The organism is Streptomyces sp. H27-H5 (assembly GCF_026627505.1).
Taxonomy (GTDB): Bacteria; Actinomycetota; Actinomycetes; order Streptomycetales; family Streptomycetaceae; genus Streptomyces.
In genome coordinates this window covers 1-57,671 of record NZ_JAPNLK010000048.1, presented here as the reverse complement: position 1 = coordinate 57,671, position 57,671 = coordinate 1, and the positions used below count along the sequence as shown (strand labels likewise).

At 72.8% G+C, this 57,671-nt stretch carries 44 protein-coding genes and 3 pseudogenes (1 of these 47 running past the window's edge); 24 read left to right on the top strand and 23 right to left on the bottom strand.

The window, feature by feature from the left end:
• A protein-coding gene (locus OTB19_RS23590) for a cell division protein SepF (protein WP_267800353.1) crosses the window boundary here: on the bottom strand, positions 1-89 show its beginning. It extends 373 nt beyond the left edge of the window; 89 of the gene's 462 nt are visible here — the first part of the coding sequence; its start codon is at positions 87-89; its stop codon lies off the left edge, out of view.
• Between the two features lie 284 nt (positions 90-373).
• Here OTB19_RS23590 and OTB19_RS23585 point away from each other — a divergent pair, with 284 nt between their 5' ends.
• The 3 genes from OTB19_RS23585 (at position 374) to OTB19_RS23575 (ending at position 3,563) form a co-directional block, all read left to right on the top strand.
• Positions 374-1,639 carry a DUF5685 family protein gene (locus OTB19_RS23585; RefSeq protein ID WP_267800352.1) on the top strand — a complete coding sequence of 422 codons (1,266 nt, stop codon included), beginning with the start codon at positions 374-376 and terminating at the stop codon, positions 1,637-1,639.
• 79 nt (positions 1,640-1,718) lie between these two features.
• Complete coding sequence (locus OTB19_RS23580; RefSeq protein WP_267800351.1) at positions 1,719-2,537, top strand: DUF1684 domain-containing protein; 819 nt, start codon at positions 1,719-1,721, stop codon at positions 2,535-2,537.
• Between the two features lie 150 nt (positions 2,538-2,687).
• Positions 2,688-3,563 carry a S1 family peptidase gene (locus OTB19_RS23575; RefSeq protein WP_267800350.1) on the top strand — a complete coding sequence of 292 codons (876 nt, stop codon included), beginning with the start codon at positions 2,688-2,690 and terminating at the stop codon, positions 3,561-3,563.
• A 231-nt stretch (positions 3,564-3,794) separates the two neighbouring features.
• On the opposite strand, the pseudogene OTB19_RS23570 reads toward OTB19_RS23575, so the two are convergent.
• From OTB19_RS23570 to fxsA, 6 genes and pseudogenes are all read right to left on the bottom strand, one after another.
• Positions 3,795-3,923 (bottom strand): annotated as a pseudogene (locus OTB19_RS23570) (DUF4231 domain-containing protein); the annotation flags it as partial.
• 76 nt (positions 3,924-3,999) lie between these two features.
• Positions 4,000-7,983 carry an FxSxx-COOH system tetratricopeptide repeat protein gene (fxsT, locus tag OTB19_RS23565; RefSeq protein WP_267800349.1) on the bottom strand — a complete coding sequence of 1,328 codons (3,984 nt, stop codon included), beginning with the start codon at positions 7,981-7,983 and terminating at the stop codon, positions 4,000-4,002.
• Positions 7,967-9,433 (bottom strand): TIR-like protein FxsC, encoded by a 1,467-nt coding sequence (locus OTB19_RS23560; protein ID WP_267800368.1) that lies wholly within the window; start codon positions 9,431-9,433, stop codon positions 7,967-7,969. The genes fxsT and OTB19_RS23560 overlap by 17 nt, the downstream gene beginning before the upstream one ends.
• A gap of 43 nt (positions 9,434-9,476) precedes the next feature.
• On the bottom strand, positions 9,477-10,250 hold the full coding sequence (locus OTB19_RS23555; RefSeq protein ID WP_267800348.1) for an aminoglycoside N(3)-acetyltransferase: 774 nt from the start codon (positions 10,248-10,250) through the stop codon (positions 9,477-9,479).
• Positions 10,247-12,511: a radical SAM/SPASM protein FxsBH, inactivated beta-hydroxylase extension form gene (gene fxsBH, locus OTB19_RS23550; protein WP_267800347.1), complete on the bottom strand. Its 2,265-nt coding sequence runs from the start codon at positions 12,509-12,511 to the stop codon at positions 10,247-10,249. Before fxsBH ends, OTB19_RS23555 begins: the two co-directional genes overlap by 4 nt.
• Before the next feature lie 29 nt (positions 12,512-12,540).
• Positions 12,541-12,705 carry an FxSxx-COOH cyclophane-containing RiPP peptide gene (gene fxsA / locus OTB19_RS23545; protein WP_267800346.1) on the bottom strand — a complete coding sequence of 55 codons (165 nt, stop codon included), beginning with the start codon at positions 12,703-12,705 and terminating at the stop codon, positions 12,541-12,543.
• A gap of 240 nt (positions 12,706-12,945) precedes the next feature.
• Between fxsA and OTB19_RS23540 the strand changes: the two genes are divergently transcribed.
• Positions 12,946-13,215, top strand: a complete 270-nt coding sequence (locus OTB19_RS23540; protein WP_267800345.1) for a hypothetical protein — start codon at positions 12,946-12,948, stop codon at positions 13,213-13,215.
• Between the two features lie 25 nt (positions 13,216-13,240).
• Here OTB19_RS23540 and OTB19_RS23535 read toward each other — a convergent pair whose 3' ends face one another.
• Positions 13,241-14,143, bottom strand: a complete 903-nt coding sequence (locus OTB19_RS23535; RefSeq protein WP_267800344.1) for an alpha/beta fold hydrolase — start codon at positions 14,141-14,143, stop codon at positions 13,241-13,243.
• Positions 14,144-14,451: 308 nt separating this feature from the next.
• Here OTB19_RS23535 and OTB19_RS23530 point away from each other — a divergent pair.
• A pseudogene (locus tag OTB19_RS23530) lies at positions 14,452-16,587 on the top strand (aldehyde dehydrogenase family protein).
• Positions 16,588-16,686: 99 nt separating this feature from the next.
• On the opposite strand, the gene OTB19_RS23525 reads toward OTB19_RS23530, so the two are convergent.
• Entirely contained in the window at positions 16,687-17,292 is a 606-nt protein-coding gene (locus tag OTB19_RS23525) for a TetR/AcrR family transcriptional regulator (RefSeq protein ID WP_267800343.1), read from the bottom strand.
• A 156-nt stretch (positions 17,293-17,448) separates the two neighbouring features.
• Between OTB19_RS23525 and OTB19_RS23520 the strand changes: the two genes are divergently transcribed.
• Genes OTB19_RS23520 through OTB19_RS23510 form a run of 3 tightly spaced genes read left to right on the top strand, consistent with a single transcriptional unit; the run spans position 17,449 to position 21,080 of the window.
• Positions 17,449-18,870 carry a purine-cytosine permease family protein gene (locus OTB19_RS23520; RefSeq protein ID WP_267800342.1) on the top strand — a complete coding sequence of 474 codons (1,422 nt, stop codon included), beginning with the start codon at positions 17,449-17,451 and terminating at the stop codon, positions 18,868-18,870.
• A gap of 44 nt (positions 18,871-18,914) precedes the next feature.
• Positions 18,915-20,627, top strand: a complete 1,713-nt coding sequence (locus OTB19_RS23515; protein ID WP_267800341.1) for an amidohydrolase — start codon at positions 18,915-18,917, stop codon at positions 20,625-20,627.
• A 9-nt stretch (positions 20,628-20,636) separates the two neighbouring features.
• Positions 20,637-21,080, top strand: coding sequence for a hypothetical protein (locus tag OTB19_RS23510; RefSeq protein ID WP_267800340.1), 444 nt, complete (start codon positions 20,637-20,639; stop codon positions 21,078-21,080).
• A 37-nt stretch (positions 21,081-21,117) separates the two neighbouring features.
• On the opposite strand, the gene OTB19_RS23505 is transcribed toward OTB19_RS23510, so the two are convergent.
• The gene (locus OTB19_RS23505) at positions 21,118-22,221 is read right to left on the bottom strand and encodes a DUF3533 domain-containing protein (protein WP_267800339.1); all 1,104 of its coding nucleotides are present in this window, start codon (positions 22,219-22,221) and stop codon (positions 21,118-21,120) included.
• Between the two features lie 251 nt (positions 22,222-22,472).
• Here OTB19_RS23505 and OTB19_RS23500 point away from each other — a divergent pair, with 251 nt between their 5' ends.
• Positions 22,473-26,027: a DNA polymerase III subunit alpha gene (locus OTB19_RS23500; protein ID WP_267800338.1), complete on the top strand. Its 3,555-nt coding sequence runs from the start codon at positions 22,473-22,475 to the stop codon at positions 26,025-26,027.
• The gene (locus tag OTB19_RS23495; protein ID WP_267800337.1) at positions 26,024-27,043 is read left to right on the top strand and encodes a DNA polymerase Y family protein; all 1,020 of its coding nucleotides are present in this window, start codon (positions 26,024-26,026) and stop codon (positions 27,041-27,043) included. Before OTB19_RS23500 ends, OTB19_RS23495 begins: the two co-directional genes overlap by 4 nt.
• 30 nt (positions 27,044-27,073) lie before the next feature.
• Here OTB19_RS23495 and OTB19_RS23490 read toward each other — a convergent pair whose 3' ends face one another.
• Positions 27,074-27,886: a hypothetical protein gene (locus tag OTB19_RS23490; RefSeq protein WP_267800336.1), complete on the bottom strand. Its 813-nt coding sequence runs from the start codon at positions 27,884-27,886 to the stop codon at positions 27,074-27,076.
• Between the two features lie 177 nt (positions 27,887-28,063).
• Here OTB19_RS23490 and OTB19_RS23485 point away from each other — a divergent pair, with 177 nt between their 5' ends.
• Complete coding sequence (locus OTB19_RS23485) at positions 28,064-28,927, top strand: esterase/lipase family protein (protein WP_267800335.1); 864 nt, start codon at positions 28,064-28,066, stop codon at positions 28,925-28,927.
• A gap of 51 nt (positions 28,928-28,978) precedes the next feature.
• Here OTB19_RS23485 and OTB19_RS23480 read toward each other — a convergent pair whose 3' ends face one another.
• From OTB19_RS23480 to OTB19_RS23470, 3 genes are all read right to left on the bottom strand, one after another.
• Positions 28,979-30,115, bottom strand: a complete 1,137-nt coding sequence (locus OTB19_RS23480) for a lytic polysaccharide monooxygenase auxiliary activity family 9 protein (RefSeq protein ID WP_267800334.1) — start codon at positions 30,113-30,115, stop codon at positions 28,979-28,981.
• A 347-nt stretch (positions 30,116-30,462) separates the two neighbouring features.
• On the bottom strand, positions 30,463-30,945 hold the full coding sequence (locus tag OTB19_RS23475) for a DUF402 domain-containing protein (RefSeq protein ID WP_267800333.1): 483 nt from the start codon (positions 30,943-30,945) through the stop codon (positions 30,463-30,465).
• Positions 30,942-31,889, bottom strand: coding sequence for a GNAT family N-acetyltransferase (locus OTB19_RS23470; protein ID WP_267800332.1), 948 nt, complete (start codon positions 31,887-31,889; stop codon positions 30,942-30,944). Before OTB19_RS23470 ends, OTB19_RS23475 begins: the two co-directional genes overlap by 4 nt.
• Before the next feature lie 71 nt (positions 31,890-31,960).
• On the opposite strand from OTB19_RS23470, the gene OTB19_RS23465 reads away from it, so the two are divergent.
• The gene (locus tag OTB19_RS23465; protein WP_267800331.1) at positions 31,961-32,353 is read left to right on the top strand and encodes a GntR family transcriptional regulator; all 393 of its coding nucleotides are present in this window, start codon (positions 31,961-31,963) and stop codon (positions 32,351-32,353) included.
• A 74-nt stretch (positions 32,354-32,427) separates the two neighbouring features.
• Here OTB19_RS23465 and OTB19_RS23460 read toward each other — a convergent pair whose 3' ends face one another.
• Both OTB19_RS23460 and OTB19_RS23455 read right to left on the bottom strand, forming a co-directional pair.
• Positions 32,428-32,970, bottom strand: coding sequence for an FABP family protein (locus OTB19_RS23460; protein ID WP_267800330.1), 543 nt, complete (start codon positions 32,968-32,970; stop codon positions 32,428-32,430).
• A gap of 125 nt (positions 32,971-33,095) precedes the next feature.
• On the bottom strand, positions 33,096-34,193 hold the full coding sequence (locus OTB19_RS23455; RefSeq protein WP_267800329.1) for a DUF5925 domain-containing protein: 1,098 nt from the start codon (positions 34,191-34,193) through the stop codon (positions 33,096-33,098).
• 199 nt (positions 34,194-34,392) lie between these two features.
• On the opposite strand from OTB19_RS23455, the gene OTB19_RS23450 reads away from it, so the two are divergent.
• Positions 34,393-35,205, top strand: coding sequence for an SGNH/GDSL hydrolase family protein (locus OTB19_RS23450; RefSeq protein WP_324289532.1), 813 nt, complete (start codon positions 34,393-34,395; stop codon positions 35,203-35,205).
• 12 nt (positions 35,206-35,217) lie between these two features.
• Here the strand turns inward: OTB19_RS23450 and OTB19_RS23445 are convergent, their stop codons facing one another.
• Complete coding sequence (locus OTB19_RS23445; RefSeq protein ID WP_267800328.1) at positions 35,218-36,903, bottom strand: serine/threonine-protein kinase; 1,686 nt, start codon at positions 36,901-36,903, stop codon at positions 35,218-35,220.
• A 282-nt stretch (positions 36,904-37,185) separates the two neighbouring features.
• Between OTB19_RS23445 and OTB19_RS23440 the strand changes: the two genes are divergently transcribed.
• Positions 37,186-37,455 (top strand): hypothetical protein, encoded by a 270-nt coding sequence (locus OTB19_RS23440; RefSeq protein ID WP_267800327.1) that lies wholly within the window; start codon positions 37,186-37,188, stop codon positions 37,453-37,455.
• A gap of 129 nt (positions 37,456-37,584) precedes the next feature.
• Here OTB19_RS23440 and OTB19_RS23435 read toward each other — a convergent pair whose 3' ends face one another.
• From OTB19_RS23435 to OTB19_RS23425, 3 genes are all read right to left on the bottom strand, one after another.
• Positions 37,585-38,796 carry a CaiB/BaiF CoA transferase family protein gene (locus OTB19_RS23435; RefSeq protein ID WP_267800326.1) on the bottom strand — a complete coding sequence of 404 codons (1,212 nt, stop codon included), beginning with the start codon at positions 38,794-38,796 and terminating at the stop codon, positions 37,585-37,587.
• Between the two features lie 117 nt (positions 38,797-38,913).
• Positions 38,914-39,702, bottom strand: coding sequence for an ABC transporter permease (locus OTB19_RS23430; RefSeq protein WP_267800325.1), 789 nt, complete (start codon positions 39,700-39,702; stop codon positions 38,914-38,916).
• Positions 39,699-40,685 carry an ATP-binding cassette domain-containing protein gene (locus tag OTB19_RS23425; protein ID WP_267800324.1) on the bottom strand — a complete coding sequence of 329 codons (987 nt, stop codon included), beginning with the start codon at positions 40,683-40,685 and terminating at the stop codon, positions 39,699-39,701. Before OTB19_RS23425 ends, OTB19_RS23430 begins: the two co-directional genes overlap by 4 nt.
• Positions 40,686-40,755: 70 nt before the next feature.
• On the opposite strand from OTB19_RS23425, the gene OTB19_RS23420 reads away from it, so the two are divergent.
• A complete protein-coding gene (locus tag OTB19_RS23420; protein WP_267800323.1) occupies positions 40,756-41,481 on the top strand; it encodes a TetR/AcrR family transcriptional regulator in 726 nt (241 codons plus the stop codon).
• 51 nt (positions 41,482-41,532) lie between these two features.
• Here OTB19_RS23420 and OTB19_RS23415 read toward each other — a convergent pair whose 3' ends face one another.
• Positions 41,533-42,693, bottom strand: coding sequence for a type ISP restriction/modification enzyme (locus OTB19_RS23415; RefSeq protein ID WP_420716896.1), 1,161 nt, complete (start codon positions 42,691-42,693; stop codon positions 41,533-41,535).
• Between the two features lie 192 nt (positions 42,694-42,885).
• Between OTB19_RS23415 and OTB19_RS23410 the strand changes: the two genes are divergently transcribed.
• Positions 42,886-43,062 carry a hypothetical protein gene (locus OTB19_RS23410; protein ID WP_267800322.1) on the top strand — a complete coding sequence of 59 codons (177 nt, stop codon included), beginning with the start codon at positions 42,886-42,888 and terminating at the stop codon, positions 43,060-43,062.
• A gap of 6 nt (positions 43,063-43,068) precedes the next feature.
• Here OTB19_RS23410 and OTB19_RS23405 read toward each other — a convergent pair whose 3' ends face one another.
• Together OTB19_RS23405 and hmgA are read right to left on the bottom strand one after the other, a co-directional pair.
• Entirely contained in the window at positions 43,069-43,818 is a 750-nt protein-coding gene (locus OTB19_RS23405) for a GntR family transcriptional regulator (RefSeq protein ID WP_267800321.1), read from the bottom strand.
• A gap of 47 nt (positions 43,819-43,865) precedes the next feature.
• On the bottom strand, positions 43,866-45,194 hold the full coding sequence (hmgA, locus tag OTB19_RS23400; RefSeq protein WP_267800320.1) for a homogentisate 1,2-dioxygenase: 1,329 nt from the start codon (positions 45,192-45,194) through the stop codon (positions 43,866-43,868).
• 343 nt (positions 45,195-45,537) lie between these two features.
• Between hmgA and OTB19_RS23395 the strand changes: the two genes are divergently transcribed.
• From OTB19_RS23395 to OTB19_RS23360, 8 genes and pseudogenes are all read left to right on the top strand, one after another.
• Positions 45,538-47,754 (top strand): right-handed parallel beta-helix repeat-containing protein, encoded by a 2,217-nt coding sequence (locus OTB19_RS23395; protein ID WP_267800319.1) that lies wholly within the window; start codon positions 45,538-45,540, stop codon positions 47,752-47,754.
• On the top strand, positions 47,751-48,848 hold the full coding sequence (locus OTB19_RS23390; RefSeq protein ID WP_324290537.1) for a hypothetical protein: 1,098 nt from the start codon (positions 47,751-47,753) through the stop codon (positions 48,846-48,848). The genes OTB19_RS23395 and OTB19_RS23390 overlap by 4 nt, the downstream gene beginning before the upstream one ends.
• A gap of 138 nt (positions 48,849-48,986) precedes the next feature.
• Positions 48,987-50,318, top strand: a complete 1,332-nt coding sequence (locus OTB19_RS23385) for a hypothetical protein (RefSeq protein ID WP_267800318.1) — start codon at positions 48,987-48,989, stop codon at positions 50,316-50,318.
• Between the two features lie 35 nt (positions 50,319-50,353).
• Complete coding sequence (locus OTB19_RS23380) at positions 50,354-50,974, top strand: TetR/AcrR family transcriptional regulator (RefSeq protein ID WP_267800317.1); 621 nt, start codon at positions 50,354-50,356, stop codon at positions 50,972-50,974.
• A gap of 113 nt (positions 50,975-51,087) precedes the next feature.
• Positions 51,088-53,284: pseudogene (locus OTB19_RS23375) on the top strand (molybdopterin oxidoreductase family protein).
• Between the two features lie 73 nt (positions 53,285-53,357).
• Positions 53,358-54,938: a CitMHS family transporter gene (locus OTB19_RS23370; RefSeq protein ID WP_267800316.1), complete on the top strand. Its 1,581-nt coding sequence runs from the start codon at positions 53,358-53,360 to the stop codon at positions 54,936-54,938.
• Positions 54,939-55,036: 98 nt separating this feature from the next.
• A complete protein-coding gene (locus OTB19_RS23365) occupies positions 55,037-56,449 on the top strand; it encodes an aldehyde dehydrogenase family protein (protein ID WP_267800315.1) in 1,413 nt (470 codons plus the stop codon).
• A 26-nt stretch (positions 56,450-56,475) separates the two neighbouring features.
• On the top strand, positions 56,476-57,555 hold the full coding sequence (locus OTB19_RS23360) for a Zn-dependent alcohol dehydrogenase (protein WP_267800314.1): 1,080 nt from the start codon (positions 56,476-56,478) through the stop codon (positions 57,553-57,555).
• Positions 57,556-57,671: the final 116 nt, after the last annotated feature.

The window sequence follows — 57,671 nt, the reverse complement described above, 5'->3', positions numbered from 1 at the left end:
GCCTCCGCGTAGTCGTCGTCGTAGTACCGCTCGTCGTCGTTGTCTTCCACGAGACCCAACCAGGCACTCGCCTTGCGCACCGAACCCATGGACGCCTCCTTTCACCGCGGTCAGTTGTCTTCTCTCCGCTGCCCCTATGGTCGTCCATGATGCTGACAACGCGCCAAGTGGATAGCCGCCGCGCCGGCTTTTCGTGACGGTACTGGTGCAGAACATTCGTTGCACGACTAAGGTGCGCGACGGCCTACCGCTGCTGACTGAGTGAAAATACGACCGCCACCTCCTTTCGGGTGATGCGCTGGTGCGTACGGGTGACCGCGATGGCTCGATACCATGCCCGGTAAGCACGCGCATGACACACGGGGGAAGCAGATTGTTCGGCATCGTCAGACCTTGCACGCACCGGCTGGGAGAGCGCTTCAAGACCGAGTGGATGGCTCATCTCTGCGGTCTCTGCCTGGCACTTCGCGGTGACCACGGACAGTTCGCCAGGATCGTGACCAACTACGACGGCCTGCTGGTATCCGTTCTGACGGAGGCTCAGTCCGGTCCGGATCCGCGGGCGCGACGCACCGCCGGCCCCTGCCCGCTGCGCGGCATGCGCACCGCCGCCGTCGCCAAGGGGGAGGGTGCGCGTCTCGCGGCCGCCGTCTCGCTCGTGCTGGCCTCCGCGAAGGTGCGCGACCACGTGGCCGACCGGGACGGGCTGTTGGCCCGGGCGCCGATCGCCGCCGCCGCGCGCAAGGTGGCCCGGGGCTGGGACCGGGCCGGCGCCCGCACCGGGGCCTCGCTCGGCTTCGACACGGCCGTGCTCGTCGACGCCGTGGACCGCCAGGGCGGCATCGAGGTGCTGGCCGGGATCGGAACGTCCGTTCTGGTGGTGACCGAGCCGACGGAGACCGCGACCGCGGCGGCCTTCGCGCATACCGCGGTCCTCGCGGGACGGCCAGGCAACACCGCCCCGCTCGCCGAGGCGGGCCGGTACTTCGGCCGGCTCGCGCACCTGCTGGACGCCGTGGAGGACCAGCGGGCCGACGCCGCGGCCGGCGCCTGGAACCCGCTCACCGCCACCGGCACCTCCCTCACCGAGGCGCGCAGGCTCTGTGACGACGCCCTGCGCGGCATCCGGCTGGCCCTGCGCGAGGTGGAGTTCGCGGACGCGGGTCTCGCCCACCGGCTGCTGGTGCACGAGCTGCGCACCTCCGTCGACCGGGCCTTCGGGACGACCGCCTGCGGTCACACGGGCGACCACGCCGCCGTGAACGCCGGCGGGGGCTTCGGCCCGGCCCCGCAGGGCTACGACGCCCCGGGCGCGGGGGGCCCGTACGGCGGCGGGAACCCGTACGCGCCGGGCGCCCCGTACGCCCCCGGGGGTCCCGGGACTCCTCCGCCGATGGGGCCGGGCGGGCCGGGCGGTGGCGGTGGCGGTGGGTTGCCTCCGCAGCGACCGCGCCGCGGGCTGCTCGCGGGCTGCGCGGTGGCCGTCGGGCTCTTCTGCACCTGCCAACTCTGCTGCACGGAGCACGAGGGGCCGTGGTCCCGGCAGAAGCGGGACCCGTGGTGCGACGGATGCGATGGATGCGACTGCTGTGACAGCTGCGGCGACGGGTGCTGCTGCTGCCCGTGCGACGGCTGCTGAGTTCCTCTCAGATATTTCCCAGGTCCGGACGGGGTACCCCGCGGTTCCCGTCCGGACCGGCGTGGAAAGGTTGAGCGGCATGAACCATGACGACGACACCGACCCCGAGACCGCCTGGCGGCGCTGGCACGAGCATCGGCTGGCGACCGTGTCCGCCCCGCACGGTCCGCTCGCGCTGACCGGTACCCACTGGCTCGCCGACTACCCGAAAGGTCGAATTCCGGCCGTTCCCGGGGAATGGCGCACCACCGACGCGGGGGTCGCCCTGCACGCCGACCCCGAGGACGGGCTGAGCCTCGACGGCGCCCCCTTCGCCGGCGACGCCGTGCTCGCGGCCGACGAGGCGCCGCCCTCGCACTCCCGGATCTCCGCGGGCGACCTCCGGATCGTGGTGATCCGGCGGGAGGGGGAGTGGGCGGTACGCGTCTTCGACCCCGCCTCCGGGGCCCGGCGGGACTTCACCGGCATCGAGGTCGGCCCGTACGACCCGGAACTCGCCCTTCCGGGGCGCTTTCGGCCGTACGACCGGGACCGGACGGTCCAGGTCGAGAACGCCGACGGGCGGGACCGCGGGCTCGGCCTGGGAGGGGAGCTGCTCTTCATCCGCGACGGGGTGGAACACGCACTCCAGGTGGCCGTGGACGAGGAGGACGGGAGCCTGTGGGCCGTCTTCGGCGATGCCACCGGCGGGGTGTCCAGCTACCGGTTCCGCTTCCTCAAGCCCGGCGCCCCCGGCGAGGACGGCTCGATCACCGTGGACTTCAATAGGGCCCAGCTGCCGCCCTGCGCCTTCGCGGACCACTTCATCTGTCCGTTCCCGCCACCCGGGAACACGCTGCCGTTCGAGGTGCCGGCGGGTGAGCGGAGGCTGAAAGCCGCTCTTGTCGCGGGAATCTGACACCAGGACACTCCCGAAAGCGTCTCTCACGAGGCTTGTCAGGGGCACGACGAACGGGCATGCGCCCGTCGTGCCCCCGACCGCCTCTCTCCCGGGCTCCGGCACCCCCACCCCCGCCGGGCCCCCCATCCCCTCCGGGAGGACGAGTCAGTGAGGATCCAGAGCATCACCCGAATCAAGCTTCTCGCGGCGGCCACCGGCCTGGCCGCCGTCGCCGCGCTCGGCGCACCCGCCACGGCGAGCGCCGACAGCGGCTTCAGCGCCGATCGCCTCGCCTCGGCAGGCGCCTCCGTGCTGCGCGCCGACGTGGCGGGCACGGCCTGGCACACCGACCCCGCCAACGGAACCCTCGTGGTCACCGCGGACTCCAGGGTGTCGGCCGCCGACATCGCCAGGATCCGCCGCGAGGCCGGCCCCGACGCCGGCGCCCTGCGCATCGAGCGCACCCCGGGCAAGCTGACGAAACTGTTGTCCGGCGGTGACGCCATCTACGCGTCGAGCTGGCGCTGTTCGCTCGGCTTCAACGTGCGCAGCGGCAGCACCTACTACATCCTGACCGCCGGTCACTGCACCGACGGAGCCGGCACCTGGTGGAGCAACTCCGCCCACACCACCGTCATCGGCCCCACCGTCGGCTCCAGCTTCCCGACCAATGACTACGGCCTGATCAAGTACAACAGCAGCACCCCGATCCCGCCGGGCACCGTCGGCAGCCAGGACATCACCAGCGCCGTCAACGCCACCACCGGCATGTCCGTCACCCGGCGCGGCTCCACCACCGGCATCCACAGCGGTTCCGTGACCGGCCTCAACGCCACCGTCAACTACGGCGGCGGCGACGTCGTCTACGGCATGATCCGCACCAACGTCTGCGCCGAGCCCGGCGACAGCGGCGGCCCGCTCTACTCCGGCAGCCGTGCCGTGGGTCTCACCTCCGGAGGCAGCGGCAACTGCTCCTCCGGTGGAACGACCTTCTTCCAGCCCGTCGTGGAAGCCCTGAACGCCTACGGCGTCAGCGTCTACTGACCCACGCGCCCCCGTTCGACCCCTGGACGTCCTCCCGCCTTCTGGGAGGATGTCCAGGCGTCCACGGGGGAGGTTTCCGCATGAAACGTATCGGCGTGACCGGACACCGGTCGATTCCCGTCGAGGTGCTCGACCACGTGAGGGACGGCCTACGGGCCGTCCTCGACGGCCACGACGGACCGCTGGAGGCCTTCTCAAGTGGCCCACGGCCGGCCCCGCGGGCAGCGCGGCGGCCCCCGCGGCGACGACGAGCAGCACCAGCTGGGCGCGCGTGGCCTGGGTGGACTCCCGCTGTCGGGAGATCGCCGCCTGATCGGTGTGGTGGAAGAGGGCCGGCAGGTCCTCGTTTCGAAAGGTCATGCTGTCGCTCACAGCGAACCCCCCAGGCTGCTGTCGGGGTGGAGGGCGACCCGTGCGGGGGCCGCCCTCCGTCGGATCACACGGCGAGGGGCTCCAGGTCGCGGTGCACCCGCCGCTCGTCACGGGCGTAGCGGGTCAGACCGTGGTCCTCGCCCAGCAGCCGCGTCAGTTCGGCCACCGCCTCCGCCCGCACCCGGGCGGCCTCCTCCTTGCGCCCCATCATGTCCAGGCTGACGGCCATGTTGGAGGCGCTCGCCAGGGTCTCGGGGTGATGCACTCCCAGCGCCTCGCGCAGCCGCATCACCGACAGCCGCTCCAGTTCCAGCGCGCCCTCCGGATCACCCAGGTCCGCCCGGGCGTTGGCCAGGTTCAGATGGGTGAAGATCGTGTGCGGGTGGTTGTCGCCCAGCACCTCGCGCATGTGCCGGATCGTCTGCCGCAGCATCGGCTCCGCCGTGTCCGCCGCCCCCGTGCCCCAGTGGAACACCGCGAGGTTGTTGAGCGCGGCGAGGGTGTACGGGTGCCGCTCGCCCGGCACCTTCATGAACTCGTCCACCACCTCCTGCGCCAGGTCCCGCGCCGCGCCCGGATCACCCGTCGCGAACAGGTCCGAGGCGAGGTTGAGTTCGCAGGCCAACAGGTCGGGGTTGACCGAGGTGTACTTGGCCCGGTACCGGTTGCGGGTCGCCGTCGTCAGCCGCAGCGCGTCCTCCAACTCGCCCGCCCTGCGCAGCGACACCGCCAGGTTCTTCGCGGCCGACAGGGTGCCCGGGAAGGCCCGGCCCAGCGTCCGCTTGTAGATCTCGTACGTCCGCGCCAGGAGCTGCACCGAGTCGTCGTACCGGCCCACCTCGCGCAGGTCACGGGCCAGGTTCTGGGCCGACGAGAGCGTGTACGGGTGGTCCGTGCCCAGCACCTCGGTACGCCGGTCGAAGACCTCCTGGTCGATCTCCCGGGCCCGCGCGTACTGGCCGACCATGCGCAGGTTCAGCGCCAGGTTGTTGGCCGCGGCCAGGGTGCGGGGGTGCGCCTCGTGGAATATCTGGCTGAAGCCCTCGTGGGCGGCCGTCGCCAGCTCCATCGCCTCCGCATACCGGCCCAGCGCCCCCAGGTCCATCGCCAGACCACTGGTGGTCATGTACGTGTGCGGGTGGGAGGGGCCGAGCACCGTCCGCTGCCGCTCCAGCGTGACCTCGCCCAGCTCCTGCGCCTCCACGAACCGGCCCTGCGAGCGCAGGATGTTGGACAGGTGGAAGCGCAGGTACAGGTACTGGAGGTCGTCGTTGCCGAGGGTGTCCTTCCAGATCTCCCGCAACTCCTCGCCGAGTTGGTACGCGGCCTTGAAGTCTCCGCGCTTCCAGAGGTAGCGCACCCGGTCGATCAACAGCCGGCGGGTCTCCGGCTCCTTGCAGTTGCGGGCCTCGGAGGGCGTCAGGTGCGGCCATATGGTGTTGAACCGCGGCCAGGTCTCCGGATTGTCTATCGGCTCGTCGTCGTCCGGCCGGGCCCCCGCCAGGATCCGGTGCACCGCGTGCCGGGCCTCGCGCTGTTCCTCCTCCGAGAGCTGGGCCCGGATCACGGCCTGCACCAGCCGGTGCACCTGGATGCTGTTGCCGACCTGGTCGACCTTGGCCATCGCGAACCGGCCGATCTCCCGGATCACCCGGCCCAGCATCAGCTTCTCCTGGAGCGAGGAGTCGTACGGCTTGAGCGCGTTGATCATCTCCTTGCTGTAGAGGAGGTTCGCGGAGATCGGCTCGGGCGCGAAGAACGCGCAGAGCTGGAGCAGCCGCACGGCGGCGGGGGAGCGGGACTGGAGCCGCTCGATGGACACGTTCCAGGTGGCGGCGACCGGCTCCGGGTAACCGGGGGGCTGGTTCAGCCCCAGCACCCGGGCCGCCTGCTCCGCCAACTGCTCCAGGTACGCGGACACCGGCGTCGCCGTCTCCGCGATCCAGGCGCCCGCCTGTTCGACCGCCAACGGCAGGTCGCCCACCGCCACGGCCACCTGCTCGGCGTCCTCCTTGGTGAGTCCCGGGGCCCGGCGCTGGAGGTGCTCGATGGACTCCTCGCGCAGGAACACGTCCACCGGGAGCGCGTCGCCGTACTGCGACCAGGACTGGTTGCGCGAGGTCACCAGCACGTGCCCCGGGCCGCCCGGCGGGAAGAACCGCTTCAGCGTCTCGGGATCGTCGGCGTTGTCGAAGACCAACAGCCACCGCGAGGTCGGCACCCCGCGCCGCAGCAGGTCGATCGCCTCCTGGGAGGCGGCCGACATGTCCTCGCCGGTCTGCGCGCCCAGGCGTACGGCCAGCTCCGCGAGGGCCGCCACCACGTCGTCGGTCTGTTCCGAGGAGATCCACCAGACCAGGTCGTAGTCGGCCATGAACCGGTGGACGTACTCCAGCGCCACCTGTGTCTTGCCCACGCCGCCGAGCCCGTACAGGGTCTGCGGCTGCGGCAGCACCACGGCCATGCCGCCGCCGAGCTGGTCGCGCATCCGCTCCAGCACGATGCTGCGGCCCGTGAACCCGGGGTTGCGGGGCGGCGCGTTCCAGATCTTCGGGACCGTCCCCGGGAACCGGGGCCCCGGCTGGGTGGTGCTGTTGACGGAGTCCGGCAGGGCCATCGGCCGCTCCACCGCGCGGAGCAGCGCCGTGGTGGCGTGCACCTCGTCGAGGCGGAACAGGTCCACCGGGTTGCGGTCGATGTACGGGGTCGCCAGCCGTACGTCGCCCACGCGCAGCGGCACCAGCTGGCGCCGGCCCCCGGTGGGGTCCTCCGCCGCCGCCCGGTTCCAGACGTCCACGGCCCGGGCGGACTTGAGGTAGGCGCTGGAGAGCAGCACCACGGTCCGGGCCGCGTTGTCGACGCTGATGCCGGCCCCGCCGAGGGTGTCCCCGGCTCCGCCCCCGTCGACCGGCGCGCGTTCGGCGGAGACGTCCTGCGGCACCACCCGGAACCCGGCCCGGGTGAGCACCGACTCGATCCAGTCGGCCCACATGCGGTTCTCGGCGACGTAGGACAGGAACAGGTCGGCGGGCAGGGCCGGGCGCCGCCGGGTGAAGGCGTCCCGGATCCGCATCCGGACGTCCTCCGCGATGGCGGGCATCGAGACGATCTCGCCCTCGGTGACCACCGCCGTCAACCGCTCGAACGCGGAGAGCAGGGAGTTGGTGAGACCGGCCTCGTCACCGAAGGTGGCCAGGGTCTCCTCGTAGGCGTAGTAGGGCCGGTACGGGATCTCCACCGCGCCCCAGTACGAGGTGAGTTCGTCCCCGACGAGACCGTTGGGGAAGCGGTCGAACCGGATCCGGGCCAAGGCCCGGCCCGCGTCGGCCTTCTCCTTCTCACCCTCGTCGATGCGCATCGGAACCGGATAGATCTTGATGCCCCGGTCGTTGAACCGCTCGTCGATCTGGCGCGCCACCGAGGCGGCGCCGTCGATCGACTGGTCGGAGAGGGTGAAGCAGTCCACCAGGACGTCCGGCAGGTGCACCGTGCAGATGTCCGCGATGTCGGACAGGCCGGTCCGGCTGTCGATCAGGACGTAGTCGTAGTTCCTCTTCATGTCGGCGCGTAAGGCGTCGAAGAAGAGACCACCGCCGAGCCGGTCGTAGAAGTTGTCCCAGTCGAAGGTGGAGACGGTCGCCGAGTACTCGCGGTTCTGTCGGCCCGCCGAGACGAAGTCGAGCGTGCCGCCGTCCGGGAACTCCCAGCCCAGGGTCTCCGGGGTGAGCGAGACGGCGTGCGGCTGGATCCGCGCGTAGTCCTTGTGCCAGTCGTCGGCGCGCTGCACCGGACTGGTGGCGGCCCAGGCGTACTCGCTGATCAGGTCGATGACCCCGGTGGTGGCCCCCAGGGTGGAGGGGTCCAGGAAGGGGTGGAAGAAACGGTGCAGCCCCGGGGCCTCCAGGTCCCAGTCGACGGCGAGCACGCGCTTGCCGTTGGCCGCGAGGATCCAGGCGGTGTTGGCGAGCGCCATCGTGCGGCCGGTACCGCCCTTGTACGAGTAGAAGGTGACGATGCGTCCCTCACGGCTGTCACGACTCGCTGTCATCCGCGTCCCCCCGGTCTGATTCGTTGTGGTCGGCGGCGCCCCTGCCGCGCGGCTCGCCGTTGCGGTCCTCGCCGTCCCCGTGATCGTGGTCGTGATCTTCGCCGTCCCGGTGTTCGCCGCCCCGGGATTCGCTGTCGGGCGGGAAGGGGGCGCGCGGCGGCAGCGGCGCGGGCGGCCCGTTCATCCCCATCGGCCCGATCAGCCGCGGGCGTTCGGTGTGGGTGTTGCCGGCCGGTGGATAGACCTGGGCGTGTCTGAGGAACTGCTGCGCTGCCGCCTCCACGACCTGCGGCAGGATCTGCCCGAGCGTCTCCATGTTGGCCACGCCGTTCGCGGCGGCCCGGCATGCGGCCCGGCCCTGGCTCATCTTCACGGGCATGGTGTCCTCCAGCCGGTGCGCCAGCTCGTTCTCCTTCGCCCGACTCTGGTGGTCGTACCGGTTCCACGGCACGACCACGTTGATCCACGGCCGGGACTCCTGGTCGAAGGCGGCGAGTCGCCGGCGGCGCTGCTCGTCCTCCACCGCCCAGCGGTCGACGATCAGGATCTCCGGGCGGGTCGGCGGCTGCTTGCTGTCGAAGTGTCCCGCCTCGTCGTCGAAGGAACCGATGGTGGTCTGGTAGTTGAGGTTCCTGACCAGGTCCTCCGCGATCAGCGCGACGGGCCGCTGGGACGCCGGGTGGTACGGGTTCCAGTCCAGCGCGCTGTCCCCGTAGTACTCGGGGCTGCGTCCCTCCGGAAGGTCGTGGCGGGACGCGGCCGCGACGGTCACGTGCAGGGAGCGGGTGGGATTGTCGGAGCTGCCGAAGGCGCTGGGCACGACCCGGTAGTCCACCGGGCGGACGGGGTCGAGGCGGACGGTCTCGGCGACCCGGACGATCCGCTTGGCGAGTTCGTAGACGGCCCGCTCGTACTGCTCGGCGTACCCCCGCAGTTTGATCAGCCCGTACAGCCCGTCGGTGACGTAGCGCTCGCCGAAGGTGTTGTGGTTGAACTGCAACCGCTCGGCGGGACCGGGGAGTTGGGACGGCGGTACCGGTACCCACAACGCGGGGACGATGGCCTCGGCCGGCTGGTTGCTCGCCGCTCCGTGCTGGATGGCGCGCTGCGCGAAGGCGAACCACTCCTTCCCGCACATCTCGCTGGCGAAGTAGCGCGGCGAGAACAGCGGGACGAAGACCCGGCAGGTGGCGAGTGCCGTCCCCAGCCGCTCCGACCAGCCCTCGCCGCTGCGTATCTCCCGGTCCATGAAACCCGCCTCGGACCCGGCGGGCAGATCGGTCAGCGCCATGACGTGACTGCAGAGATCACGGAAGAGACGCTCGACCCACATGTCCGGGTCGGGCCCCCCGGCCCCGAATCTCGGTGTATGCGCATAACTGAGAAAGAAGTACGGCTGCACTGATGCGGGCACACGCCCCCCGTCCCGAAGATGCGAGCGAAGAAACATCATTCCGGAGCTGCTTCGCGACATCCCCTCATCGTTCAGTCAATCAGCATCTGTTTTCGGTCATCCAGTCAAGCGCGTGATCGACGGCATCCGGAATCGAGAAGAGCAGGGCCGGCGCCCCGCCCACCCGACCCCTGCGCACCTGTGAATCCGGAAACGTCCCGCCGATCTCCGCGAAGTCGCTGTCGTCCAGTGCCACGTCCTCGTACGCGGTCCATTCCTCCCCCTGTTGATCCCCCGGAAGGTTCACCTTCACCACACAGTCGTACATGCGCAAGGGGGGCTTCGGAATTCGATACTCCGCGAGATGGAAAGCAGTGCAAACTGAAAACCCCACATTGATCATGAGTACCTGCCCTCCCTCCCCACACAGCTTTCCCAGGGGCGACTCCTCGCCCATGTGGCTTTCGATCCGATGACCCGCGCACAGGCCCTCCGCGCCCCCGCCGAGCGCGGCGAAGGACGTCTGAGGGTGGGCGCTGCGCACGGCCCCCGGCGCGGTGCGCACGGCCTCGGCCAGGGCGCCCATGCCCTGACTCGGCGTGGTCGCCGGGTCGAAGGCCGGCATCCGGGCGCGGAAGGCTGCCGTCTCGGACGGGCTCAGCCCGGCGATCCTGGCCAGGTGGGCTCCGGAGGTGAGGGAGTTCTCCGGGGTGAAGGTCGGTACCACCAGCGTGCCGTGCGGGCCGAGGACCCCCGTCAGGGCGTCGCGCAGCTCCTCGGCGCGCAGACCGGTCCCGCCGAGCGCGGCGTGCACCAGGAGCCGGGACCGGGGTCGGACGCCGAGCAGGCGCAGGTGGACGGCGAGGGCGCTCACGCGTCGACCGCCTTCAGCTCCCAGCGCAGTTCCTCCACGAGACGTTTGCCCGTGATCGTCAGTTCGGCCGCCCCGGACAGCCGGTCCAGGGCCCGGTGGATGGGGTCGGCGGAGCCGGGCTCCGGGCCCGCGACGGCCCGCCGGTACGCCTCCACCGCCACCCGCTCGTGTACGTCGGCCAACAGTCGGGACACCGGGACGGGCCGCTCCCGCCAGGGCGACGGGTGCTGCCACTCCCCGTCCAGGGCGTACAGGTCGGCCACCTCGGTCAGGGCGCGCAGGCGGGCCCGCCTGCGGCCGGTCAGCAGCGCGAGCGCCGTCTCCCGGGCCCCCGCCCCGTACGGGACGCCGAGCGCCCCGGGGGCGTGCCGGCCGGCCTCCCCCCAGCCGTGCTCCCGGGGCCCGCCGGCCAGCGGGGTCAGCGTGGTGAGCCCGGCGGCGGCCGCCCGGGCGAACTCCGGGACCGTGTCCTGCAGCAGGGCCCAGGCCCGGTCCAGGAGACCCCGCCACTCCTCGGCCTCGCCCGCCCCGAGCCGCAGCCGGGGCGGGCGGGCGAAGCAGTTGCGGTACGGATCCAGGTCCTCCAGGGCCACCGGCGCCGCGTCCGGCCCGGGCGACCAGGTCCGTACGGGCTGCCAGCGCGCGTCCCCCGCCGCCGGACCGAAGCGGTGCTCGGCGCGGCCGTCCCGTACGGCGTACCCGTCGTCGACGGCGCGGAGCGCGGCCCGCCCCCGCGTGCCCGGCTCGCCGAGCCGCAGCAGTCCCAGGGACGGCAGGTACACCTCGCCGTCCCGGTAGGCCACGTCGGCCGGCAGGTCCAGTCCGCCCCGCAGCACGGCGGCGGCGGCCAGCGCGGCCAGCCGGCGGGCCGGGCCGGTGTCCTCCCGGGGGCCCTCGTCCTGCGTGTCCAGGGCCGCCAGTACCCACGTCCGGGTGAACGGGTGGTCCAGTACGGCGTCCAGGGCGTCCGCGCCGGCGTCCCCGGACCGCTCCACGGCCGCCAGCAGTTCCCAGGCCCGGGCCCAGTCGGGGTCACCCGTCCGGTCGGCGTTCAACCGGGCGAGCAGCACCCGGGTCAGCTCCTGCTGGGACCGGGCCAGTTCGGTGGGGTCGGTGAGCTCCGGGGCGGTCTCGCGCCGTGCGGTGCGACCCTCCACCCCGTCCACCAGCTCGCGCAGGTCGGCGCAGTACACGGAGGGATGGTCGAAGCTCCCGCCGGTCGCCGGGTCGGGCCGGTAGCGATGGGCGTAGAGTCCGCCGCCGCACGAGCGTACGACGGGGCAGCGCCGGCACGTCTCGCTGACACCGGCCAGCCCCTGCTGCCGGGCGCGCACCCCGGGGTGCGCCGCCACCTGGTCGAAGGTGTGGTCGAAGACGTTGAAGCCGGTGGCCGCGGCCCCCTCGAAGGCGGTCTTGAGGGAGTCGACCTGCTCCAGTTGTCCGTCGGTCTCGACGACGACGAGGTCGGTCGGGGCCAGGCCCAGGGACTCCGTCAGGCTGGGTCCGCCGCGCAGGGTGGACAGCAGCGACTCGAAGAGCCTTACGGGGACGGGGCGTTCCCGGCGCTCCCAGTGGTCGAAGACCCGCAGCAGCCAGCGCGCGTAGGCGTCGGGGGCGCCGTCCGGGCGGGCCGGCGGGGTCTCCCAGGTGGCGTGGGGGAGCAGGAAGTCCACCCGGGGCGGCTCCAGCTCGACGAGGGCGTCGAGCACGGCGACGGGATCGTTGGCCACGTCCACCGTGCAGAGCAGCCCCTGGTAGAGGTGGCGGTAGGGCTCGGAGCGGAGCAGCGCGACGGCGGCGAGGACCAGGGGGTGGCTGGTGCGGCCGTCCGCGAACCGGCGGTGGCGGTCGTTCGCGGCGCGATCCCCGTCGAGGGAGATGCCGACCCGGACGTCGTACTCGGCGAAGAGGTCCAGATGACGGTGGCCGAGCTGGAGCCCGTTGGTGTGGATGCGCAGGTCCAGGGCGGCGATTCCGTCGAGGGCGCGGGTGAATTCCTCGCACACGAGGCGGAGTCGGGCGGTGCCCGCCAGCAGGGGTTCCCCTCCGTGGAGAATCACCGTGACAGAGGGGAGGGCATGGTCACGGGCATGTTCGGCGAGCCGCGACGCAGTGTGTGCGATCACCTCGGGGGAGATCACCTTCGGTCGGGCTCGCCAGCTCTGATCTGCGTGTTCGTAGACGTAGCAATGATCACAAGCGAGATCGCATCTGCTGTGAACTTTCAGGACGATCTCGCGAAATGCGATCAGGCCGGTCATTCCACCAGTCTAGAGCGCGTACTTCGGCGTCAGAGCGCAGAGTTGAAGATCGGTGCCTGAACGTGACGACCGGATTCCGTCCGCAACACGCGGCCGAGTGTCGCCGCCGCCGAGGTGCTGTGCACGTCGATGCGGTCGAGCGGGACCCGGGAGGTCTTGACCGTGGTGGTCGGGGGGGTTGCGGAAGTGTTCACGACACCGTCCTTGGGGAAGCCGGGCGAAAAGGGCAGGGGGTTGACAGCGGCGTCGCGCCAGTGTCAAGCGTGGACTTTACTCGTCCACACCCTATTGGCAACCGAGACATGACGCCTGGTCAAGCGTTCTATAGAAAGCGTGACGCAATTCTCGCGGCCCCGTATTCGGCCGTTTGCCGTACGGCAAGATCCTTTTCTTCCGGGGTGTGCCGTCCCTCTCTCTCCGAGGGTTCGGAAGGCGTGAGGGGCGGCCCGGCCCCCGCCGCGTTCGGCGCTGCCCGGGCCGCCGGCGTCCCGGCGACGCCGGCCGGCGGCAAGGGCTCGGCGGCGGTCACCCTCGCCGGTGCGCGGCGTTACGTAGGGCAGTTCACCGGCTGTGACGACCTGAGCGGCCAACCCTGGGATACCCGACTGCCGTTGACCGGGTTCGTCGGTGTCGGCGAGTGGTCGGTGGCGCGACGGGGGTGCGCGGCGACGCGGCCGAGGACGGCGAACTCGTCCTCCACGTAACGTCGTAGGCCCCCGCCGCCGGCCCTCAGGCCGGCTGTTGCTCGCTGATCGGGGGCGCGGGCACGTCCCGCAGCAGCCAGTTCAATACGTCGGGCAGGGCGCGCAGGGCCGCGAAGTGGGCTGCGGCCGGGTCGATGGTGGTGGTGGCGCCGGGGATCCGGCGGGCCAGCCAGCGGGAGTGTCCGACGGGGGAGAAGACGTCCAGTTCCCCGTGCCAGATCATCACCGGGGTCCGGATGTCGGCCGGGTCGAAGCCCCAGGGGCGGCTGAAGGCGAGGACGTCGTCGATCCAGCCGTCCGCCGAGGTCCGCAGGCCCTCGCGGTAGTTGCGCAGCAGCATGGACCGCAGACCGGCGTCCGAGACGATCATGCGGTCGTTGTCGGTGAGGTCCCGGCGCAGCTCGTCCAGGAGCCGGCCGGGGTCCGCGCGGATGCCGGCGGCGCGGGGGGTGAGGCGGGCCGCGAGTTCCTCGGGGTCGTCGGTGGCGGTGGTGTACTCCCGGACGTTCGAGTCCGCCATTCCGGCGAACCAGTCCAGGTCCTCCGCGTCGCGGGGGGCGAGGCCCACCATGGCCGCCGTCCGGGTGACCCGGTCCGGGAGCAGGGCGGCGCAGGCCAGGGCTCCGGCGGAGCCGCCGGAGCGGCCCGCCACGGCGAAGGTGTCCAGCCCCAGGGCGTCGGCGACGGCGGCCACGTCCCGGGCCACGTCGGCGACGGTGCGGCCCGGATGGCGGTCGGAGCCGCCGTAGCCGGGCCGGTCGTAGGCGATGAGCTGCATCCGGCGCTGGTAGAGGACCATGCCCCGCGGCGCCGGCCCGAGTCTGCTGCCGGGCATGCCGTGGAGCAGGAAGACCGGCTTGCCGTCGGGGTCGCCCCAGCGCTCCACGGCCAGAGCGCGTCCGTCGGCGGTACGCACCTGATGGCGCACGCGCTCCCTCCCTCACGGTCGACGCGAGTCGTCACGGTGATTGTGCTCGCCGGAGGAGGAGTGCGGTAGGGCGCACTTCGCGGGAAATTCTTGTGAATGTTTTCACAAGCATGGGAGGGTCTTCGGTCCTCCTGCATATGCCCAGGTCAAGAAGGGTGGCCACAGGGGCGTGAACGGGCGTGAACGGCCCTTCGGCCCCCTCGGAAAGGGCTTTTTCGGCGCCCCGTCTTCCGCTTTCGGGTGTCGAATTGAAACACGGGAAAACGGGTCGCCGGTTCGAACCGGGTCGAAATGAAGGAGTTCCTGGCATGCGGGCCAACGAGATGGTGGACGGACTGGTCGAGCGCGCGCTCACGGCGCTCGACCGGTTCGAGTCGTTCAGCCAGGAGCAGGTCGACCACATCGTCACGAAGGCCTCCCTCGCCGCGCTGAGCGGGCACGGGGAGCTCGCGCGGCTCGCCGTCGAGGAGACCGGTCGCGGGCTCTTCGAGGACAAGGCGGTCAAGAACCTCTTCGCCTGCGAGCACGTGGTGCATTCGATGCGCGGTCTGAAGACCGCGGGTGTCATCGGCCGCGACGAGCTGAACGGTGTCACCGAGATCGCCGAACCCGTCGGTGTCGTCTGCGCGATGACCCCGGTCACCAATCCGACCTCGACGACCCTCTTCAAGGCGCTGATCGCCCTGAAGACCCGCAACCCGATCATCTTCGCCTTCCACCCCTCCGCCCAGAACTGCTCGGCGCAGGCCGCGCGCATCGTCCGCGACGCGGCCGTGGCCGCCGGCGCCCCCGAGGACTGCGTGCAGTGGGTGAGCGCCCCCTCCATGGAGGCGACCGGCGCCCTGATGAACCACCCGGGTGTCTCCACCATCCTGGCCACCGGCGGAAACGCCATGGTCAAGGCCGCGTACTCGTGCGGCAAGCCGGCCCTGGGCGTCGGCGCGGGCAACGTGCCCGCGTACGTCCACAAGAGCGCCCGCCTGGCCCGCGCGATCCACGACATCGTGCTCTCCAAGGCCTTCGACCACGGCATGATCTGCGCCTCCGAGCAGGCCGTCATCCTGGACGGGGAGATCTACGAACAGGGGATCGCGGAGTTCCGCCGGCTCGGCGCCCACGTGGTCACCGACGCCGAGAAGACCAAGCTGGAGCAGTTCGTCTTCGGCACCACCGCCCACGCGGCCGACCGCGGCGAGGCCAGGCTGAACCCGGCGGTCGTCGGGAAGTCCCCGCAATGGATCGCCGAGCAGGCCGGTTTCACGGTGCCCGCCGAGACCTCCGTCCTCCTCGCGGAATGCGCCGAGGTCGGTGAGGCCGAGCCGCTGACCCGAGAGAAGCTCTCCCCGGTCCTGGCCGCCCTGAAGGCCCGCGACACCGAGGACGGCCTGCGTCTGGCCGCCGAGATGGTCGAGTTCCACGGACTGGGCCACAGCGCCGCCATTCACGCCGAGGACGAGGAACTCGTCGAGGAGTTCGGCCGGCGGGTCAAGGTACGAGCGGCCGGAGGTGGAGTTCGGGGACACGAAGGAGAAGTTCTTCGACATCCGCAAGAGGGCCTACACCTTCCCCTCGCTCGGGGAGAAGGCGAAGCTGGTCGCCGTCCCGACCACCTCGGGCACCGGATCCGAGGTCACCCCCTTCGCCGTCATCTCCGACCCGGCGGCGGCCCGCAAGTACCCGCTCGCCGACTACGCGTGACCCCGAACGTCGCCATCGTCGACCCGGTCCTGCCGATGGGACTGCCGGCCGCGGTCACCGCCGACTCGGGCTTCGACGCCCTGACCCACGCCACCGCGGCGTACGTGTCCGCGTACGCCAACGACTACACGGACGGCCTCTGCCTCCAGGCGATCAGGCTGGTCTTCGAGAACCTCCGGCGCTGCGTCGTCGACGGCCCCAACGACCCCGAGGCCCGCGAGAAGATGCACAACGCCTCGACGGTGGCGGGCATGGCCTTCGCCAACGCCTTCCTCGGCCTGGTCCACGCGATGGCCCACACCCTGGGCAACACCTTCCACGTGCCCCACGGCCGCACCAACGCGCTGCTCCTGCCGCACGTCATCCGGTACAACGGCACGGTCTCGCACAAGGCCACCCCGTGGCCGAAGGTCGAGGTCTACCGGGCCCCCGAGCGGTTCCAGGAGATCGCGAGGATGCTGGGGCTGCCGGCCTCCACCCCGGCCGAGGGCGTCGAGTCCTACGCCCGGGCCGTCGAGGAACTGCGCGCCGAGTGCGGGATCCCGGCCTCCTTCGCGCAGGAGGGCGTGGACGAGCGGGCCTTCATCGAGTCCCTGCCGACCCAGGCCATGAACGCCTACGCCGACCAGTGCGCCCCCGCGAACCCGCGGATGCCGATGATCGACGACATGCGACGGCTGATGCGGCAGGCGTACTACGGCAACGCCGAAGGCGTCCCGACCGAGGAGGCCGCACGGGCCAGGTGACGCCGGCCGGGAGGAAGCGGCGCCCGCGCCGGAGAGCGGAGGCCGCCCGGGACCCCAGGGTCCCGGGCGGCCTCCGTCGTGCGTGCGGCGCACGGGCCTTCAGAGGTGCGGGACCAGCAGGGCCGCCGCCGAGCGGGCCCGTTCCAGGGCCACGTCCCGCTCCGCCCCGCGCTGCCCCAGGACCACGCGGGTGCTCAGCCCGTCCAGCAGCGCGAGCAGTTCCGAGGCCCGGGCCGGCACGTCCAGGTCGGCGGCGAACCGGCCCTGCCGCACGCCCTTGTCCAGCAGCGCCTCCAGGTCCCGCTGCCAGCCGTCGTCGATCTCCCGCTGGGCGGCCTGGAGGGGCTCGTTGGAGGGTGTGCGGGCCCACAGTTCGATCCACAGCGTCCAGCGCGGGTCTCGGGGGCCGCGGGGCAGGTACAGCTCCACGAACAGGGCGAGTTTGCGGTGGGCGGTGAGCCGGCGGCCCAGCAGTTCGGTGCGTTCGGCGGTCAGCTGCGTCTCGCTCCAGCGCAGCGCCTCAAGCAGCAGCCGGTCCTTGCTGCCGAAGTAGTACAGGATGTGGCCGCCGCTGGTGCCGAGCCGCTCGGCCAGCGCCGACATGGTGAGCGTCGCCAGCCCGTCCTCGGCGATCGCCGCCATGGCCTCTTCCAGCATCCGCTCCTGGGCGATCTGCCCGTCGCGCCGCCGTGCCGCTCCCGCCACCGCTCCCGCCTTCCCGATCTTGCCTGGTCGGACCTTATCCCGGACAGGGTCTTGACGCGGCCCCCGGAGGCGGCGCATCTTGAATGTCATTCAAGAACTTAGAACGCCATTCAAGGTCTGGAAGGGCCGAGAGTGCCAAGGTCAGGGGTACGGCGGATGACACAGCAGGAGACGAGCCGGCCGGAGACGAGACGGCAGGAGACGGCGGCCGACGTCGACGAGGTCTTCAAGGTCGAGACGCACGGCATCGACCCCATCCCGGACGCCGAGCGCCACGGCGGCGCCAAGGACCTCTTCTGGCTCTGGTTCGGATCGAACCTGACCTTCACCTACGTGATCAACGGCGCCCTCGCCGTCGCCTTCGGCCTCTCCTTCTGGCAGGCCACCCTCGTGGTCGTGCTCAGCGGACTCTCCTTCTTCGCCGTCAGCGCCGCCGGACTCAGCGGCATCCGCACCGGCACCGCCACCCTGGTGATCTCCCGCGCCGCCTTCGGGGTGCGCGGCAACTTCCCCGCCGGCGTCCTCAACTGGGTGGTGAGCATCGGCTACACCATCGTCAACACCGTGGTCGGCACCCTGGCGCTGGAGGTGTTCTTCAGCGAGGTCGGCCTCGGCGGGGGCACGGCGATCCGGGCCCTCGCCCTCGGCGTCACCCTCGCGCTGACCTTCGCCGTCGCCATGTGGGGCCACGCCACCGTGCAGTTCGCCGAGCGCTGGATGGCGTACGTCCTCGCCGTCGGCTTCGGCGCGCTGCTCGTCTTCGTGCTGCCCGGCGCCGACACCTCCGCGCCCGCCGCCGGCCCCGGACTGTCCGGCTGGAGCCTGGCCTTCGTCGTGATGCTGGCCGGCCCCTTCTCGTACCTGCCGATGCCCGCCGACTACACCCGCTACCTGCCCCGGACCACCACGCTGAGGTCGATCACCTGGATGGGGGCGCTCGGCGGGTTCATCTCCTCCGTGGCCCTCGGCGTCGCCGGCGTGGCGGCCGCCACCCAGACCGACATGACCGACGCCGTCGCGGGCGCCGAGAGCCTGCTGCCGGGCTGGTTCCAGACCGTGTTCCTGGCGCTCGTGCTCGGCGGCTCCGTCACCAACTCGATCATCACCCTCTACTCCTCCAGCCTGAACCTCCAGGTCCTCGGCATCCCGTGGAGCCGCTCCAGGGCCATCGTGATCAGCGCCGCCGTGACCGCCGTCGGCTCGCTCGCCGCGCTCTTCCTCACCGACTTCACCACCTCGCTGCTGTCCTTCCTCTCCCTGCTGATCATCGTGTTCGCGCCCTGGGGCGGGGTGTTCCTCGCCGACATGCTGCTGCGCCGCTGCCGGTACGACTCCGACGCCCTGCACGCCGGGAACGCGGGCGCCTACTGGTACCGGGCCGGCTACCACCCCGCCGGCATGGCCGCCCTGCTCGCCGGCATGCTCTTCGCCGCCCTGACCTGCGACTCCGAGCTCTGGACCGGCCCCCTCGTGGCCCCCCTCGGCGGCGCCGACCTCACCCTCCTCGGCTCGGTCGTCTCCGGACTCGCCTACTGGGCCCTCGTCCGGCGCGCACCCGCCCCCACCCCGGCCGCCTGACCCTCCCGTACACCACCCCTCCGCTGCCACAGGAGCACCACCCCATGTCACACCCCATCGCCGCCGACCTGCTGCTCACCGGGGCCCGGATCCACACCGTGGACCCGGACCTGCCCGAGGCCGAGGCCCTCGCCGTCCACGACGGCACCATCGTCTGGGTGGGCCCGGACGCCGAGGCCGAGGCCTGGGCCGGCCCCGACACCGAGCGCATCGACGCGGGCGGGCGGCTGGTGCTGCCCGGCTTCATCGACGCCCACAACCACGTACGCCTCGGCTCCGACGACGCGTGCGTACAACTCGCCGGGGTCCGCACGCTCGACGCGATCCTCGACCGGATCGGCGCGTGGCACGAGGCCCACCCGGACGCGGAGTGGATCGAGGCCGAGGCCTTCGACTACTCCGCCATCCCCGGCGGCCGGATGCCGACCGCCGCCGACCTGGACCCGGTCACCGGCGACACCCCCGCGATCGTGCTCTCGTACGACGTCCACACGGCCTGGCTGAACACCGCCGCCATGCGTCGCCTCGGCGTCTCCCGGGACCAGGTCGACCTGCCCTTCGGCACCGCCGCCGTCGATCGCGCCACGGGCGAACCCACCGGTTTCGTCAAGGACTTCGCCATCAAGGGACTCTCCCGCGACGGACACCGGGCACTGCGCGAACTGGGCGTGCCGTGGGCCTCCCCGGACCGCCAGTACGGGCGGCTCGCCAAGAGCCTCGACGACGCGATCCGCTTCGGCATCACCACGGTGGTGGAGCCGCAGAACTCCCTGGACGACCTTGAACTCTTCGAACGGGCCCGCGCGGAAGGCCGGATGAGGTCCCGGATCGTCGCGGCCCTCTTCCACCCGCGCGGCACGAGCGACGAGGAACTCGACCTCTTCGCCGCCTGCGCCCGGATGTACTCCGGGAACCGCCTGCGGGTCGGCCCTCTGAAGCTGTACATCGACGACGTCGTGGAACCGCGCACGGCCGCCCTGCTGGAGCCGTACACCGGATGCGGGGCCCACCGCGGCGAGACCTTCTACCCGGCCGAGGAGTTCGCGGAGCTGCTGACCGGGCTGGACGCCCGCGGCTTCCAGTGCTTCGTGCACGCCACGGGGGACCGGGGCATCCGCACCGTCCTCGACGCCGTCGAGCACGCCCGGGCGGTCAACGGGCCGCGCGACGCCCGCCACCAGGTGGTGCACGTGGAGTGCCTGGACCCCCAGGACGTGCCGCGCTTCGCCGAACTCGGCGTGGTGGCCTGCATGCAGCCCCGGCACTGCGCCCCGGAGATCGCCGGCCCGGGCCAGGACTGGGCGGAGAACGTGGGCGAGGACCGCTGGCACAAGGCGTGGCCGATGCGCAGCCTGCACGACGCGGGTGCGGTGCTGGCCTTCTCCAGCGACTGGAACGTCGCCGAGATGGACCCGATGATCGGCATCTACACGGCGGTGACGCGCCGGCCGCTGGACGGCGGCGACCCGTGGCAGCCGGGCGAGACGGTGGACGTGGCCACCGCCGTGCACGGTTACACGATGGGCTCCGCGTACGCCAACTTCCTCGACACCGAGCGCGGCTCCCTGACGGTGGGCAAGGCGGCGGACTTCGTGGTGCTGTCCCGCAACATCCTGGAGATCCCGGCGGAGTCCATCCCCGGGACCGTCGCGCGGACCGTCGTGGTGGCGGGGGAGGTCGTGCACACCGCGCAGGACGTGCCCGTCGAGGGCCGGGCCGTGCCGGTCGATGGTCGGGACGTGCCGATCCAGGCCTAGGCTGGGCCGATGGGAAGTCGGTCGGGAAGCGGGGGCGCGGGCATGTTCGTCGATCTGGTGGGGTCGGCCTTCGGCGCGGCGGCGGGCCTGGGGGTGGTCCACCTGGCGCGTCGCCGGTTGGCCGCGCACCGGGCCGCCGGTGTGGCCGCGGGAGTGCGGACCGCCCTCTCCTGCCGGGTCGAATGGCGCGAGGGGCTGGGCCGCACGGGCTTCGCGTACGGGACGCTGAGCACGGGCCCGACCGGCGGGCCGGTCTTCAAGCGGCCCGCCCGCCGGGCGGTGGAGCTGCCCGGCGGGGGCCGCGCGACCCGCCGGTCCTCCTGGCGGCCCGGCATGCAGATGGTCGAGTACCGGGCGCCCGACGGGGACCGGCTCGGGTTCCTCGTCCACGACACCGACGTCGACCTCGCCACCCGCTTCCTGCGCGTCCCGGACCCGGCCGACTACTTCTGAGCGCCGCCGTCGGGGCGCGCGCGGGCCGTCGGGCCGGTCACCGGTCGGAGGCGCCCGCGGAGGACGCGGGGTCCTGCGGGCCGTCGTCGATCCCGCTGCCCACCGCGGGCCCGACCTTCCCCTTGTGGAACATCGCGCAGGCCAGGGTCACGGCCGAGCCGAGCAGCGCCCAGCAGGCCAGCACCAGCATCGGGCCGCCCGCGCCGTTGCCCCGGAAGTACGCGATCGAGCGGGCGGCGTACGTGCCGGCGCCCGGCGGCAGGGCCGGTCCGATGGTCCTCCAGAACGGCGGCAGCAACGGGTACGGGTAGGCGCCGCCCGCGCTCGGGTTGCCGAGGACCACCACCAGGAGGATGGCCAGGCCGATGCCGACCACGCCCGCCAGCCCCTGGAGGGCCAGGGTGAGCGCGCCGACGGCGAAGACGACCAGGGCGCCCAGGCCCCACAGGGCCATGATGTTTCCGGACAGCGCTCCCAGGACGGGACCCGCGATGACCGCGCCCAGCAGCCCGGCGACGATCGCGTACACGAGCAGGACGCCCAGCCGGACGACGGCGCGGGCGGAGTTCGCGGGCCGGGCGCCGGCGCTGATCGCGAGGATCGCGGCGCACAGGTAGCCGCCCACGCACCAGCCGACGACCAGGTAGAAGGAGCTCAGACCGCGGGCGTCGCCCCGGGCGGCCGGGGCGACGTCGCGGAACCGCACACTGCGCCCGGCGGCCTTCTCGGCGCGGCCGACGACCTCCTCGACGGCCTGGGAGAGGGAGGCCCCGGCGCCGCTCGCGACCAGCAGCTCGTCGGTCTTCCCGGTCGGGTCGACGATCAGCGCGCCGTCCACCTCACGGTCCCGTACCCGCGCGAGCGCCGTGTCCGCGTCCTTGACCGCGTGGGCGTCGAGCGGTGTGCCGGGCAGGGTGTCGAGCTGTTCGGCGTACCGGTCGGCTACCCCTCGCGCGGGAGCGGCCACGGCGAGGGGGATCTCGCTGGGCACGGGGTGGTGGAAGGCCCCGATGTACGAGGTGATGAAGGCGAGTTGGAGGGCCAGCACTCCCAGGACCAGCAGGGCGGCCCGGGCGGTCACGGCGTCCTTGATCTCGGCGAGGAAGCCGCCGGGCGGACCTGTGGAGGTGGTCTGGGTCATGTTCACACGCTCGGCGTATCGGGGGAGGGGCGCAGCAGGGGCGGGCCGAACGGATGACGCGGGAGCCGGTCCCGCGGGCCCGTCCGGACCGGGTGGGACGGGCCTCCCGGGCGGGTCTCGCGGACGGTCTCCGGACGGGTCCCCCACCCGGTGATCGAACAACTGTTTCGCACGCGTATTCGAATTGCTCTATGGTGGAGAGGGGAGGTCGAAGGAGTGTCGGGGGTATCGAGCGAAGCAGGAGGCCGCGGGTGCCTGGTTTTACGCATCTGCACACCGTTTCGGGGTTCTCCGCGCGCTACGGCGGCTCGCACCCGGAACGACTCGCGGAACGCGCCGCGGAGCGGGGCATGGACGCCCTCGCCCTCACCGACCGCGACACCCTCGCGGGCGCGGTGCGGTTCGCGAAGGCCGCCGCGGGAGCCGGGGTCCGGCCGCTGTTCGGAGTGAACCTCGCGGTCGCCCCCGCCGCCGACTCGCCGCCGTCGGGCGCCGGATTGTCCGGTGGTGCGGGGGCCGGGTTCTCCGGTGGCGCGGGGGCCGGTGGGGGCGGGACGTCCCGCGCCGAGGCCTCCTTCCGCCGCCGCACCCCCGTCAGGGGCGGCGCCTTCGTCGACGAGTCCGCCGCCCGGGCCGTCTTCCTTGCCCGGGACGGCGCCGCCGGCTGGGCCGAGCTCTGCCGACTGGTCACCGCCGCCCACGCGGTCGCCCCCGAGGTCCCGCTGGTGACCTGGGACGCCCTGCGCGAGGCACTCGGCTCCTTCGGGCTGAGCGGCGTGTTCGTCCTGCTCGGCCCCGACTCCGAGGTCGGCCGGGCGCTGGCCGCGGGCCGCCCCGACCGGGCCGCGCGGCTGCTCGCGCCCTGGCGGGAGCTGTACGGGGACGCGCTGCGCCTGGAGGCCGTCCACCACGGCCGCGCCGGCGCCGACGTCGACACGGGCCCCGGCTCGCTGCGCCTCGCCGCGCGCACGGTCGGCTTCGCCGTCGAACAGGGCGTCCCGGCCGTGATCACCAACGCCGTCCGCTACGCCGATCCCGGCCAGGGCCCGATCGCCGACGTCCTCGACGCGGCCCGCCGACTGGTCCCCGTGGATCCCCGCAAGCGCCTGGACAGCGGCGAACGCTGGCTCAAGGACCCCGCCGCCATGGCCGAGGTCGCCGACCGGATCGCCCGGGCGGCCGGCCTGCGCCCCACCGACGCGCGCCGGCTGCTCGCCGAGACCCGGCGCACCGCCGACGCCTGCGCCGTGGACCCCGAGGACGACCTGGGCATCGGCTCCGTGCACTTCCCGGAGGCCCGGCTCGTCGGCGCCGGTCATCGCACCGCCCAGCGGGTGCTCGCCTCCCGGGCCTCCGCCGGCATGGTGCTCCGCGGGTACGCGGACGACCACGCGTACTGGGACCGGATGCACCGGGAGCTCGACGTCATCGCCTACCACGGCTTCGCCTCGTACTTCCTGACGGTCGCCCAAGTGGTCGACGACGTACGGGAGATGGGCATCCGAGTGGCCGCCCGGGGCTCCGGCGCCGGGTCCCTCGTCAACCACCTCCTGGGGATCGCGCACGCCGACCCCGTCGCGAACGGCCTGCTGATGGAGCGCTTCCTGTCCAAGCGCCGGCACGTCCTGCCCGACATCGACATCGACGTGGAGTCCGCCCGCCGGCTGGAGGTCTACCGGCGGATCATCGACCGCTTCGGCGCCGAACGCGTCGCCACCGTGTCCATGCCCGAGACCTACCGGGTCCGGCACGCCATCCGCGACGTCGGCGCCGCCCTGTCCATGGACCCGGCCGCCGTCGACCGGCTCGCCAAGGCCTTCCCGCACATCCGGGCCCGCGATGCCCGCACGGCCCTCGCCGAACTCCCCGAACTGCGGGACGTGCGGGGGGAGTCGTACGGCCGGCTCTGGGAGCTGGTCGAGGCGCTGGACGCACTGCCGCGCGGGGTCGCCATGCACCCGTGCGGGGTGCTGCTGTCCGACGCCTCGCTGCTCGCCCGCACCCCGGTCGTCCCGAGCGGTGTCGAGGGTTTCCCGATGTCCCAGTTCGACAAGGACGACGTGGAGGAGCTGGGGCTGCTCAAGCTGGACGTGCTCGGCGTGCGGATGCAGTCGGCGATGGCCCACGCCGTCGGTGAACTCCGGCGCGCCACCGGCGAGGAGCTCGACCTGGACGACCCCGCGCAGGTCCCGCCGTGCGACCCGGCCACGTACGAGCTGATCCGCTCGGCCGAGACGCTGGGCTGCTTCCAGATCGAGTCCCCGGGCCAGCGGGACCTGGTGGGGCGGCTCCAGCCGGCCACCTTCCAGGACCTGGTCGTCGACATCTCGCTCTTCCGCCCGGGGCCGGTGGCCGCCGACATGGTGCGGCCCTTCATCGAGGCCCGGCACGGCCGCGCCCCGGCGCGCTACCCGCACCCGGACCTGGCGGAGGCGCTCCGCGAGACGTACGGGGTGGTGGTCTTCCACGAGCAGATCATCGAGATCGTGCACGTCATGACCGACTGCGGTCGGGACGAGGCGGACCGCGTGCGGCGCGGACTGTCCGACCCGCAGTCGCAGGGCCGGATCAAGGTCTGGTTCGCGGCGACGGCGAGCGCGCGCGGCTACTCGGCCGAGGTGATCGCCCGGACCTGGGAGATCGTGGAGGCCTTCGGCTCGTACGGGTTCTGCAAGGCGCACGCGGTGGCCTTCGCCGTGCCCACCTACCAGTCGGCCTGGCTCAAGGCCCACCACCCGGCCGCCTTCTACGCCGGGCTGCTCACCCACGACCCGGGGATGTACCCGAAGCGGTTGCTGCTGGCCGACGCCCGCCGACGGGGCGTGCCGGTGCTGCCGTTGGACGTGAACCGGTCGGCGGTCGCCCACCGTATCGAACTGGTGTCCGATCGGAGGTGGGGGCTCCGGCTGGCCCTGGCCGACGTCCACGGCATCGGCGAGGCCGAGGCGGCCCGGATCGAGGCCGGACAGCCGTACGCCTCCCTGCGCGACTTCTGGGACCGCGCCCACCCGGGCCGCCCCGTGGCCGAACGACTCGCCCAGGTCGGGGCGTTGGACGCCTTCGGCGCGAACCGCCGTGACCTGTTGCTGCACTTGACCGAACTGCACGGGGCGCAACGAGCCGCCGGCGCCCGGGCGAACACCCAACTCCCGCTGGAAGGAGGCCGGTCCACCGCACCCGTCGGCCTGCCCGACCTGACCGACGGCGAACGCCTCAGCGCCGAGCTCGGCGTCCTCGGCATGGACGCCTCGCGCCACCTCATGGGCGACCATCAGGCCTTCCTGACCGAACTCGGCGTGGTCCCGGCCGCCCGGCTGCGCGACGTCGAACACGGGCGGACGGTACTGGTCGCCGGCGCCAAGGCGGCCACCCAGACCCCGCCGATCCGATCCGGGAAGCGGGTCATCTTCACCACCCTCGACGACGGCACCGGCCTGGTCGACCTGGCCTTCTTCGACGACAGCCACGAGGCCTGCGCCCACACCGTCTTCCACTCCTTCCTGCTGCTGGTCCGAGGCGTCGTACAGCGCCGCGGCCCCCAGAGCCTGAGCATCGTCGGAGCGGCCGCCTGGAACCTGTCCGAGCTGGTCGAACTGCGCGGGGAGGACGGCCTGGAGGCGGTCACCGCCCGACTGTCCGAACCGGCCCGCGAGCGCGCCCCCCAGCCGGACGGCGCACCGGAAGGCCGCCGCATCCACCTGGCGAACGGCTACGAGATGAACCCGTGGGCCGACCTCCGGCCGCCCGGCGAGGGCGCCGCGACCGGCCGCAAGCTCTGGCACTCCAGCCCGGGGAGCGCGGGATGAGCGCGATCCTGCACGTACGGTGCGCCCCGGCCCTCACCGATGAGGGCCACCGGGAGGTCCTGGAACTGCTGCGGGAGTTCTCCCCGCTCGTCCAGGCCCTGCCGCCCCGCGCCGCCCTGGTCCAAGTGCGGGGAGCGCAAAGGTACTTCGGCATCGAGGCCGCCCGGATCGCCGAGGTGGTCCGCCTGCGCGCGGTGGCCCGACTGGGCACGGACGTGCGGATCGGGGTCGCCGCGACCTGGGCCCTCGCGGCCATGGCCTCCGCCCGGATCCCCGGCCCCGGCGGGATCCTGGCCGTCCCCGACGACCCGGACGCGGTGGCCGGCTTCCTCGGGCCGCTGCCGGTGGAGGCGCTGCACGGGCTCGGCTCCCGACAGGCCGAGGCACTGCGCGGCTACGGACTGCACACCGTGGGAGCCCTCACCCGGGTCCCGCCCGGCGTCGTCGAACGGATCCTGGGCAAGCGGACCGGTCGGCTGGTCGCCGAGCGCGCCCGGGGCGTCGACCCGCGCCCGGTGACCCCCCGCGACCTGCCCTCCTCGGCCGCCGTCAGGAGCGGGTTCGCCCGGGAGGAACTGGACGGCCCGCACGCCAGGGCCGCCCTGCTCGCCCTGGTCGTCCGGCTCGGCGCGCTCCTGCGCGGGCGCCGCCAGGCGGCCCGCTCCCTGTCCCTGACCCTGCGCTTCGCGGGCGGCACCCGCTGGGAGAAGGCCCGGCGGCTCACGGAACCCTCCGCACACGACGAGGACCTGCGCACCGCGGCGTACCGGCTGATGGACGCGGCGGGCCTGCAACGGGCCCGGCTGACCGGGATGGTGCTCCGGGCCGAGGACCTGACCGGCGCCGAACGCGTGGCCCGGCAGATCTCCCTGGACCCGGTCCGGGAATCCCGGCTGACGGTGGAGGCGGCCGTCGACCGGGCCAACGCCCGCTTCGGCCCGGGCACGGTCCGCCCGGCGGCCACCTTCGGGGCGGGCGCGGTCCGGCATCCCGCCGGCCTCGGCAGGGCCTCGTGACGCGGCGGGCCCCAGGGCCGCGTCGGTGGATCAGGGCCCGTCCAGCATCAGCCGGGCCACCTCGCGCTTGAGCCCGCCGGTCTGGGCCTGGATCAGGTGGAACTGCGCCTCCCGCGAGAGCCGACCCGCCGTGTTGCCGTACTGGATCGCGCGCCCGCCGGCCACCGCCACACAGGCCGCGGCGGCCCGTACCGCCAGGTCAAGGCTCTCGGCCCGCAGGCGCAGCCGGTCCGCGGGCCCTTGCCCGGGCGGGAGTTCGTCCCGCAGCGCGTACGCCTCGGCGCGCAGCCGGGCGGCCCGGTCCGCGATCCGCAGCCCGAGGTCCTCGTACCCTCGAAGGCGAGCAGGAAGTCCGCGGTGGCGCGCAACTGCCCGAAGACGGCGGGCTGGGCATCGGCGTTCTCCAGGTCGTACGCCCGCAGCCAGCCGGCCCGCGGCTCCCGGACCACCACCTCGGCGTCCGGCACGAAGACGCCCCGGACCTCGACGGCCGCCGTGCGCGTACCCCGCATCGCCCACAGCGGCGCCGAGGGCGCCCAGGTACACCACGTCGGCCAGCCCCCAGACCGTCATCCACGGCACCCGCCCCGACAGCCGCCACCCGCCCGACTCCCGCTCCGCGGTGACCCCGCTCGCGGGATCCGGTTCGTATGCGATCAGCCCGTACGCGCCACCCGCCGCGAGCGCGTCGAGGTGCGAACGCGGCACCCCCGCCTCGGCGGTCTCCTCCACGCACGGGCGCAACACGCGCACCGCGATCTCGGTGACGGCGGCGACCAGCGGATCGACCGCCAGGTCGGGCGGGGTGGCCAGGGCGGTTCCGGAGCCGGGGACCGTGTACATGCGGGTCATTCTTCTGGTGCGGGGCCGGCGGGAGCCTCGACACGCGAGTTTTTACCGACGCGTAACTTCCAAGTCTTGCTACTCGCCCGTAATTTAACGGCAGCAGCCCCCCTTGTGATCCGGATCACGGGACGAACCCCCACGCTCTTTCCCCTTGACCCGCAAGGAGATCACACGATGCTGCCCTGGAGACGACTGCTCCGCCCGCTGGCCGTCCTCGCCCTCACCACCGCCGCGCTCGTCGCCCCCACCACCCCCGCCGCGCAGGCCGCGTCGGCACCCGGCAGCGGCTGGAACAACTGGTCCTGTCGGCCGACGGCCGCCCACCCCCGCCCCGTCGTCCTCGTCCACGGCACCTTCGGGAACTCCGTCGACAACTGGCTCGGCTTCGCCCCGTACCTCGTGAACCGCGGCTACTGCGTCTACTCCCTCGACTACGGGCAGCTCCCCGGCGTCCCCTTCTTCAACGGCCTCGGCCCCATCGAGAAGTCCGCCGCCCAACTCGACGTGTTCGTCGACAAGGTGCTCGCCGCCACCGGAGCCGCCAAGGCCGACCTCGTCGGCCACTCCCAGGGCGGCATGATGCCCCGCCACTACCTGAAGTTCCTGGGCGGAGCCGCCAAGGTCAACGCCCTCGTCGGACTCGCCCCCGACAACCACGGCACCACCCTGAGCGGGCTGACGCGACTGCTCCCGTACTTCCCCGGCGCCGAGGACCTGATCAGTTCCGCGACCCCCGGCCTGGCCGACCAGATCGCCGGCTCGGCCTTCATCACCCGCCTCAACGAGGGCGGGGACACCGTCCCGGGCGTGAAGTACACCGTGATCGCGACCCGCTACGACGAGGTGGTCACCCCCTACCGCAGCGGCTTCCTCGACGGGTCGAACGTACGCAACGTCGTGCTCCAGGACCTGTGCGCCCTGGACCTCTCCGAGCACGTGACCATCGGCCTGACCGACCGCATCGCCTGGCACGAGGCGCTCAACGCACTCGACCCGGCACACGCCGAACGGACCACCTGCGCCTCGGTCTTCGAGTGACGAGGCACGGGCGGTCCGTCCGGACGGCCTGACGTGACGTGACGACCGGGGCTAGCGGCCGTGGCGGCCCGCGGCGCTCCGGCGGCGGGCCGCCCCGAACAGCGCGGCCGCGCCCACGGCCAGGGCGCCGGCCCCGGCGATCGCGATCGCCGGGGTGGCGCTGTTGCCGCCCGTCTCCGCGAGGTTGCCGTCCTTGGGGGTCACCGGGGACTCCGAGGCGAGGAGGGGAGCGGCGGCGTTCTCGGCGTTGGTCTTCGGGTCGTCGTCACCGTGACCGTGGTGCTCCACCGAGGACTTGACCGCGCCGGCCGCGATCTGCTGGTCCGTGGGCGCCTTCGCCAGGGGGCAGTCCTCGTCGGTGCCGGGCACGCCCGTACCGGGCTTGGTGCCCGGCTTGCCGGGCGCCTTCGACGGCTTGCCGTTCCCACCGGTGCCCGGCTTCGCGCTCGGGCCGCTACCCGTACCGGTACCTGTGCCCGTGCCGGTACCCGTGCTCGGCTTGCCGGTGGGCTGCGCGCCACCGGTGCCGGTGCCGGTGCCCGCGCCGTTGTCCTTGCCGAAGACCACGTCGGAGCAGCTGTAGAAGGCCTCCGGGCTGTCCGAGCGCTGCCACACGCTGTAGACGAGGTGGCGGCCGCTCTTCTTCGGGACGGTGCCGGAGAAGACGTAGTCACCGTTCTGCATGCCGGGGTCGGTGACCTTCACGAACGGCTTCGACTCCAGGTCGGACCACTTCAGCGGCTTCGTCGGGTCGTAGCCGTCCTTCGTCACGTACAGCTCGAAGGACCCCTTGTGCGGGGCGGTGCCCTTGTAGCGGAAGGTGTGCGCGCCCGAGGTCATCGAACCGGCCGGCCAGTCGGCGCGGGGCAGGTCCAGGCCCTTGTACTTGGCGTTGCCCGCGGAGCACAACTGCCCGTCCGGGATGAGGGACTTGCTCTGGCCGGCCGCGTTGGCGATGTTCACCGCGTTCCAGTCGTAGAACGCCTGCGCCCCGCTCGCCGCCACCGCCGCCTTGCAGGCGGCCGACTTCGGGGACTCCGGGCCCTCCGCGTAGCACGCCGCCACCCGGCTCACCGGGTCCGTCATCGAACCGTGGGCGGCCGCGGGCACGGCGGCGTACGCGGCCACCGCGAGCGGGGCCAGACCGACGGCGGCGATTCGGGCGGCGGTACGGCGTGCGTGGCGCATGGATGGAACTCCTCTGGACAAGACGGCGGAACGGGCTGAACACGTCAGGGGCGGGCCGGTGCGAGTCGGCCGGGCCGACGCCGTCCCTCACGGGTCGCGGCGCCGCCTGGGCCCTCCCTGGCTCGGCCAAGCTAGCCCCCCGAAACCCCCGTTCGGCCCGGATCCACCGCCGATCGGAGATCCTTAGGGCGCGCTTAAGGCAGGGACAAGCGCCACCTCAGGAACACGCCCGCACAGCCCCGGGAACACGCCCGCACAGCCTCCGGAACACGCCCGTACCACCTCGGGGACATGTCTCGGGGACGTGCCCCGGGACGTGCCGGGGCGTGCCGCGAGGCCGCGTCCGTTCAGCCGAGGAGCGCGGCCAGACCGGCCGGCGTGCGGGACTGGCGCTCCAGGGCGCCGAGCGTGCGGACCGCCTCCTCGGCGGCCTCCGGGTCGCTCGCGACGAGTCCGCTCGCCTCGAACTCGTCCTCGTCCAGGCGCAGGACCAGGGCCCCGTCCGCCGACACCCACAGGTCCAGGTCCAGGTCCTCGACCAGGATCTCGCCGTCCCGGACCACGGCCGGGCGGGTGATGTCGCAGTACCAGCCCTTCAGGACGCCGTCGCCCGTCCGGACCTCCTTGACCGCGTACCAGCGGCCGCGCCAGAAGTGCTCGGTGAACACGTCGCCCGGCTCGAAGCGCACGAACCCGAAGTCGCGCACGGTCGCGGCCGCCCAGGGGGCACGTACGGAGATCCGGTCGCCGGTGTCGGCGAGGAGCTCGGCCGGATAGCGGATCTTGGTGCGGCCCGCCTTGGTGAGGGTGACGTCGACGCGCTCGCTCATCGTGCCGTGGGCTCCAGACGTTTGGTGAAACGGGTCTCGGTGGCGCAGATCTCGTATCCGAACCACGAGTTGATCGCGAGCATCGGGCCGTTCTCGGCGTCGTTGCCCGTGAAGGCCTCCGTGCAGCCGGCCGCGACGGCCCGGTGCAGGGAATCGATCTTGGCGAGTTTGGCCAGGCCGCGGCCCCGGTGGGCCGCCAGGGTCCCGGTCATCCCCGAGGCGTAGCGGCCCGTGCCGTCGGTCCGGGCGGCGGTGAACGCGGCCGGCTCGCCGCCGACGAGGACGACCGTGGTCAGCTCCTTGTCGAGCGAGGGGTCGTGCCAGACGCCGCTCAGCCAGTCCTCGTGGTCGTCCAGCTCCACCGGCAGGTCGCCCGGCTCGTCCCGGCTCACCGCCGCGTCGGCCTCGTAGAGCGGGCGCGGATCGTCGACGAAGGCGGAACCGGGGCGCAGCTCCACCCCCGGCGGCAGCTCGGCCGGGTACGGGGGAAGGACCGCGGAACCGAGGTCCAGCCGCAGGAAGTGGGCCGAGCGACCGGCGCGGTAGCCGTGCCGCTCGGCGAAGGCCCGGTGGCCGGGCTCGTCCATGACCCAGGCGTACGTCTCCACCGCGCCCTGCGCGAGGAGGTGCTCCTCCGCCGTGCGCAGCAGGGCGGTCCCGGCTCCGCGTCCCCGGTGGTCGGGATGGACGTACGCGTTGACGAAGGACGCGCCCGGCTCGGCGCTGTCGTGCGCGATGCCGACCTGGGCGGTGCCGACGACCCGGCCGTCCCCGGTCTGCGCGAGGAGCAGCCGGTAGCGCTTGGCGGGGTGGGCGGAGGCGAGTTCGTGGGCCACCCCGGCCCCATTGGCGATCATGAACGGGAGTGCGGCGCGGCGCACCGCGGCGACGGCCTCGGCGTCGAGCGGGTCGCCCGGGCGCAGGTCGCGGATGGTGAGGGTCATGGCGCCGACGCTAGGACGATCCGAGCGGGGACGCCTCCGAATTACGCGGGCGATGGGAGACAATCGGCCGCGTGACCCCGACTCCCGCGCACCTGAAGATCAAGATCGACGGCTCGGCCGGCGCCGCCGCCCCCTACGAGCAACTGCGCGCGCAGATCTCCGAGGGAGCCCGGACGGGGCGGCTGCCCGTGGGGTTCAGGCTCCCCACGGTCCGCGCCCTCGCGGAGGAACTGGGACTGGCGGCGAACACGGTCGCGAAGGCGTACCGGGCGCTGGAGGCGGACGGAGTCGTCGAGACCCGGGGCCGCAACGGAACCCTCGTCGCGGCCGCGGACGACTCGGCCTCCCGGGAATCGGCCACCGCCGCGCAGGCGTACGCGGAGCGGGCCCACCGGCTGGGGCTGACCTTCGACGAGGCCACGGCCGCCGCCCTGGACGCGCTGCGGGCCCGGTACGGCAAGTAGGCCGGGCCCTTCCGGGCTCTTCCGGGCTCTTTCGGGTCGTGCCGGGGCCGCGGCGCCCGGCACCGCGCCCGGCCTCAGACCTTGTGGCGTCCCAGTTCCGCCCGGAGGTGGTGCCGCAGGGGCTGCCCCATCGCCGCCATCTCCTGCGTGATCGTCAACTCCCCGTCGGCGAAGGAGTACCGGCGCCTCATGCCGGTCACCTCCTTCGCCTGCGGGGTCCGCTCCACGTGATCGGTCTCGATCTCGATCTCCGTGCCGGACACGCGGCCCACGTACGTCTCCACGATCCCGGTCGGGTGGGCCAGCGTGACCTCCAGCGAGGCGTCCGGCATGACCCGCCACCAGCCGCTCTCCCGCCCCGAGGGCCGCAGCGGCGCACCGGACTCGTCGATCAGCCAGGCCCGCGACTCGTACCGCAGGAAGGGCCTGCCGTCGTGGCTGAAGGTGATCTCCTGCTCGTACCGGAAACCCTGCTCCAGGGTCGGGTACTCGCCTCGCCCCCGGCCGTGCCAACGCCCCAGCAGGGCCAGCACCGGCGCGAGCTGCGGGTGCGGCTCGGGGCCCTCGCCCGGCGTGAGGCTGTCGGGGTACGGATTCTCCTGCGCCGGCTCGGGCACGGGGCACTCTCCTGTTCGGTGGGTCCTCCCCGCGGCGGGCTCGCCCCGCCGCCGGGGCTGCGACTACGGCGCCATTGTCCCCGCCCCGCCGGCGCGGGGGCGGCACCGCCCCGACGCGGCCCGCACTACAGGTACAGCCCCGCCTCGGTCCCGTGCCCCTGCGGGGGCAGCAGCGCGGCCGGCCCGGCGCCCCGCCGGAGGGCGAACAACTCGGCCAGGGTGGCGCCCTCGCGGGAGACCCCCTCGTCGGTGCCGAGCCAGTCCACGGCCTCGCGGTGCGTCAGTCGGCCGACCTCGATGCGGGCCAGGCAGCGGCCCGGCCGGACCACTGCCGGGTGGAGCCGCTCCAGGTCCTCGTTGGTCGTGACGCCGACCAGGACGTTGCGGCCCTGGCCCAGCAGACCGTCCGTCAGGTTCAGCAGCCGCGACAACGCCTGCCCTGCCTGGTGCCGGGCCTCGCCGCGGATCAGCTCGTCGCAGTCCTCCAGCAACAGCAGTCGCCAACGGCCCTTCGCCGTGCCCTCGTCCTCGCCGATCGCGATGTCCATCAGGTAGCCCACGTCGTTGAACAGCCGCTCCGGGTCCAGGACGCAGTCCACCTGGCACCAGTCCCGCCACGACCGCGCCAGCGTCCGCAGCGCCGAGGTCTTCCCGGTGCCGGGCGGGCCGTGCAGCAACAGCAGCCGGCCCGCGATGTCGTCGGGGGTGACCTTCATCAGCCGGTCCATCGCCCCGGCCACCGGCGCCGTGTAGTTCGAGCGCACCTCGGGCCAGGTGCCGGCGGCGATCTGCCGGGTCGTGCGGTACGGCCCGCGGCGCGGGGAGACGTACCAGAACCCCATCGTGACGTTCTCCGGCTGGGGTTCGGGCTCGTCCTGCGCCCCGTCCGTGGCCTCCCCGAGCACGCTGGTGGCGAGTTCGTCGCTGACGGCCGTCACCGTCACGTCCGCGCCGCGACTCCAACGCGACACGAGCACGGTCCAGCCCTCGCCCTCCGCGAGAGTGGCGCTGCGGTCGGTGTCGCGCGCCGAGCGCAGCACCGTCGCCCCGGCCGGCAGCAGGGTCGCTTCGGCCTTCACTCGTTCGATGGAAACGCTCTGGGAGTAAGGCTGCTCGCCGGAGGCGAACCGGCCGAGGAACAGGGCGTCGACGACGTCGGACGGCGAGTCGCTGTCGTCTACGTTGAGCCTGATCGGCAGGGCCTCGTGCGGGTTGGCTGGCATGGCGCCCATGATCCGGCACGAACTGGCCCCGTGCACCCGTGTTTCGCCGGAACGGGTGCTCAGGTTCCCTCTTCAAACGCATGGGGAGTGAAGATTCCGGCGCAAGCCTGCCCCGAACATTCTTGGCATGGACACTTCCAGAAATGCGCGGCTGCTTGTACCACGGACTCAGGAGTAACCCCCACAAGGAGCCGCACACATGAGCAAGAGAATGTCGCGCTTCGCCGCCCTCACCTCCTCCCTGTTACTCGCCGCGGGCGCCGCCCTGTTCGGCGCCGGTCAGGCGGCCGCCTCCGCCCGGGCCGACTTCGGCTACGTCGCGCTCGGCGACTCGTACTCGTCCGGCGTCGGCGCCGGCAACTACGACGGTTCGAGCGGCAACTGCAAGCGCACCAGCCGCGCCTATCCGGCCCTCTGGGCCGCCGCCCACTCCCCGCAGACCTTCTCCTTCGTCGCCTGCTCCGGTGCCCGAACGGGTGACGTCCTCGCCAACCAACTCGCCCCGCTGAACTCCGGCACCGACCTCGTCAGCATCACCATCGGCGGCAACGACGCCGGTTTCTCCGACGTCATGACGACCTGTGTGCTCCAGTCGGAGTCCACCTGCGTCAACCGCGTCAACCAGGCCAAGGCCTACGTCGACTCCACCCTCCCGGGCAAGCTCGACCAGGTCTACGACGCCGTCTCCGGCCGATCCCCGGGCGCCCACGTGGTCGTCCTCGGCTATCCCCGCTTCTACAAGCTCAACGGATCCTGCGTCACCGGCCTGACGGAGGGTGAACGCGCCGCCATCAACGGCGCGGCCGACTACCTCAACGCCGCCGTCGCCAAGCGGGCCGCCGACCACGGCTTCACCTTCGCCTCGGTCGCCGGCGCCTTCACGGGCCACGAGATCTGCTCCGGCAGCCCGTGGCTGCACAGCGTCAACTGGACCAACATCGGGGAGTCCTACCACCCGACCGCGGCCGGCCAGTCGGGCGGCTACCTGCCGTCCTTCGCCTCCCAGGCCTGACCCGGGCCCCGTCTAGAGCGTGACCCCCGGGCTCGGCGCCGGCGACGGCGTCGGGCCCGGGGAGCCCGGTGAACCGGAAGGACCGGGGGAGGAGGCCCCGCCCGTCGGGGTCTCCTTCTCGCAGGTCACGGAGAACTCCAGCCACGGCGAGGTCACCCGCGCGGGGCCCCGCACCTCCAACCGGACCGCGTCGTCGAGGGTCGCGCCGGCGCGATGGCCCGCCTCGACGTGGTCGACCTGCCGGGTCGTGGCACCGTTCGCCTCGTACGAGAGGTCCTGCCAGCGGGGCTCCGACCCGCCCCGGGTGACCCAGCGGTACTCCAACTCCGCGGGAACCCGCGCCACCTCCACGGTGCCGGTGAAGGCGGGCGCGTCGACCGGGGCCGGCGGGCAACTGCCCACGTAGCGGCCGCGCAGGGTGTGGACGTTCACGATGACCTTCTGCGCGGGCGCTCCGGCGCTCGCCGACGCCGATGCCGAGGCGGAAGCGGAGGGGGAAGGGGAGGGGGCGGTCGAGGCGGACGGCGACGGCGTCGACCGCGTGGCCGCGGGACCCGAACCGCCGGCCCCGCCCGCGGGAGCCCCGGCCGTGTCCCCGTCGTCCTTCCACAGCAGCCAACCCAGCAGGACCAGCGCCAGGAGCAGCACCACGATGCCCACCGTCAGCACCGTTCCGGCCCGCCCCCGCGGGGGCGTCGCCCCCGAGGCGGACACCACCGTCGGCGCCGTGCCCGACCCCGGTGGTACCGGCAGGGGCATCGGCGGCGTCGCGGCCCGGGACCCCGCGTCCCGATCGTGCCCGTGCACGGCCGTCGCCACCGGCCCCGACGAAGACCCCGACACCGGTCCGCCGGCGGCCCGCGCCGTACCCCCCGCGCCGATCACCCGCAGCATCCGGGAAGCCTCCGCCGCCGACAGCCGCTCGGCGGGATCCTTCCGCAACAGCCCCTCCAGCACGGGCTCCAACGCGCCGGCCCGACGCGCCGGGGCCAACTCCTCGTCCACCACCGCCTGCAGCGTGGACAGCGGGGTGTCCCGCCGGAACGGCGAGGCCCCCTCGACGGCCGCGTACAGCAGGACGCCGAGCGACCACAGGTCCGACGCGGGACCCGGCTCGCGGCCCAGAGCCCGCTCCGGGGCCAGGAACTCGGGGGAGCCCACCACCTCGCCGGTCATGGTGATGGCGGAGGAACCCTCCAGGCTCGCGATGCCGAAGTCGCCCAGCACCACCCGGCCGTCATTGGCGACCAGTACGTTGGCGGGCTTGACGTCCCGGTGCAGGACCCCCGACTCGTGCGCGGAGCGCAGCGCGGCCAGTACCTGCTCGCCGATGTGCGCGGCCCGCTGCGGGGGCATGGGCCCCTCGCCCTCCAGCACCTCCGCCAGGGACAGCCCGCGGATCAGCTCCATCACGATCCAGGGACGGCCGCCCTCGCTCGCCACGTCGTACACGGTGACGACCCCGCGGTGCGAGACCCGGGCCGCCGCCCAGGCCTCGCGCTCCAGGCGCCGGTACAACCGCTCCACCTCGGCGGTGTCCAGTCCGGCGGGTGCCCGCACCTCCTTGACGGCGACCTCGCGACCCAGCATCTCGTCGCGAGCCCGCCAGACGATCCCCATGCCGCCGCGACCCAGGGGGCCCAGCAACCGGTACCGGCCGGCGATGACACGCCCGTCCTCATCCGCATTCCCACTCATCCGAGCCCCCCGAACGTGTTACCGGACGATCACTCCAAGTTAGCGCAGTGTGCGCCGTGTGGCCCCTGTCACGACAGGACTCCCCGTATGAACCGGCGCGGCTTCCGAGGGGGCGTCAATTCCGCCCATTCTGTGCGGAGAGTGACGATTGACTCCGGTGAGTAATCGTCAACTCCCCGTAGGTATAGGGGTAATTCACACCACCGGGATACCCGGGCGCGACGCGGGGGCGATAGGGTTAACCTGCCCGGGCCGGGTGCCCTCGTACGGGTGGGGAGAGACATGGAACAGATAGCAATGCGCAGCAGGCCGCCTCGCGTGCCTGCCATCACTTGCGGGAGCAGCGCGACCAGCTCGCGCCTCGACCGCCATCTCGCCGTGCTGGGCGGTCCCGCCGTCCCGCACCACGAGACCGCCGAGGCGACGCTGCTGATGCGCGAGCTCACCGCCCGCGATCACGCGCACGTCCAGCGGAGCCGGAGCGCACGCGTGGCGCTGTTCGCGCCGCTGCGCCGACTGCGTCGCACGCTCTTCGGCAGCCGCCGCTCGTAACTGCCCCCAGAACGCGGCCGGTTGTCCCGGTCGCGCCCACCCGGCCCAGTACGTGTTCCCGGTGTCACCGGTGTCGTCGGTCTCGTCGACGTCATCGGCGCCATCGGTGTTCTTCCGGTGTGGCCCACCTCAGGCGACCACGCCGTCCTGGCGCAGAGCCGTGATCTGCGCGCCCGTCATCCCCAGGGCGCGCAGCAGGGCATCGGTGTGTTCGCCGAGCGCGGGTACCGCACCCATCCGCGCCGGCGCGCCGTCCGGCAGCCCGATCGGCGGCAACAGCGCGCGCAGCGGACCCGCGGGCGATCCGATCTCCCGCCAGCGGTCGCGCGCCGCCAACTGCGGATGCGCCGCCACCTGCGCCACCGAGTTCAGCCGCGCGCAGGCGATGCCCGCCGCCTCCAGCCTCCGGATCGCCTCGTCCGCGTCCAGTGCGGCCAGCGCCCCGGCCACCACCGCGTCGGTCCGCTCCCGGCCCAGGGTGCGGGCCGCGTTCGTCGCGAACGCCGGATCGTCCGCCAACTCCGGCCTCTCCAGCACCTGTTCGGCCAACCGTCGCCACTCGCGGTCGTTCTGGACCGACAGCAGCACCCGGTCCCCCTCCGCGGTCGGGTAGGCGTCGTAGGGTGCGATCACGGCGTGGGCGAGACCGGTCCGCACGGGCTGCTCCCCGCCGTGCATCGTGTGGTGCAGCGGGTGCCCCATCCACTCGGCGAGGGCGTCCAGCATCGACACCTCCACCCGGCCCCCGCGCCCCGTGATCCCGCGGCGCAGGAGCGCGGCGAGCACCCCCGAGAACGCGTACATGGCCGCCGCGATGTCCGCGGCCGGAATCCCCGCCTTGACCGGTCGCTCCGGGGTTCCGGTCACCGACACCAGCCCCGCCTCGCACTGCACGAGCATGTCGTAGGCGCGCTTGTGCGCGTAGGGCCCCTCGGCCCCGTAGCCGGAGACGTCCACGGCCACCAGCCGCGGGTACCGGGCGCACAGCGCGGCCGAGTCCAGCCCGAGCCGGGCGGCGGCCCCCTGGGCGAGGTTCTGGACGAAGACGTCCGCACCGGCGAGCAACGCGTGCAGGACCTCCCGGCCACGCGCGTCCTTCAGGTCGAGCGCCAGCGACTCCTTGCCCCGGTTGGCCCACACGAAGTGCGAGGCCAGGCCCTTCGCGGCGGTGTCGTAGGCACGCGCGAAGTCGCCGCCGTCGGGGCGCTCGACCTTGATCACCCGGGCACCGAGGTCGGCGAGCTGGCGGGTGGCGAAGGGGGCCGAGACGGCCTGTTCGACGGCGACGACGGTGACACCGTCGAGGGGGAGCGGATCCTGGGGGCGTGAGTCGGGGGTCATGGCAGCCTGCCTACCCGGTCCGACCCGGATCTGTCACCCCCCCCGCCCGGCCGCTCCGCCCCTGCTCTCGGTCCTGACCCGTCCCGGTCCCGACGACGTCCCGGTCCCGACCGCGTCTCAGTCCTGACCGCGCGCGAACCGGCGGGTGGCCAGCGGCACGAAGACGGCCAGGATGACGAGCGACCAGAGCAGCGCCCCGGCCACCGGGTGCGCGGCCGGCCAGGCGGCCCCGGCCGCCGGCTCCCCGCCCGGGTTGCCGCACAGGGCGCGCACGGCGCCGGCCACGGCGCTGATCGGGTTCCACTCGGCGACCGTCCGCAGCCAACCGGGCAGTCCGGCGGTCGGCAGGTAGGCGCTGGACAGCATCGGCAGGACGAAGGTGGCGCCGCCGAGTTGACCGGCGGCCTCCTCGCTCTTGCTGAGCAGGCCGAGGTAGGTGCCCACCCAGGCCGAGGCGAAGCGGAAGAGCAGCAGCACCCCGAGGGCCCCCAGCGCGCCCGGTAGCCCGTTCTCGATCCGCCAGCCCATGGCGATCCCCACCAGCATCAGCGGCACCATGGACACCCCCGTCGTCAGCAGGTCGGCGGTGATCTGCCCGAGGGGTACGGCGGTCCGACTCATCGGCAGGGTGCGGAACCGGTCCGTCACCCCACGATGTGCGTCCTGTGCGGCCGTGAACAGGCCCGTCATCAGCCCGTTCGCGGCGGTGGCGGCGAGCAGGCCCGGAAGCAGGAACGCGCGGTACTCGGAACCCGGCATCGCGAGCGCGCTCCCGAACACGTAGCCGAAGAACAGCAGCATCATGATCGGCATGGTCTGGGTGAGCACCAACAGCGCGGGCGAGTGCCGGGCCTTCTGCAACTGGCGGGTGACGACGGCTCCGCCGTCGGACAGCAGGGTGCTCATGCCGCGTGCTCCTTCTCGGGTGAGGCCTCGCGGACCCGGGTGAGGCGCAGGAACACCTCGTCGAGGGTGGGTGGCCGCAGGGTCGCGTCGGTGACCGGGATGCCGGCCGTGTCGAGGGCGCGGATGATCCGCGGCAGGGTCAGCCCGGTGTCGGGCACGGTCACGCCGACGGTGAGGCGTTCCCCGTTCAGGACGGGCCGGCCCCCGGTGAGCCGGTCCAGCACGGCCGCCGCGCCGGTGAGGGCGTCGGGGTGGGTGACGGTGACCTCGGCGTGGGAGCCGATCCGGGACTTGAGTTCGGCCGGGGTGCCGGTGGCGACGGCCCGGCCGCCGTCCACCACCACGATGTCGTCGGCGAGCCGGTCCGCCTCCTCCAGGTACTGGGTGGTGAGGAGCACGGTCGTGCCCCCGCCGCCCGGGCCCTTTGCGCCGACGAGTTCTCGAACCGCGGTCCAGATCCGGTCGCGGGCCGCCGGATCGAGGCCGGTCGTGGGCTCGTCCAGGAACAGCACGCGGGGCCGGGCGATCAACCCCGCGGCCAGGTCCAGGCGCCGCCGCATGCCGCCCGACCAGGTGGAGGCGGTGCGGTCGGCGGCTTCGGTGAGTTCGAAACGTTCCAGCAGTTCGTCGGCGCGGGCCCGGCCGGCGGCCCCGCGCAGCCCGGCGAGGCGGGCGAAGAGCCGGAGGTTCTCCCGGCCGGTGAGGTCTCCGTCCACCGAGGCGTACTGGCCGGTGACCCCTATGTTGCGGCGAACGGCCCCCGGGGCGCGGGTGACGTCGTGCCCGGCGACCAGGGCCCGCCCGGCGGTGGGGGCGGTGAGCGTGGTGAGGATCCGGACCGCGGTGGTCTTGCCGGCGCCGTTGGGGCCCAGGAGCCCGCAGATCGTGCCCTCGGGTACGGCCAGATCGAGCCCGCGCAGGGCGCGCACCTCACCGTAGGACTTCTCCAGACCTTCACTAAGTACAGCGTACGTAGTCGTCATGTGTGGCACCCTACCCCACTGCGTACGGTGTACGTAACTAGGATGGAGGCGACGAACGAGGTGATGAGCGATGACCCCCAGCGGCCGCCCCGCTGAACCCGAAGTGATCTGGGCCCGCCCGCAACGCGCGGGCCGGGGCCCCCGCCCCGCCCACAGCCGCGAGTCGATCGCGGCCGAGGCCGTGCGGATCGCCGACGCGGAAGGGATCGAGGCCGTCTCCATGCGCCGCGTCGCGGCCGGGATCGGGGCCGGGACGATGTCCCTGTACAACTACGTGCCGCGCAAGGAGGACCTGTACGAGCTGATGGTCGACGCCGTCAGCGGGGAGTACGAACTGACCCCGCCCACCGGCGACTGGCGGTCCGACATGCTCGCGCTGGCCGGCCAGACGCGCGACCTGATGCGCCGCCACCCGTGGCTGCCCCGGCTGCTCACCCCGGTCTACGGCTTCAGCCCGCACGCCCTGCGGTACCTGGAACACAGCCTGGCCTGCCTGGAGCCGCTGGACGCGCCCGACGGGCGGAAACTCGAACTGGTCGCCGCCGTCAACGGCACCGTGGCCACCTACGTGGGCGGCGAGTTGGCCCTGGCCGAGCGGGCCCGCGCCCTGCCCTGGAGCGAGGCCGAGGAGCAGGGCGTACGGGCGGCGTGGCTCGGGTCCCGGCTGGCGAGCGGGGACTACCCGCGGCTGGCCGGCGCCCTCACGGCGCTGCCCTCCGTCCCCGCCGACATGGTCGAGCCGGACGAGCTGTTCGACCGCTGGATCACCCGGCTGCTCGGCGCCTGGGGGGCGTGAGCGGGCGGGATCGGGGTCCGCCGCCGCGCTCGGGTTCACCCCCGCTCGGGTTCACAGCAGGGCGAACTGGCCGCCCGGGCCCTCCTCCCGGTGGTCCAACACCGAGGCCGGCCGCCGGGCCCCGCGCGGCGGCGGCAGCACCCCGAGGGCTTCCAACTCGCTGGCCGTGATCGACGGACCGGGCTCGAACGCCGCCCGCTCCGGAGCCAGATCGGCCAGCAGCGCCAGGCTCGTGACCAGCGCCAACAGCTCCGAGGTCCATGACTGCGGCCACTCCCCGGGCCCCAGCGCCTCCAGCCCGTCGACACCGTCCGAGCGGTGCGCGGTCCGGGCGGCGAACCAGGACTCCAACACCCGCTCGCCCTGGGACTCCTGCTCCCACGCTCCCGGCGGCACGGGGGAGATGGTCCCGTCCCCGAGGCCCAGGGTCTCGGTGTCCGGGTCGTACGACAGCTCCTGCGGCCACGCCGTGACCGCCGAGCGGACGTACGGCCGCCGCCCGCCGGGCAGCCGGGGCGGCTCACCGCCGCGCGCCCCGCGCAACTGGACGGTCAGCAGGCGCTGCCCGAGCTCCAGCCCGGCCCGCCAGCGTTCCGGGTCGGCCGCCAGCGGGACCTCGTACGCGCCCCGGGCCCCGGGTCGGCCCGCCGCGAGGACCCAGCACAGCACGTCCTCGGGAGTGACCCAACCGCCGAGCCGCTCGCCGAGCAGGTGCAGCAGACCCGGTGCCAGGTTGGGCTCCGCGGCGCCGGGGCGCCGGTGCAGCGGGCGGATCCGGCCGAGCCGACCGGCCGGGAGATGGGCGGTGACCAGCGGTTCCGGCGTCTCCACGACGAACAGCTGGTGAGCGTCGCGGACCCGCCACAGCTCGGGGCGGGCCCGGTCGATGAGCCGCTGGTCCGGCAGCAGCCACTGCTCGTCGAACGGTGCGGTCAGCACCCGTACGGGGTCCGGGAACGGCCCCGGCGCCTCGGCGAAACGGGCCGTGGACGCGGACCGCTGCCCGGGCAGCGCGGCGGCCCCGGAGGCAGGGGTACGGGCCCGGGTCGGACGGAACAACCTCTCGCGCTCGGCCCCTTCGGCGCCGGCCAGGGCCGTCCAGCGGGCCCGCAGGGTCGAGGGCTCGGGGGCCGTCACCCAGCCCCGCCCCAGACGCAGGGAACCCACGGCCCAGGGCATCAGATCGTCCAGCAGCGGTACGTCGTCGCTCACCCGGCAGATGGTAGCGAGGGGAGGCGACGCCCGGGCCGTGTCCAGGCCGAAGCGTTACGCTCCTTATGGGCGCATCTGTACCGGTGCGCGGACCGAGCCTTTGCATCCCTGCGTGGACGATCCCGTGTGGACCGAACCCTGCGTGGCCGATCCCCGAGTGGACCGACCCCTGTGTGACCGAGGAGACGGCTGATGAGTCAGTACGACGAATACTCGACTCCTTCCCAGGCCGAGGGCGAACGCCTCGACGAGGACATGGACGAGAGGGAGAAGCGTCAACGGCACCCGCAGACCACGCGCACCACCCCGTCACAGGCGGAGGGCGAGCGGGTCGCGGAGGACGACGGGAAGCAGGGATCGGGCGCGTAGACCGGCTCAGTGCGCGTCGACCGTCACCGTGAAGGAGAACCGGTCGCCGCGGTAGCGGATGCGGGCCACGTCCACCACCCGGCCCTCGTCGTCGTACGTCACGCCCGTGTAGTGCAGGATCGGGCTCAGCAGCGGGACCTGGAGCAGCGCCGCCGTCTCCGGGTCCGCGAGCCGCGCCTCGACGGTGTCCGTGATCCGGCTGATCTTCACCCCGACGAGGTCACGGAGGACCTTGGTCATCGGGAACCGTTCCAGGTCGGCCAGATCGATGGACTCGGCCAGCTCCGTGCGGACCGCGTTCTCCGCCCAGTTCGTCGGCTCGCCGCTCACGCTGTCGTGGCGCAGCCGCCGGTACGTGACCAGCTCCGACGTGTCCGGGAAGTGCTCCAGCAGCTCCCCGGACACCGCCGTCCGCTCATGACCGAGAATCGTCGTGCGCTCACCCGACTGCTGGGCCACGATCGCGTCGACCGAACCCAACAACCGCACCGGGGCCCCGCGCCGCGCCCCCGGCTCGATGAACGTTCCGCGCCGCCGGTGCCGACTGATCAGGCCCTCGCCCTCCAACTCCTTGAGGGCTTGGCGCATCGTCAGCACGCTCACCCCGTAGTGCCCGGCCAGCTGCTCCTCGGTGGGCAGGCGCAGCGAGGCGTCCGGGGCGCGCCCCAGTATCGAGGCGCGCAGCGACTGGGACACCTGGTACCAGAGCGGCAACTTCCGGTTCAGTACCAGGGAGTCGGGGGCGAAGGCGGTCACGGGTGGTTCTCCGTACGGCTGGACGTCTGGGTCGGGCGTGCAGAATGTTAGGCGCGGAAGTGGCGCTCCAGACCCCGCCAGACGTCGTCGTATCCGCGCTGAAGGTGCTCGGCGTCCGCCGCCTGGGCGGTGGCGACGATGGGCCAGCGGGTCTCGAACATGAAGGCCAGCCCGTCGTCGATCTTCTGCGGCTTCAGCTCGGCGGCGCTCGCCCGGTCGAAGGTCTCCCGGTCCGGGCCGTGCGCGGACATCATGTTGTGCAGCGAGCCGCCGCCGGGCACGAAGCCCTCGGCCTTCGCGTCGTACGCGCCCTCGATCAGGCCCATGTACTCGCTCATCACGTTGCGGTGGAAGTACGGCGGACGGAAGGTGTCCTCGCCCACCAGCCAGCGCGGGGCGAACACCACGAAGTCCACCCCGGCCAGCCCCGGGGTGTCCGAGGGCGAGGTCAGCACGGTGAAGATCGACGGGTCGGGGTGGTCGTAGGTGATCGAGCCGATGACGTTGAAACGGCGCAGGTCGTACACGTACGGGACGTGCGTGCCGTGCCAGGCGACCACGTCGAGCGGCGAGTGGTCGTACGTGGCCGTCCAGAGGTTGCCGCAGTACTTGTTGACCACCTCGGTCGGTCGGTCGACGTCCTCGTACGCGGCCACGGGCGCCCGGAAGTCCCGCGCGGCGGCCAGGCCGTTGGCGCCGATCGGGCCGAGGTTCGGCAGCTCGAAGGGCTGCCCGTAGTTCTCGCAGACGTAGCCGCGGGCGTCCGCGTCGAGCAGCTCGACGCGGAAGCGGACCCCGCGCGGGATCAGCGCCATCTCGCCAGGCCGGGCGCTGAGCAGGCCCAACTCGGTGCGCAGCAGCAGCCCGCCGCGTTCGGGAACGATCAACAGCTCGCCGTCCGAGCTGCTGAACACCCGGTCCGTCATGGCGGCGTTGGCGGAGTACAGGTGGATCGCCATGCCCGCGCGCTGGGCGGCGTCACCGTTCCCGCCGAGGGTCCACAGGCCGGCCAGGAAGTCGGTGCCGGGTGCCGGCTCGGGCAGCGGGTTCCAGCGGAGCCGGTTCGGATCCGGCACGGTCTCGGTGAAGGGTGCGCTGCGCAGACCGCCGTTGTCGACGCGGGTGAACGGCGGGTGCGCCGCCGAGGGGCGGATCCGGTAGAGCCACGAGCGGCGGTTGTGGGTGCGGGGCTCGGTGAACGCGCTGCCGCTGAGCTGCTCGGCGTAGAGGCCGAGGGGGGCGCGCTGGGGCGAGTTCCGGCCGTGGGGGAGCGCGCCCGGAACGGCCTCCGAGCTGTGCTCGTTGCCGAATCCGGTGAGGTACTCCAGCGCCTCCGCGGTCTTCCTGGCCTGCTCGCTGGTGTCGCCGTCACTCATGGAACGCTCCCGGTCTGCCGTAGGAATCCTATGGGTGACAGTAGGATTCCTGGGTCCCCGCGTCAACGGGGACCTTCCGGCCGGCCCGCGCGCCCCGCCCGAAGAGGCTCCGTTCGGCCGTGTAGAGCCCTGTGCGGCGGCGCCCGGCTCTCACCCCGGCCCCGACCTCGCGCCGCCGGTCCGTGTCCGTGCCCGTGGCCGTGCCTGTGCCTGCGCCCGTGTCCGTGTCCGTGCCCGTGCCCGTGTTCGTGTTCGTGCTCGGACCGGCGGGTTCCGGCGGGTGGCGAACCGATTCGCGTCGAGGGGGGTCCCAAAAGATGAACATTGCTCTACTCTCTCGCGCATGTCGTGGACCCGCAGGTTTCCTGCCGTGCCGGCGGCGCTCCTCGCCGCCCTCCTCGCGTTCCTGTCCCTCCTCGCCGCCGCGCCCGCCGCCCGCGCGCACGAGGAGCGCCCCGTCACCCTCCCCGACGGCAGCGGCTCCGTGCCCGAGTACCGCAAGGCCGAGCCCGACCTCCTGGTGTGCAAGACCGACCGGCCCGCCTTCGAGCGCCGGATAGCGGCCTTCCCGCAGGAACTCAGGCAGCGCAACCTCGCCCTCTACGCACAATGCGAGAAGACCGGCTTCCGTCACCTCCAGGAGGCCGTGGACGCCGTGAACCGGCCGGGGATGAACATCGCGATCCTGCCCGGCCTGTACGAGGAGGAGCCCTCGCTCCCCAAGCCCACGGGGGAGTGCGCCACGTTGAAGGCGCCCAACTCCTCGCTCGGCTACCAGATCCTGTCCTACGAGCAGCAGGAGCGGTGCCGGCACAACCAGAACCTCGTCGCGATCCTCGGCAAGACGAACCTCCAGATCGAGGGCACGGGCGCGTCCCGCCAGGACGTGGTCATCGACGCCAAGTACCAGAAGCTGAACGCCATCCGCGCCGACAAGTCCAACGGCATCTACTTCCGCAACTTCACCGCCCAGCGCACCACCTTCAACTCGCTGTACGTGCTCGCCGGCGACGGCTTCGTCATCGACGACGTACTGACCCGCTGGAACGACGAGTACGGCTTCCTGACCTTCGCGAGCGACCACGGCCTCTACAAGAACTGCGAGTCCTACGGCAACGGGGACTCCGGCATCTACCCCGGCAGCGCCTCCGACATCAACGACGGCCGCGGCTACGACGTCCCCCGCTACTCCATCGAGATCACCGGCTGCCGCAGCCACCACAACATGGTCGGCTACTCGGGCACGGCCGGGGACTCCGTCTGGGTCCACGACAACGAGTTCGACCAGAACATGGGCGGCGCGTCGATGGACAGCGCCTTCCCCGGCCACCCCGGACTCCCGCAGAACCACGCCCGGTTCGAGCGGAACCTGATCCACGACAACAACCAGGACTACTACCGTCACGTCGCCGACGGCACCTGCGCCAAACCGCCCATCGAACGCGGCTACGAGCAGGGCGTGGTCTGCCCGCAGATCTCCATGCCCCCGGGCACCGGCATCATCACCGCCGGCGGGAACTGGAACCTGTACGAGGGCAACTGGGTGTACGGCCACCAGCGCGCCGGATTCTTCCTGAGCGCCGTCCCCGCCTTCATCCGCGGCGAGGAGGCGTGGGACAAGCAGGCCGACACCTCCCACCACAACCGCTACGCCGCCAACATCCTCGGCAAGGACAAGTCCGGGGCCTCCCGCCCCAACGGCATGGACGTCTGGTGGGACGGACAGGGCAGGGGCAACTGCTGGCAGGACGGCCCGGACGGTTCCACCCCCGGCACCCTGCCCGAGTGCGGCGAGCGTCGCGGCGCCGTCTCCGGCGGCTCCGCGCGCCTCGCCGGCGAACCGGTCAAGCTCGTCCAACTGCTGGTCTGCGCCGACTACAACGTCCAGGCCCGCAAGCTCCCGGCGGGCTGCGACTGGTACGGCGCACGAGGCCTGGAACGGGTCGAGACCCAGCTCGCGCTGGCGGTCGCGGCCGTTCTGCTGCTGGTCGGCGGAGTCCTGTGGTGGCGCCGGCTGCGCGGCTCCCGAGGAGGGACGATCGCCTCGCTGCTCGGCCTGGCCGGGCTGTGCCTGGACGTGGCCGGTTCCACCACGGCCCTCACCCCCACCTTCGTGCCGGCCCTGGCCCTGCTCCTCCTGGGGCTGTGGTGGACGGGGGTCTGGCTGGTCCTGCGCGCCGACCGGCCGTGGCTCGCCCGGCTCACCCTGCTGCTGGCCGCCCTGACCCTGCTCGACGCCTTCGACAGGGCCGTCCTGATGATCCCCTGGATCCCGCTCGGACCCGCCTGGGCACGGGCGCTCGTCACGGTGGTGTGGGTGCTCTGGGCGGTCGTCGCCTCGGCCCGTCCGGGCACGCCGGCCCGCCCGACCGGCCCCGGCGGCGACTCCGACGGAGACCGCGCCCCGGCCCCCGACGGCCCGCCCCCGGCCCTGAGCACCGCAGCCGCCCCCCACTCCCCGGCCGACCCCCGCTCCGCGGCCACCACCGGAGGCCCGGCCGCCGGCACCGGAGGCCCGGCCACCGCCGAGCCCCCGGCCACCGCCGGAGGCCCGCAGTGAGCCGAGACCCCGCCGACGGCACCCGCTGCGACGCCTGCCCGGCCCCGCCCCGCGCGGACCGCCCGTCCGGCACGCCCTGGTCGCGCCGCCCACCCCGCACGGTCTGGTCGCCCCGCGCGGGCCGCCCGTCCGACACGGGCCGGCCGTCACGCACCGACCGGGCGTCCCGCACCGACCGTCCGGCCCGCACGGACCGGCAGCGAGGCGCGGACCGCCGACCTCGGCGCACGGCCCGCACCGCGGCCCTGGTCGCCGTGCTCCTGCTGCTCGCCGGTGGCATGGCGACGGGCTGCGGAGGTCGGGCCACCACCCACCACAAACCCGGCACCAGCCACGAACAGGCCTCGGGTGACGTGGGCATCCTCCTCGTCACCCAGGACGGCACCGGCCACCGCCTCCGGCAGGTCCCGGCCCAGGGCGCGCCCGAGGTACGGCTCACCACCCGGCCCGACTCGGAGGACGGCTGGAACCTCCAACTGGTCATGAAGAACTTCCGCTTCACGCCCGACAGCGCCGGCGGCGCGGCCCTCCCCGGCGCCGGCCACGCCCACCTGGAACTGGACGGGCGCAAGCTGGCCCGGGTGTACGGCCCCTGGTACCACCTGCCCGCGGCGCAGGTGCCCGAGGGCGCGCACACCCTGACCGTCCGCCTGTACGCCGACGACCACACCGCCTGGGCCGTCGGCGGCAAGGCGGTCGAGGCCACCGCCGAGCTGACCGGCGGCCCGCCGGGCCAGGGATCCCACAGCCACGCCGCCCCCACCCCGACGGCATCACCCCAAACACCCCAGGCATCGCCCCCGACGCCGCGCGGCTCCGAGGCCCCGGACGCCGACCGGACGGTCACCGTCGTCGTCCGGGACGGCAAGGTCGTCCCCGCCCCCGGCCGCGTCGAGGTGAAGCGCGGCGAGCGGGTCGCCCTGCGCGTCACCAGCGACCGGGCGGACACCCTGCACGTCCACGGCTACGACAAGGAACTCGCCCTGCCCGCAGGCCAGGAGGCCACCCTGATCCTGACGGCCGACCGCACCGGGCTCTTCGAGGTCGAGACCCACGAGAGCGACCTCGCCCTCACCCAGCTCCTCGTCCGATGACCCCACCCCGACTCGCGGACCTGTCCCTCGGCCCAGGCCTGCCCCTCGGACCGGACCTGCCCCCGGCCCTGCCCCTCGGCCCGGGCACCGGCGGCTGCCCTGGCCCGTGCGCGGGGGGGCGGTCGCGCTGGCCAGGACGTGGTCCCGTACCTGGCCGATCCGTCGACCACCCTGCTCGCACACGGGATCGGATCCCAGCACGATCTGCCGATCTCTCCCTTCTATGCCTTCGCCGGTGCCTTCGCCGCGCTGTTCGTCTCCTTTCTCGCACTCGGTCTGCTCTGGTCCACGTCCCGCTTCCGGGGTGCCCGTTCGGGCCTCGCCCTGCCCGTCCGGTTCCAGCGGGTGGCCGACGCGCCGGCCACCCGCACCACCCTGCGCGGGCTCGGTCTCGCCGCCGCCCTCGCCCTGCTGCTCCACCTCCTCCTCGGTCCCGACGACCCCGCCCGCAACCCCGCTCCCGGCGCCGTCTACGTCCTGCTCTGGGTCGGACTCGTCCCGGCCTCCCTCCTCCTCGGCCCCGTATGGCGCCTGGTCAACCCGCTCCGCACCCTCCACCGACTCGCCGTCGCCCTGCGCCGCCGCGCCCCCCACCGGCCACTGACCGACCGGCCACCGACCGACCGACCGCTGCCCGCCCGGCTCGGCCAATGGCCCGCCGCGGTCGGGCTGTTCGGCTTCACCTGGCTGGAGCTCGTCGCCCCGGATCCCGCATCCACCACCACCCTCCTGATCGCCCTCGGCTGCTTCGTCGTCGGTCAACTGGCCCTCGCCGCCCGCTACGGCGAGAAGTGGTTCGCCGACGGGGACCCCTTCGAGGCCTACTCAGATCTCCTCGCCAGACTCTCCCCCCTCGGCCGTCGCACCGACGGCCGGCTGGTCCTCCGCAACCCGTTCCACGGACTCGACGCGACGCCCGAGCGGCCCGGACTCGTCGCCGTCGTCTGCGTCCTGCTCGGCTCCACCGCCTACGACGGCTACTCCGACAACCCCTCCTGGATCAACGCCATTCAGACCTCCCCCTTCGGCCGCACTCCCACGGCCACCCTCGGACTCCTCGGTTCCATCGCCCTCGTCGCCGCCCTGTACTGCCTGTGCGCCGCGGCCACCCGCCTCGTCAGCGGCCCGCACCCCCGCCCGCTGACGGCCTTCGCGCACTCACTCGTGCCGATCGCGCTCGGCTATCTCGTCGCCCACTACCTCTCCCTCCTCGTCACCGAAGGACCACGCACAGTAATCATGGCAGTGGGCACTGACAACGCCTCGGAACCCTTGTCACCACTGGGTCCAGGCGGCCTCGCGGCCCTCCAGGTGATCGCCGTCGTCACCGGACATGTACTCGGAGTGATCGCCGCACACGACCGGTCCGTGCGCCTCTTCCCGCCCGCCAAGGCCGTGGCCGGCCAACTGCCCCTGCTCGCGCTGATGATCACGTACACCATCGGTGGCCTCAGCCTCCTGCTGACCTGAGGCCACCGGCCCGAGCGGAAGCCGGGAACGGCATGATGGACCCCGTGCCCCCCGCCCACCCGATGCGCCGGACCCCGATCCAGCAGCGCAGCGCCGACCGGCTCGCCCGGATCCTCGACGCCTGCGCGGAACTCCTGGACGAGACCGGGTACGAGAACCTCAGCACCCGCGCCGTGGCCCTGCGCGCCGGAGTGCCCATCGGCTCCGTCTACCGCTTCTTCGGGAACAAGCGAGCCATGGCCATCGCCTTGGCCCACCGCAACCTCGACCGTTACGCCGACGGCATCGAGGAACGGCTGGCCGCCCTTCCGGCCGGCCACTGGCGGCCCGTCGTCGACGCCGTCCTGGACGAGTACCTCGCGATGAAGCGCAGCGTGCCCGGATTCGCGCTCGTCGACTTCGGGGTGCCCGCGCCGCCTCCCGAGGGCCCGGCCGCCGACCCCAACCACCTGGTTGCCGTACGGCTCACGGAACTGCTCTCCCGCCACCTCGGTCGCACCCGCGACGCCACCCTCGAACGGGCCGTGCTGGTGGCGGTCGAGGCCACCGACGCGCTCATCCAGCTGGCCTTCCGCGTGGACCCCGCCGGTGATCCGGGGATCGTCGCCGAAACCCGGGCGATGATGCAGGCCTACCTGGCCCGCGTGCTGGACTGAGCCCGCGAGGCCCGCAACCGCCGCGAACGCACCCCTCCCCAACCTCCCTACCGGTCGGTATGCTCGACCCGCCCGTGTGCCCGCACCGCAGCCTGCCGTCCCCAGGAGCGACCATGCCCCGCACCGCCCTGCGCATCTGCCCCCTCTGTGAAGCCACCTGCGGCCTCACGCTCACCATCGAGGGCACCACCGTCACCGGCGCCCGCGGCGATCGGGACGATGTGTTCAGCCGTGGCTTCATCTGCCCCAAGGGGGCCGCCTTCGGCGCCCTCGACGCCGATCCGGACCGGCTGCGCACCCCTCTCGTACGCCGCGACGGCTGGCTGCGCGAAGCGAGTTGGGAAGAGGCGTACGAGGTTCGCCGCGGCCGTGCCCGCCCTCGTGCGGGAACACGGAGCCCAGTCCGTCGGCGTCGTCCTCGGCAACCCGAACGTCCACACCATGGCCGGAGCCCTCTACCCGCCGCTCCTCCTCAAGGCCCTCGGCACCCGTAACCTCTTCACCGCCAGCACCCTGGACCAGATGCCCAAGCACGTGTCCAGCGGTCTGCTCTTCGGCGACCCGTTCGCCATCCCGGTCCCCGACCTCGACCGCACCGACTTCCTCCTGCTCCTCGGCGCGAACCCGGTCGAGTCCAATGGCTCCCTGTGCACCGCCCCGGACTTCCCCGGCCGGCTCAAGGCCCTGCGTGCCCGCGGCGGCACCCTGGTCGTCGTCGATCCGCGGCGCACGCGCACCGCCGTGCTGGCCGACCGGCACCTCGCACCGCGCCCCGGCAGCGACGCCCTGCTGCTGGCCGCACTCGCACACACCCTGCTCGCCGAGGGACTCGCGGCCCCGGGGGCGGCGGGGGAGCGGGCCGAGGGCCTCGGGGAACTCGCCGACGCCCTCGCCCGTTTCACTCCCGAGGCCGTCGCCCCGGCCTGCGACCTGACCGCCGATGAGATCCGTTCCCTCGCCCGGGAACTGGCGGCCGCGCCCACCGCCGCCGTGTACGGACGCATCGGCAGCTGCACAGCCGAGTACGGAACCCTCGCCAGCTGGCTGATCGACGTACTGAACATCCTCACGGGCAACCTCGACCGCCCGGGCGGGGCGCTCTTCCCCCTCTCGGCGACCGACCGCGCGCCCCGACCCGCGCGTCCGGGCAAGGGGTTCGATCTCGGCCGCTGGCGCAGTCGGGTCAGCGGGCACCCGGAAGCCAAGGGTGAACTGCCCACCGCCGCCCTGGCCGAGGAGATCGAGACGCCGGGCGACGGGCGGATCCGGGCCCTGATCGCCATCGCCGCCAACCCCGTGCTGTCCGCCCCCGACGGCCGGCGCCTCGACGCGGCCCTGGCCGGCCTCGACTTCATGATCAGCGTCGATCCGTACCTCAACGAGACCTCGCGCCACGCCCACGTCGTCCTGCCCCCGCCGCCGCCCTCGCAGTCCGCCCACTTCGACTTCGCCTTCAACGCGTTCGCCGTGCGCAACCAGGCCCGCTACTCGCCACGCGCCGTGCCCCTCGAAGAAGGCCGCATGGACGAGTGCGAGGTCCACGCGCGCCTGATCCTCGCGGTGTCCGGGCTACACGGGGCATCGCCGGACGTCCTCGACGACCGCGTCATCGCCGACACCCTCGTCCGAGAGGTCGCCGATCCCCACTCTCCGCTCTTCGGCGGGGACCCGCAGCGGGAGGCGCGGGCACTGACGGGCAGCACCGGACCCGAGCGGCGGCTCGACATGATGCTGCGACTCGGACCGTACGGCCTCACGCTCGACGAGCTGCGGAAGCGCCCGCACGGCATCGACCTGGGTCCCCTGAGCCCCAGGCTCCCGGGCGTGCTCAAGACCCGCAGCGGCCGGATCGAACTGCTCCCGGGCCCGATCGTGGCCGAACTCCCCAGGCTGCGCGAGGCGCTCGCCGAACGCCCCGCCGGCCTGGTGCTCGTGGGCCGCCGCCATCTGCGATCGAACAACAGCTGGTTGCACAACGTCCCGGCCCTGGTCGGAGGTTCCAACCGATGCACCCTCCAGGTCCATCCGCAGGACGCGGACCGACTGGGCCTCACCGACGGCGGCCGGGCCCGGATCACCGCCGACGGCGGCAGTCTGGAAGTTCCGGTAGAGATCACCGACGCCGTCCGCACCGGCGTCGTCAGCCTCCCGCACGGCTGGGGCCACGACCGCGCCGGCTCCCGACTCTCGGTGGCCAGGGCCGTGCCCGGAGCCAATGTGAACCAGCTGCTCGACGGCAGCCGGCTCGACCCGCTGTCCGGCACCGCCGTGCTCAACGGATTCCCGGTCGAACTGGCACCTCTGCCCTGAGCTGGGGTTTTGCTCGTATTGCTCACGCGTCGACGTCTTGTTGGCACCTCAGGGAGGCGCCTACGTTCCCAGCATGCTGACCTTCCTCGGCTTCGCCATGATCGCGACCTTCCTGGTTCTGATCATGCTGAAGAAAATGTCGCCCATCGCGGCGCTCGTGCTCATCCCCGCGCTCTTCTGCGTCTTCGCCGGACAGGGTGCGCAGTTGGGCGACTACGTCATCGACGGAGTCGGCAAACTCGCGCCGACGGCCGCGATGCTGATGTTCGCCATCGTCTACTTCGGCGTGATGATCGACGTCGGCCTCTTCGATCCGATCGTGCGCGGCATCCTGCGCTTCTGCAAGGCGGACCCGATGCGGGTCGTGGTCGGTACCGCGGTGCTCGCCGCGATCGTGTCGCTCGACGGGGACGGTTCGACCACCTTCATGATCACGGTCTCGGCCATGTACCCGCTCTACAAGCGCCTCGGCATGAGCCTCGTGGTCATGACCGGCGTCGCGGCCACCGCCAACGGCGTCATGAACACTCTCCCCTGGGGCGGCCCCACGGCCCGCGCCGCCACCGCCCTCAAGCTCGACGCCGCCGACGTCTTCGTCCCGATGATCCCCGCGCTGGCGGCCGGGCTGTTCTTCGTGTTCGTCCTCGCGTACGTCCTCGGCGTGAAGGAGCGACGCCGGGTCGGGCTGCTCGTCATGCCCGGCGCGCAGGAGCAGGGCGCGCAGGACGGGAAGGACGTACAGGACAAGGACGCGCAGGAGCAGGGCGCGGAGCCGGGGGTGGAGCTGATCGAAGGGGAGCCCGTCACGGTCACGGCGGGAGTGGGCGCCGGAGCGACCCAGGCCTCCGCCGCCCCCGTTGCCGACGGTGGAGCCGGCCAAGGCGCCTCGGGCCCCGGCGGCCCCGGTGGGACGCCCGCACCCGCACTCACCGCTCCGGACGCACACACGGACGCACACACGGACGCACCCACGGCCACGACCACCGCCCCCGCCCCTGACGACGACGACGGTTTCCGGGGGCTCGATCCGAACCGCGCGACGCTCCGCCCCCGTCTCTACTGGTTCAACGCCGGGCTGACCGTCGCCCTCCTCACCGCGATGATCATGCAGTTGTTGCCCATCCCGGTGCTCTTCCTCCTCGGCGCGGCCCTCGCCCTCACGATCAACTTCCCCCACATGCCCGACCAGAAGGCCCGGATCGCCGCCCACGCCGACAACGTCCTCAACGTCGCGGGCATGGTCTTCGCCGCTGCGGTCTTCACCGGCGTCCTCACCGGTACCGGCATGGTCAAGCACATGGCCGACTGGCTCGTCGGCGCGATTCCCGAGGGAATGGGACCGCACATGGCCCTGGTCACGGGCCTGCTCAGCCTGCCCCTGACCTACTTCATGTCGAACGACGGCTTCTACTTCGGGGTCCTGCCCGTACTGGCCGAGGCCGGCGCCGCGCACGGCGTCTCGCCGCTGGAGATCGCCCGCGCGTCCCTGGTCGGCCAGGCCCTGCACATGTCCAGCCCGCTGGTTCCGGCCGTCTACGTCCTCGTCGGCATGGCCAAGGTCGAGTTCGGCGATCACACCCGATTCACCGTGAAATGGGCGGCCCTGACCTCTCTGGTGGTCCTGGCGGCGGGGATGCTTTTCGGCATCATCTGATCCCGGCCGCCTCTGGCGCCCACAAAACTACCGACGCTAGTTTGTAGGGTGTTGGCGAGGTCAGGTCTACGCGCTCGTGCGTGTTCGGGAGGAAAGCCATGAAGGCCCACGACGGGATGTACATCGGCGGCGTCTGGCGACCGGCCGTCGGACGCGAGCGGATCGAGGTCGTCAACCCCGCCGACGAACAGGTACTCGCCTCGGTCCCGGCCGGTACCGCCGAGGACGTGGACGAGGCCGTACGCGCGGCACGCGCGGCCTTCCCCGGCTGGGCGGCCACGCCGCCGGTCGATCGGGCGGCCCTGGTCGGGGCCCTGCGCGACGTGCTGGTCCGCCGCAAGAAGGAGATCGCGGAGACGATCTCCGCGGAACTCGGCGCCCCGCTCGGCTTCGCGGAGGCCGTACACGTGGGGTCGCCGATCGCGGTCGCGGGCTCGTTCGCCGAACTCGGCGCCTCGTACGCCTTCGAGGAGCGGCTCGGGAACTCCACGGTGCTGATGGAGCCCGTCGGCGTGGTCGGAGCCATCACGCCCTGGAACTACCCGCTGCACCAGGTCGTTGCCAAGGTGGCACCCGCTCTCGCCGCCGGCTGCACCCTCGTCCTCAAGCCGGCGGAAGACACCCCGCTGACCGCACAGCTCTTCGCCGAAGCCGTGCACGAGGCGGGCATACCGGCCGGGGTCTTCAACCTGGTGACCGGCACCGGCCCGGTCGCCGGCCAGGCGCTGGCCGCGCACGAGGGAGTCGACCTCGTCTCCTTCACCGGCTCGACCGCCGTCGGCCGGCAGATCGGCGCCACCGCCGGCGCCGCGATCAAGCGCGTCGCCCTCGAACTGGGCGGCAAGTCGGCCAACGTCATCCTGCCCGGCGCCGACCTGGCCAAGGCCGTCGCCGTGGGCGTCGGCCACGTCATGAACAACTCCGGCCAGAGCTGCAACGCGCTCACCCGGATGCTCGTCCACCGGGACCAGTACGAGGAGGCCGTCGCGCTCGCGGCCGACGCCATCGCCAAGTACCCCACCGGCGACCCCCGCGAGCAGGGCACCCGCCTCGGCCCGGTGGTCAACGCCAAGCAGCGCGACCGCGTCCGCGCGTACATCGTCAAGGGGGTCGAGGAGGGGGCACGCCTCGTCGCGGGCGGGCCCGACGCGCCTCACGACCAGGGGTACTTCATCGCCCCGACCCTCTTCGCCGACGTCACCCCCGACATGACCATCGCCCAGGAGGAGATCTTCGGCCCCGTGCTGTCGATCCTCCCGTACGAGGACGAGGACGACGCCCTGCGCATCGCGAACGGCACCGTGTACGGCCTCGGCGGAGCCGTCTGGGCGGCGGACGCGGAGACCGCGACGGCCTTCGCCCGCCGCATGGACACCGGTCAGGTGGACATCAACGGCGGTCGCTTCAACGTGCTCGCGCCCTTCGGCGGCTACAAGCAGTCCGGCGTGGGACGCGAGTTGGGTCCGCACGGCCTGGGCGAGTACCTCCAGACCAAGTCCCTGCAGTTCTGAATCCCGGAAGTACGGAGACGACGACCATGGTCCGCGCCGCCATCCTGCCCGCCGTCGGAGCCCCGCTGGAGATACGGGAGATCGTGCTGCCCGAACCCGGCCCCGGTCAGGTCCGGGTGCGGCTCGCCGCAGCCGGGGTCTGCCACTCCGACCTTTCCCTCAGCAACGGCACCATGCGGGTTCCCGTCCCGGCCGTCCTCGGCCACGAGGGTGCGGGCACGGTCCTGGCCGTCGGGGAGGGCGTCACCCACGTCGCCCCCGGCGACGGGGTGGTGCTCAACTGGGCCCCGTCCTGCGGGGCGTGCCACCACTGCCTGATCGGCGAGGTCTGGCTCTGCACCCAGGCGCTGGCCGGGGTCGGTACGGTCCACGCCCACGACGCCGACGGCACCGAGCTGCACCCCGGGCTGAACGTGGCCGCCTTCGCGGAGGAGACCGTGGTCGGGGCGAACTGTGTGTTGCCCGCACCCGCGGGGATCCCGCTCGCCGAGGCAGCCCTGCTCGGCTGCGCCGTCCTCACCGGCTACGGAGCCGTCCACCACAGCGCCCAGGTTCGCCCGGGGGAGTCGGTGGCCGTCTTCGGCGTCGGCGGTGTCGGTCTGGCCGCCCTCCAGGCGGCCCGCATCGCGCAGGCGGGTCCGATCGTGGCCGTCGACGTCTCACCGGCGAAGGAGGAGCTGGCGCGCGCCGCCGGTGCCACGGAATTCGTCCTCGCGTCGGAGACCACCGCCAAGCAGATCCGCGCGCTGACCGGGGGCCGGGGCGCGGACGTGGCGATCGAGTGCGTCGGCCGGGCGGCAACCATTCGCGGCGCGTGGGACGCGACGCGTCGCGGCGGTCGCACCACGGTCGTCGGCATCGGCGGCAAGGAGCAGCAGGTCACCTTCCACGCGTTGGAGATCTTCCACTTCGCCCGGACCCTCACCGGCTGCGTCTACGGCAACAGCGACCCGGCCCGCGACCTCCCGGTGATCGCGGACCACGTCCGGGCCGGCCGGTTGGACCTCGGCGCGCTCGTCACCGACCGGATCACCCTCGACGGCATCCCGGCCGCGTTCGACGCGATGCTGGCGGGCAAGGGCGGCCGCTCGCTGGTCATCTTCTGACCGGAGCCGGAGCCGGAGCCGGAGCCGGAGCCGGAGCCCGAGCGAACGGGGGCGGGGGCGGAGTGGACGGTCCGGAGCGGGCCGAGACCCGCCCCCGCCCCCGTTCGCTCGGGCTC

What these genes read in the sequence shown, in the direction of transcription:
- OTB19_RS23580 (WP_267800351.1), top strand. Translation starts at nt 1,719, where the DNA reads ATGAACCATGACGACGACACCGACCCCGAGACCGCCTGGCGGCGCTGG.
- fxsT (WP_267800349.1), bottom strand. Translation starts at nt 7,983, where the DNA reads ATGACAGCGAGTCGTGACAGCCGTGAGGGACGCATCGTCACCTTCTAC.
- OTB19_RS23560 (WP_267800368.1), bottom strand. Translation starts at nt 9,433, where the DNA reads ATGTTTCTTCGCTCGCATCTTCGGGACGGGGGGCGTGTGCCCGCATCA.
- fxsBH (WP_267800347.1), bottom strand. Translation starts at nt 12,511, where the DNA reads ATGACCGGCCTGATCGCATTTCGCGAGATCGTCCTGAAAGTTCACAGC.
- OTB19_RS23520 (WP_267800342.1), top strand. Translation starts at nt 17,449, where the DNA reads ATGACACAGCAGGAGACGAGCCGGCCGGAGACGAGACGGCAGGAGACG.
- OTB19_RS23515 (WP_267800341.1), top strand. Translation starts at nt 18,915, where the DNA reads ATGTCACACCCCATCGCCGCCGACCTGCTGCTCACCGGGGCCCGGATC.
- OTB19_RS23510 (WP_267800340.1), top strand. Translation starts at nt 20,637, where the DNA reads ATGGGAAGTCGGTCGGGAAGCGGGGGCGCGGGCATGTTCGTCGATCTG.
- OTB19_RS23505 (WP_267800339.1), bottom strand. Translation starts at nt 22,221, where the DNA reads ATGACCCAGACCACCTCCACAGGTCCGCCCGGCGGCTTCCTCGCCGAG.
- OTB19_RS23495 (WP_267800337.1), top strand. Translation starts at nt 26,024, where the DNA reads ATGAGCGCGATCCTGCACGTACGGTGCGCCCCGGCCCTCACCGATGAG.
- OTB19_RS23490 (WP_267800336.1), bottom strand. Translation starts at nt 27,886, where the DNA reads ATGTACACGGTCCCCGGCTCCGGAACCGCCCTGGCCACCCCGCCCGAC.
- OTB19_RS23485 (WP_267800335.1), top strand. Translation starts at nt 28,064, where the DNA reads ATGCTGCCCTGGAGACGACTGCTCCGCCCGCTGGCCGTCCTCGCCCTC.
- OTB19_RS23480 (WP_267800334.1), bottom strand. Translation starts at nt 30,115, where the DNA reads ATGCGCCACGCACGCCGTACCGCCGCCCGAATCGCCGCCGTCGGTCTG.
- OTB19_RS23475 (WP_267800333.1), bottom strand. Translation starts at nt 30,945, where the DNA reads ATGAGCGAGCGCGTCGACGTCACCCTCACCAAGGCGGGCCGCACCAAG.
- OTB19_RS23470 (WP_267800332.1), bottom strand. Translation starts at nt 31,889, where the DNA reads ATGACCCTCACCATCCGCGACCTGCGCCCGGGCGACCCGCTCGACGCC.
- OTB19_RS23455 (WP_267800329.1), bottom strand. Translation starts at nt 34,193, where the DNA reads ATGCCAGCCAACCCGCACGAGGCCCTGCCGATCAGGCTCAACGTAGAC.
- OTB19_RS23450 (WP_324289532.1), top strand. Translation starts at nt 34,393, where the DNA reads ATGAGCAAGAGAATGTCGCGCTTCGCCGCCCTCACCTCCTCCCTGTTA.
- OTB19_RS23445 (WP_267800328.1), bottom strand. Translation starts at nt 36,903, where the DNA reads ATGAGTGGGAATGCGGATGAGGACGGGCGTGTCATCGCCGGCCGGTAC.
- OTB19_RS23440 (WP_267800327.1), top strand. Translation starts at nt 37,186, where the DNA reads ATGGAACAGATAGCAATGCGCAGCAGGCCGCCTCGCGTGCCTGCCATC.
- OTB19_RS23435 (WP_267800326.1), bottom strand. Translation starts at nt 38,796, where the DNA reads ATGACCCCCGACTCACGCCCCCAGGATCCGCTCCCCCTCGACGGTGTC.
- OTB19_RS23430 (WP_267800325.1), bottom strand. Translation starts at nt 39,702, where the DNA reads ATGAGCACCCTGCTGTCCGACGGCGGAGCCGTCGTCACCCGCCAGTTG.
- OTB19_RS23425 (WP_267800324.1), bottom strand. Translation starts at nt 40,685, where the DNA reads ATGACGACTACGTACGCTGTACTTAGTGAAGGTCTGGAGAAGTCCTAC.
- OTB19_RS23420 (WP_267800323.1), top strand. Translation starts at nt 40,756, where the DNA reads ATGACCCCCAGCGGCCGCCCCGCTGAACCCGAAGTGATCTGGGCCCGC.
- OTB19_RS23410 (WP_267800322.1), top strand. Translation starts at nt 42,886, where the DNA reads ATGAGTCAGTACGACGAATACTCGACTCCTTCCCAGGCCGAGGGCGAA.
- hmgA (WP_267800320.1), bottom strand. Translation starts at nt 45,194, where the DNA reads ATGAGTGACGGCGACACCAGCGAGCAGGCCAGGAAGACCGCGGAGGCG.
- OTB19_RS23395 (WP_267800319.1), top strand. Translation starts at nt 45,538, where the DNA reads ATGTCGTGGACCCGCAGGTTTCCTGCCGTGCCGGCGGCGCTCCTCGCC.
- OTB19_RS23380 (WP_267800317.1), top strand. Translation starts at nt 50,354, where the DNA reads ATGGACCCCGTGCCCCCCGCCCACCCGATGCGCCGGACCCCGATCCAG.
- OTB19_RS23370 (WP_267800316.1), top strand. Translation starts at nt 53,358, where the DNA reads ATGCTGACCTTCCTCGGCTTCGCCATGATCGCGACCTTCCTGGTTCTG.
- OTB19_RS23365 (WP_267800315.1), top strand. Translation starts at nt 55,037, where the DNA reads ATGAAGGCCCACGACGGGATGTACATCGGCGGCGTCTGGCGACCGGCC.
- OTB19_RS23360 (WP_267800314.1), top strand. Translation starts at nt 56,476, where the DNA reads ATGGTCCGCGCCGCCATCCTGCCCGCCGTCGGAGCCCCGCTGGAGATA.